Below are 56,082 nucleotides of genomic sequence, written 5' to 3'. Positions count from 1 at the left end.
CGGGAGCGGGCTCGGTCCCCGGTGTCTCCGGCGCGTCGTCGGGTGTCTTCTCCAGGACCGGTAGCCGCTGTGTGGTGCCCTCGGAGCCCCGGGGCTCGCTCATCGCGTCCTCCCGTGTGCCACGCCGTGTGCCGCCGTCGGATGCAGCCGTTCGACCCTGACGGCGACTTCCGGCACCTCCATTCCCACCAACGCGCCTACCCGCTCGGCGACATGACGACGCACCGCGTGACAGCGCGGGCCGATGTCGGCCGGATAGCCGAGTTCGAGGTGGACGCTGATGTGGGCGGCCTCGACGGGCGTCCCCCCGCTCGAACGGTGGGAGGAGTGGGGGCGTACGACGACGGTGGCGTGCGGGCGCGCGGCCTCCGGCGGCAGCGGGCCCACCGCCTCACGGGCGGCCTGGGCCGCCACCTTGGCGACGACCCGGTCGGCGATCCGCGTCGCGCCGCGCTCTCGCGGCGGCACGACGTCCGGACCCCGGCCGGGCGCGTCGTTCTTCCCCACGCTCACGGACGTCACCGGCGGCGGCCGTCACGCGTGCGGAAGAGCTCGCCGAGCTCCAGGTCCCCTTCCAGGAACCGGCCGACGACGAAGCCGACGGCGCCCAGCGCCGCCACCAGCAGAAAGGCCCCGAACCCGCCGAAGTACCCGGCGAAGCCCAACGCCATGCCGGCGATCAAGCCGACCACGGCCATGCTCAAGGTGGTCTCCCCTCACCGGTCGCCCGGATGGCTGTCACTGGATCCGGGTCTCCGGTTCCTCTTCTTCTTCCTCCGGCAGCTTGACGTCGCTCACCGCGATGTTGACCTCGACGACCTCGAGGCCGGTCATCCGCTCCACGGCCGCGACCACGTTCTCCCGTACGTCCCTGGCGACGTCCGCGATGGCGACGCCGTAGTCGACGACGATCTCCAGGTCGAGCGCGGTCTGCACCTCGCCGACCTCGGCCTTGACGCCCCGGGTCACGGACTTCGACCCGCCGGGCACCCGCTCCCGCACCGCGCCGAAGGTGCGGCTCAGACCGCTGCCCATGGCATGGACGCCGACGACGTCCCGTGCCGCCAGTCCGGCGATCTTCTCCACGACTCCGTCGGCGATGGTGGTACGGCCCCGGCTGCCCGGGGCGCCCCCGCCACGCCTGGTGGGCTTGCGGGTCTGCGCCGGATCGGTTCCCACGTCCGGGGTCTGCGTCCGGTTCTGCTCCGATGTCTCGCTCATCACCGTACGTCCTTTTCGGTCGTATTCCTTCGACCACGGTAAGCGCGGTTGCCCGGACGCGCGCCGGGATGGGGCAGGCTGGAGGAATGACGGCGGACAGATGGACGCGTGCGGTACGGGATCAGCTCGGCCTGGGCAGGCTGCTCCCTCTCGGTGGGCCGCGGGACGGTGCGTGGATCGCGGAGAGCGCGGCGGAGGCGGTGCTGCGCCGGGCGGTGGGGGGACTGCGGGGCGTACGCCTGGGGGTGCTGCGGATCGCGCCGGCCGATCCGGAGGGCGGGTACGAGCCTGCCGTCCCGGCGCCGCCGAGCGCGCTGCCGCCGGGTCCACTCCGGGTGACGGCGGACTTCGTCGCGGAGGCCGCCGACCCCCTGCCGGCCACCGCGGACCGGCTGCGGACGGCGCTGGCGACGGTCGCGGCGGAGCGGCTCGGCCTGGAGGTGGCGGAGGTGGACCTGCGGGTGACGGCTCTCCTCGACCGGGGCGAGGAGGACGCGGAGGGCCGGGAACCGGAGGGGGTGCCGGGCGGCCGGGTCGCCCTGCGGCTGTCGGGGGCGGCCGGGGAGGGGGACGAGGCGCGCGTCGCCGCGGCGGTCCTCGCCGTGCCGGGGGTGACGGGGCTGACGGCCGCGCTCGGACGGGCGGTGCGGATCGAGGCGCGGCGGGCCGGGACGGCCGCGGCGCTGCCGCGCTCCCACGCGCGCGTGGAGTTCGGGGTGGGGGCGGACCACCGGGCCCTGGACGTGGCCCGGGAGGTCCGCGGCGCGGTCACGGAGGTGCTGCGGGATCAGCAGCCGACGGTGGCGGTGCTGGTCACCGCGGTGAGCTGAGCCCACTCGAACACCGGCACACGCTCAACCACCAGTGCGCACTTGACCACCGGCGCACGCTCGATCACCGCCCGCTCGACCACCGGCGCGCCCCCCTTCACCGGCGCGCGCCCACGCACCGAACGCGCGCCCGTGCGCTGCCGCCCGTTCATTCGCCGGCGCCCGCCAGGTCCCGCAGCCGTCGGGCCTGGGCGGCGCGTTCGGCGGCCCGCTGTTCGTCGTAGGTGCGGTCGTCGGCGCCGCGCAGCAGTGCCTTGGTCTCGACGACCGCGTCCCTGGGGGCGGCCAGGATCGCCGCGGCCAGGTCGCGCACCGTCGTGTCCAGCTCGGCCACGGGCACCGCGACGGTGGCGAGGCCGCAGCCGACCGCCTCCTCCGCGTGCACGAAACGGCCGGTCAGGCACATCTCGACGGCCCGGCCGTAGCCGACCAGGCTGACGAGGGGGTGCGTGCCGGTGAGGTCGGGCACCAGCCCGAGGCTGGTCTCGCGCATCGCGAACTGCACGTCGTCGGCGACGACGCGCAGGTCACAGGCGAGCGCCAGCTGGAAGCCGGCGCCGATGGCGTGGCCCTGGACGGCGGCGATCGACACCAGGTCGTTCCGTCGCCACCAGGTGAAGCCCTCCTGGAACCCGGCGATGGCGGCGTCGAGTTCGGCGTCGCCACTGCGCGCGAGGTCGATGAAGGAGGGTTCGCCCTCGATCCCCTCGGGCGTGAACATCTGCCGGTCGAGCCCGGCGGAGAAGGACTTGCCCTCGCCGCGCAGCACGACCACCCGGACGGAGCCCGGCAGCCGGCGCCCGGCTTCGGCGAGCGCCCGCCACATGGCGGGGCTCTGCGCGTTGCGCTTGGCCGGGTTGGCCAGCGTCACCGTGGCGAGCGCGTCGTCGACGGTGAGCCGTACGCCGTCCTGGTCGAGCAGGGGAGCGAGTTCCTGGTCGGGCGAAGCCATGGGGCGCCTCCGATGGGTGCGGTCCGCGGAGCGATGCGGGCAGCATCGCTAAGTGACTGCACAGTAACCACCCGGCCGGTCCGCGGATCCCCCGGGCCCCTCACGGGCCCGGGGGGAGATCGACCGGGTGGCCACCATCGAAGCCGGTGGGCCGCCCGGGATCAGGACGAGGCGGCCTTCTTGCCCCGCGTCGCACCGCCACGCCCACGAAGCGTGACGCCCGACTCGCTGAGCATCCGGTGGACGAAGCCATACGAGCGGCCGGTCTCCTCGGCCAGCGCCCGGATGCTCGCACCGGAGTCGTACTTTTTCTTCAGGTCTGCCGCGAGCTTGTCGCGCGCGGCGCCGGTCACCCGGCTGCCCTTCTTCAGAGTCTCGGCCACCCGTGCCTCCTCATGGGAAGTGCGCTCTGGTCTCCTCATGATCACCCCTCCGGGGCGTGATGGCCACCCATTCGGCAAGGTCCGTGCGACAGGGTTGTGACGACAGGAGCACGTCCCCACGAACGGAATCCGCCATTCCGCACGACGGCGTTCGTGGGGCCGAACGGGTGCATCGGAGAAGTGCCAGGTCAGGGACGCACGACGGCCGATCCCTTGTCGACAAAGGGATCGGCCGCGAGATGGGTGTAGGACACACCTCGATACGAGGAGATCTCACACAGATGATGGATCACCGGTAGGCCGAATGATCCATACGCCGTGGATCACCCGTTCGATCACGCCAGGGCGACGAGATCCGCGTAGTCGGAGCCCCACAGGTCCTCGACGCCGTCGGGGAGCAGGATGATCCGCTCGGGCTGGAGGGCCTCGACGGCGCCCTCGTCGTGGGTGACGAGGACGACCGCGCCCTTGTAGGTGCGCAGCGCGCCGAGGATCTCCTCGCGGCTGGCCGGGTCGAGGTTGTTGGTGGGCTCGTCGAGCAGCAGCACGTTGGCGGAGGAGACCACGAGGGTGGCCAGGGCCAGACGGGTCTTCTCGCCGCCGGAGAGGACGCCGGCCGGCTTGTCGACGTCGTCGCCGGAGAACAGGAACGAGCCGAGCACCTTGCGGACCTCGACGAGGTCCATGTCGGGGGCGGCGGAGCGCATGTTCTCCAGGACCGTGCGCTCGGGGTCGAGGGTCTCGTGCTCCTGGGCGTAGTAGCCGAGCTTGAGGCCGTGGCCGGGGACGACCTTGCCGGTGTCGGGCTGCTCCACCCCGCCGAGCAGGCGCAGCAGGGTGGTCTTGCCGGCGCCGTTGAGGCCGAGGATGACGACCCGGGAGCCCTTGTCGATGGCGAGGTCGACGTCGGTGAAGATCTCCAGCGAGCCGTACGACTTCGACAGGCCCTCCGCCATCAGCGGCGTCCTGCCGCAGGGCGCGGGCTCGGGGAAGCGGAGCTTGGCGACCTTGTCGGACTGGCGGACGGCCTCCAGGCCGGAGAGCAGCTTGTCGGCGCGGCGGGCCATGTTCTGCGCGGCGACCGTCTTGGTGGCCTTGGCGCGCATCTTGTCGGCCTGCGAGTGCAGGGCGGCGGCCTTCTTCTCGGCGTTGGCGCGCTCGCGCTTGCGGCGCTTCTCGTCGGCCTCGCGCTGCTGCTGGTAGAGCTTCCAGCCCATGTTGTAGACGTCGATCTGGGAGCGGTTGGCGTCCAGGTAGAACACCTTGTTGACGACCGTCTCGACCAGGTCGACGTCGTGGGAGATGACGATGAAGCCGCCGCGGTAGGTCTTGAGGTAGTCCCGCAGCCAGACGATCGAGTCGGCGTCGAGGTGGTTGGTCGGCTCGTCGAGGAGCAGGGTGTCCGCGTCGGAGAACAGGATGCGGGCCAGCTCGACCCGGCGGCGCTGACCGCCGGAGAGCGTGTGCAGGGGCTGGCCGAGCACGCGGTCGGGCAGGTTGAGCGCGGCGGCGATGGTGGCGGCCTCGGCCTCGGCGGCGTACCCGCCCTTGGTGAGGAACTCGGTCTCCTGGCGCTCGTACTGCTTGAGGGCCTTCTCGCGGGTGGAGCCCTGGCCGTTGGCGATGCGCTGCTCGTTGTCGCGCATCTTGCGGATCAGGACGTCGAGGCCGCGCGCGGAGAGGATGCGGTCGCGGGCGAGGACGTCCAGGTCGCCGGTGCGGGGGTCCTGCGGGAGGTAGCCGACCTCGCCGGAGCGGGTGACCTGGCCGCCGGCGGGGATGCCCTCGCCCGCCAGGACCTTGGTCAGGGTCGTCTTGCCGGCGCCGTTGCGGCCGACCAGGCCGATGCGGTCGCCCTTGGCGACGCGGAAGGAGGCGTTCTCGATGAGGATGCGGGCACCGGCGCGCAGCTCGATGCCGGAGGCGGAGATCACGGTCAGACTCCTGTGCGGGGTCGTTGGCGGGATGGGCGGCTGAGGACGTTCCCGCCGTCTAATGCGCGAGGAGAATGGCCATGGGGGCCAGTCTAACGGGGTTGTGCAACCAGTTTTTCTGGTTCGGGTGTTCGATCTTGGCGGGGCGCCGTTCCGGGGCGTTGTCGGTGCCGGCTGCCACACTGGGCGGCGGACGAGGGATTCCGGCGGGATCACGAGGGAGTGATCGGCATGGCAGGGACGAACGGCGGGCGTCCGAGCATCTTCCCGACAGTGCTGTACCGGGACGCGAAGGCGGCGATCCGGCAGCTCACCGAGGCGTTCGGCTTCACCGAGCTGTCGGTGTACGAGGGGGAGGACGGCTCCGTGCTCCACGCCGAGCTGGTGCAGGGCAACGGCGCGGTGATGCTCGGCTCGAAGGGGCGCGGCGGTGTCTTCGACACCGCGATGAAGGACGCCGGCCCGGCGGGGGTGTACGTCGTGGTCGACGACGTCGACGCCCACCACCGGCGGGCCGTGGAGCACGGCGCGGAGATCCTGATGCCCCCGACGGACCAGGACTACGGCTCCCGGGACTACATGGCCCGGGACGCCGAGGGCAACATCTGGAGCTTCGGCACGTACGCGCCCGAGGTGCAGGGCTGACGGCCGCCCCCGAGCCGCCGAGGGGGCCGCCGAGGGGGCCGTCGGGAAGTCAGCCCCCGGTGTGGACCTGGAAGGCGGCCCGCCGGACGGCCTTGGCCAGCGCCGGGTCGGGGTGCGCGGCGGCGAGCGCGACCAGGACCTGCACGGTGCGCGGGTGTCCGACGGCGCGCACCTCGTTCAGGAGCGCGGGGACGGTCGGCTGCACCGCGGACTCCAGGTGCCGCACCAGCATCGGCGCCTCGCCGTGGTCGGCGACGGCGGCCGCGGTGTCGACCCACAGCCAGGTCGCCTCCTCGCGGGTGAGCACCTCGTGCGCGTCCTCGGGGTCGGCGCCGTCGTGCTCGGCGAGCCAGAGCAGGGCGTACGGCCGCAGGGCCGGCTCCTCGACGACGGCGCGGACGTCGGGTTCGGCGGGGGCGCCGACGACGCGCAGCGCCTCGAAGGCGAGGCCGCGCAGCAGGGCGTCCTCGCCGCGGGCGGCCGACAGCAGCTCGGTGACGGCGCTGCCGACGGGCCGGGCGGCGAGCCAGGCGCGGTACTCGGCGCGGGCCGCGTTCGGGCGGAGCTGGGCGCAGCCGCGGAGCATCTCCTCGGCGGCGACCTCGATGTTGCCCGCGGGGCTCTGCGCGGCGACGCAGATCTGCTCCAGCTTGACCCAGACCGCCCAGCTGCCGAGCGGGGTGAGCGTGGCCTGTCCGTCGCCGCAGGTGAGGGCACCGACGGAGGCGAGGGCGTCCAGGGCCCAGTCGAGGAGCGGGGCGAGTTCCGGGGCCCTGGCCTCCTCCGCCGGGTCGGCGTCGGCGGAGGAGGCCGGGGCCTCGGGTTTCGCGGTGGCGGCCTCGGGGCCGTAGGAGACCTCGCAGCGTTCGGTGCGCAGTTCGGTGACGCGCTGGCCGAGGAGGTCGAGGAGCTGGTCCACCGGGACGGGTCCGGCGGAGAGCTGGAGGAAGGAGAGGACCTGCGGCATGGCGGAGACGACCTCGGCGACGGCGCCGGGCTCCTGCTCCGGGGGCTCGGGGGTGGCGAGCGACCAGGCGTCGAACAGGGCCACCCAGCCGCGCAGCACCGCGCTGTCGTCGCGGTCCCAGGCGCGCAGGCGCCAGCCGGGGCGGGCGCTGTCGCCGTGCACCTCGACGAGGCCGGCGAGACGGGCGGTGTCCCAGTCGGCGCGCACCTGCGCCGGGGTGAGGGCGAGCTCGGCCGCCGCCCGTGCGGCGGTCGTGTCGGAGAAGGTGGCCTTGCCGTCGTCGGTCGCCCCGTTGCGGCCGGGGCCCAGGGCGGCGTCGGCCCAGCGGGCGACGCGGGCGGCGGCGGCGAGCCTTGAGCGCGCCATTCCGGCCAGCTCGGCCCGGGCCGGCGTGCCCTCCGGCGGACGGGGTGCGGGGCGGCGCGGGCGCCGCTGGTTCACAGCTGTGGGGGCGGCGGCCAGGGGTCGCGGGCGGACGAGTCGAAGCCTGGAGTCGCGCGGGATACGGGACGTCACGGGTGCAGTCTTCCGGTTGACGGTCCGAAAACCCAAACGGAATGCCCTGGCGGGGCGGGGACCCGGTCCCGGGACGGGGGCCGGAGGCGGGTGAGGAGACGTGATCAAGCCACTGGTACGGGGTTAAACGGAACCTTCGGGACGGGGTGCGCGGCCCGGTGCGCGCGGGAGCGCGGGGACGCCTGGTGCCGGTGAGCGGACGCAGGGCGGCGGCCCCTCGGGCGGGAGGGTGGCGGCCCCTCGGCGCTGGGGCTCGGACATGGGCATGGCGGCCCGCGGGCGGGGGGGGGTGGCGGCCCCTTGGCGGAGCGCCGCCGCGCTGCCCTCCGGCGGCGGTCACATCAGCGGGGTCAGGAAGCGGCGCAGGACTTCCTCGTAGGCGGCGGGGTCGGCGTTCCACATGGCGGCGTGGGGGGCCTGCCGGACGGGGTGGAGGGTGACGAGGTCGGGGCGCCGGGCGGCGAGCCGGCGGGTGGCCTCCCAGGGGGCGACCGGGTCGTCGGGGCCGTGGAAGACCAGGGCCGGGACGTGCAGGCGGGAGGGGTCCGCCGCCTCGTCGGGCTGGTGGGCGTCCAGGCCGGCGCGGCCCTGCGCGGCGCGGACGGCGAGGGGCAGCAGCGCGCCGGGGGTGTGGCGGGCGGCGGCGAGGGCGCGCAGGGTGGCCTGCCAGTCGAGCACCGGGGAGTCCAGCACCAGCCCCGCGACGAGGTCGCGCAGCCCGGAGCGGGCGGCGGCCCGCAGGGCCATGGTGGCGCCGGTGGACCAGCCGAGCAGGACGACGCGTTCGGCGCCGTACCGAGCGGCGTACCGCAGGGCCGCGTCGACGTCCCGCCACTCGGTGGCGCCGAGGTGGTTGAGGCCGTCCGGGGGGCGGGGCGCGCCGAGGTCGCCGCGGTAGGCGAGGGCGAGCACCGGGAAGCGCCGGCGGTGCAGGAAGCCGGCGAGGTTGAGCACGTGCTCCCGGGTGGCGCCCAGGCCGTGCACGGCGATCACCCAGGTGCGGCGGGCGCCGGGGACGAACCAGGCGGGCAGCGGTCCGAGCTCGCCGGGGACGTCGACGTCGGCGTGGTCGAGGCCGAGCGCGCCGCTCGGGGTGCCGACGTGCAGGTTGGGGGTGAGCCACACCGCGTCGCCGGGGCTCAGCGTGCCGTGGGTGACGCGTTCGAGGCGGCGGACGACGGTGTCGGCGGAGGGGGACGCGGTGGCCAGGACCGGGCCGACGACCGCGTGGGAGCCGTTCCCGCCGAGGCCGTAGGTGCCGGGCCGCAGGGCGGCCAGGTCGCGGGTGAGCACGATCTGGCCGGCGGCGGTGCCGTGCACGGTGAGCCGGGGTTCGGTGGGCAGGGGGCGGCCGGGCGGCGCCTTGAGCGCGGCGTCGCTGGCGAACCGGCCGGCGGCGACACTGGCGGCGCCGGCGGCCAGGGCTGCGGTGACGGCGGCGGCCGTCGCGGTGACAGTGCGCACCCGTCCAGTGTCCCGGCCGATCGTCCGCCCGGCCAGTGGTGGCACGGGGCGGAACGGAGCACGGCTTACCAGGGGCTGGAGCACGGCCGCACCAGGGGCCGGAGCGCGGGGCGCCACGGGCCGGAACACGGCCCTACCGAGGCCCGAGCACGGCGCGCCACAGGCCGGAACACGGCCAGTCAGAGGCCGGAGCACGGCGCGCCACAGGCCGGAACGCGGTCCTACCGAATCCCGAGCACGGGCGCGCCACAGGCCGGAACACGGCCAGTCAGAGGCCGGAGCACGGCGCCGTCACGGGCGGAGTAAGGCCGTCCCAGAGGCTGGAGCACGGCGTGCCGCGGGCCGGAGCGAAGGAGCACGGCGTGCCGCGGGCCGCGCGGTCAGGCGCGCTGCCCGTAGCCCCCCAGCCGCTCCGCCACCGCCGTCAGCTGCTCCGGTGTCAGGAGGGTCGGGGTGCGGCCGGGCACGGACGACGCGGTGAGCCACAGCCGGCACATCCACTCCAGCTGGGCGGTGCGGTCGTAGGCCTGGTCGAGGGTGGCGCCGTGGGTGAGGGTGCCGTGGTTCTGGAGGAGGCAGCCGGTGCGGCCGTCGAGGGCCCGGAGCATGTTGTCCGCCAGTTCCTGGGTGCCGTAGGTGGCGTAGGGGGCGACCCGGACGGAGCCGCCGAGGGCGCAGACCATGTAGTGGACGGGCGGGAGTTCGGTCACGAGGGTGGAGACGGCCGTGGCGTGCACGGCGTGGGTGTGGACGACGGCGCGGGCGTCGGTGGTGCGGTAGACGGCGAGGTGCATCGGCAGCTCGCTGGTGGGGACCAGGGTGCCGAGCACCTGCCGGCCGTCGAGGCGGACGCCGGTGATGTCGTCGGGCGTGAGGCGGTCGTAGGGCACCCCGGAGGGGGTGACGAGCACGGTGTCGCCGACCCGGACCGAGACGTTGCCGGAGGTGCCGACGACGAGCCCGTCGGCGGCGGTGCGGCGGGCCGTCGCCAGCAGGTCCGACCAGGCCCGGGTCTCCTCCGTCCCCGGTGTGCCGGCGGTGTCGTGGCGGGGGTCACGTCGCGGTTCAGCCATGCCCATGATCCTGCCAGGGGCGGCGCCCGGCCGGCCGGAATCCGGGACTCCGCAGACAGTCATCCCGAAGCCCGACTCAGTTCACCTTCCGTTCACCCAGGTTACCTACCTTCATCCAGCCAATGACCTCGAACGATTGCCTGGGTAAATGGAAAACTTCTCGCTGATCCTCGCGATTGTGGTGGTAACCGCACTCGCGTTCGATTTCACGAACGGTTTCCACGACACCGCCAACGCGATGGCCACGACCATCTCGACCGGCGCGCTCAAGCCCAAGGTCGCGGTGGCCATGTCCGCCGTGCTCAACCTTGTAGGCGCATTCCTCTCGGTGGAGGTCGCCAACACGATCTCCAAGGGTCTCGTCGACGAGACCGGCATCCGTCCCGAGGTCATCTTCGCCGCCCTGGTCGGCGCGATCCTCTGGAACCTCCTGACCTGGCTGGTCGGACTCCCCTCCAGTTCCTCGCACGCCCTCATGGGCGGTCTGGTCGGCGCCACCATCGCCTCGGCGGGCGTCGGCGCGGTCCACGGCGACGTGCTCGTCACCAAGGTGCTGCTCCCGGCGGTCGCCGCCCCGATCGTGGCCGGCGTCGCCGCGATGTTCGCCACCCGCCTGTCGTACACGCTCGGCCGGAAGGCCGACGGCAAGGCGGCCGAGAAGGGCTACCGGGCCGGCCAGATCGCCTCGGCGGGCCTGGTCTCCCTCGCCCACGGCACCAACGACGCGCAGAAGACGATGGGCATCATCACCCTCGCCCTGGTCGCCGGCGGCGCCGTCGCCCCCGACTCCGACCCGCCGCTGTGGGTCATCCTCTCCGCGGGCCTCGCCATCGCGCTCGGCACCTACCTGGGCGGCTGGCGCATCATCCGCACCATGGGCAAGGGCCTGACCGACCTCCAGCCGCAGCAGGGCTTCGCCGCCCAGACCAGCGCGGCCACCGTCATCCTCGCCTCCTCCCACCTCGGCTTCTCCCTCTCCACCACGCACTCGGTCTCCGGCGCGGTGATGGGCGCGGGGCTGGGCCGCAAGGGCGGCGTCGTCCGCTGGTCGACGGCCACCCGGATGTTCGTCGCCTGGGGCCTGACCCTGCCGGCCGCGGCCGTCGTCGGCGCGCTCGCCGAGTACGTCACCGGCTTCGGCGCCTGGGGCACGGGCCTCGTCGCGGTCTTCCTGGTCGCCTCCAGCGCCGCGATCTGGAAGAAGTCCCGGCACGAGGTCGTGGACGCGTCGAACGTCAACGGGTCCGACGAGCCGGCCGGCGTGGTCACCACGGCGATCGCGGCCGTCACCCCGCCCCCGGCGGGCACGGTCCCGGACGGGCCGGCCGCCGCCGTCCCGTCGCCGGCCGCACCGGCCATCGCCACCGAGCCGACGGCTCCCGCCGCCTGAGCCCGCCCACCCGGCACGAAGGAAGAGAAGCATCATGAAGATCGACTGGGCGGCCCTGGGCTCCGTCTTCGGCGTCAGCCTCGTGGTCACGGTGGCCCTGGTGGCGCTGTTCACCCTCGGCATCATGGGCCTGTCGCGGCGCGAGCGGGCCGCGGCGCAGGGCGGGACGGCCGCGCTCGCGGTCACCGGGGCGTACGCCTGCTTCGCGGCGTGTGCGGCCGCGGTGGCGTACGGCATCTCGCTGATCGTGGCCTGAGCCACACACCGAGGGTCTCCGGCCCTTCACGCACCACGGGCCCCCGCCCCTCCCCCGCCCCCTCTCCTCCCCCTTCCGTCCCTCCCACCCCCCGCCCTGTCGGCGGCCGTCCCACCGGCGGTCCGACGGGGCGGACGCACGTCCGCGACGGGCCGTCCCGGACCGCCGGTGTGGGGTTCTGCACACTCTCCCCGTGCAGGTCAACACCAAGTTGACGGCCGTTCCGGGCCCGTGGTGGACTGCCGGAGCCATGTACGGCGACAGGAAGAGGAAGCCGGTGTGAATCCGGCGCGGTCCCGCCACTGTCACCGGGGTAGACACCCCCGGGAGCCAGGAACTCTCGTCGCCGGTCTCGTCGAACCAGGGCGTGGACACCCTGAGTGAGGACATACGCCATGCTCGGCTGCCGTTCGAGGTCACGTACCCGGTCGTTGCCCGACCCCACGGCCGGCTGAGCCGATGGGTGCCGATCGCGTTCACGCGTACGGCGCCGCCGCCGGCCTCCTGGGGGACCTGCTCTTCGGCGATCCGCGCCGGGGACATCCGGTCGCCGTGTTCGGGCGGGCCGCGGCCGGCGTGGAGCGGGTGCTGTGGCACGACCACCGCGGGTGGGGCGCGCTGCACACCGCCGTGTGCGTCGGCGGGGCCGTGGCCCTGGGCGCCGGCGCCGCCCGCGCCGTCCGGTCGTCGGCCGCCGCCTCCGTCGCCCTGACCGCCACCGCCACCTGGGCCGTCGTCGGCGGGACCTCCCTCGTGCGCGAGGCCCGGACCATCGGGCGGTGTCTGGAGGCGGGGGACGTCGAGGGCGCGCGGGCCCGGCTGCCGCACCTGTGCGGGCGGGATCCGCAGGCCCTGGACGCCGACGGGATCGCCCGCGCCGTCGTCGAGTCCGTCGCCGAAAACACCTCCGACGCGGTGGTGGGGGCACTGGTGTGGGGCGCCGTGGGCGGCGTGCCCGGACTGCTCGGCTTCCGGGCCGTCAACACCCTCGACGCCATGGTCGGCCACCGGTCGCCGCGTCACCGCCGCTACGGCTGGGCCTCGGCGCGCCTGGACGACCTCGCCGGCTGGCCGGGGGCACGGCTGACGGCCGCCCTCGCCGCCGTCGCCGGGGACGACCCCCGCGGGGCCGTACGGGCCTGGCGGGCCGACGCGCGCAAGCACCCCAGCCCGAACGCCGGTCCGGTGGAGGCCTCCTTCGCCGGCGCCCTCGGGGTGCGGCTGGGCGGGACCCTGTCCTACGGCGGCCGGGTCGAGCACCGGCCCGTGCTCAACGGGGCGGCCGGGCGGCCCGTGGCCGCGCCGGACATCGAACGCGCCGCGCGGCTCTCCCGCCGCGTCGGCCTCCTCGCGCTCGGCGTCACCGTCGCCGCGCGCCTCGTCGCGAAGGGGCGTACGTCATGAGCGGGGGTCTCCTCGTCGCCGGCACCACCTCCGACGCCGGCAAGAGCGTCGTCACCGCCGGGATCTGCCGGTGGCTGGTGCGGCAGGGAGTGAAGGTCGCGCCCTTCAAGGCGCAGAACATGTCGCTGAACTCGTTCGTGACGCGGGAGGGCGCCGAGATCGGACGCGCGCAGGCCATGCAGGCCCAGGCGTGCCGGGTGGAGCCGACCGCGCTGATGAACCCCGTGCTGCTCAAGCCCGGCGGTGAGCAGAGCAGCCAGGTCGTGCTGCTCGGGAAGCCGGTCGGCGAGATGAGCGCCCGCGGGTACCACGGGGGGCGGCAGCGGCAGCTCCTCGGGACCGTGCTGGAGTGCCTCGACACGTTGCGGGGCACATATGACGCGGTGATCTGTGAGGGGGCCGGTTCTCCCGCCGAGATCAACCTGCGGCGGACGGACATCGTGAACATGGGGATCGCGCGGGGCGCCGGGCTGCCCGTGCTCGTCGTCGGCGACATCGACCGGGGCGGCGTCTTCGCCTCGTTCTTCGGGACCGTCGCCCTGCTCTCCCCCGAGGACCAGGCGCTCGTCGCCGGGTTCCTCGTCAACAAGTTCCGCGGCGACGTCTCGCTGCTGGATCCGGGCCTGGACATGCTGCACGGGCTGACCGGGCGGCGCACGTACGGGGTGCTGCCGTTCCGCCACGGGCTCGGCATCGACGAGGAGGACGGGCTGCGGGTGTCGCTGCGCGGCACGGTCCGGGAGTCGGCCGTCGCCCCTCCCGTGGGGGAGGACGTGCTGCGGGTCGCCGTCTGCGCGGTCCCGCTGATGTCCAACTTCACCGACGTCGACGCGCTGGCCGCCGAACCGGGCGTCGTGGTGCGGTTCGTCGACCGGCCGGAGGAGCTGGCGGACGCCGACCTCGTGATCGTGCCCGGCACCCGGGGGACCGTGCGGGCGCTGGAGTGGCTGCGGGAGCGGGGACTGGCCGACGCCCTGATCCGCAGGGCGGCCGAACAGCGGCCCGTCCTCGGCATCTGCGGCGGCTTCCAGCTCCTCGGCGAGCGCATCGACGACGAGGTCGAGAGCCGCAGGGGGCGGGTGGCCGGGCTCGGCGTCCTCCCCGTGCGCGTGCGCTTCGCCCGGGAGAAGACCCTCACCCGGCCCGTCGGGGAAGCCCTCGGGGAGCCGGTCGAGGGCTACGAGATCCACCACGGGGTCGCCGAGGTCCTGGGCGGGGAGCCCTTCCTCGACGGCTGCCGGGTCGGGCAGACCTGGGGCACGCACTGGCACGGTTCGCTGGAGTCGGACGGATTCCGGCGGGCCTTCCTGCGCGAGGTGGCGGCCGCCGCGGGCCGTCGTTTCGTGCCCGCCGCCGGCACCTCGTTCGCCGCGCTGCGCGAGGAGCAGCTCGACCGGCTCGGCGACCTGATCGAACAGCACGCGGACACCGACGCGCTCCGGCGGCTCATCGAGTCGGGCGCGCCGCAAGGACTGCCTTTCATTCCACCGGGAGCGCCCGCATGAGCACAGTGTTGTTGTTGTCGACCGCCGACACCGATCTGCTGGCGGCCCGGTCCGCCTCCGGCGCCTCCTACCGGATCGGCAACCCGACCCGGGTGGACGTCGAGCGGGACCTGCCCGCGCTGGTCGAGGGCGCCGACATCGCCGTCGTACGGCTGCTGGGCGGCAAGCGGGCCTGGGAGGACGGGCTGGCCGCGCTGCGGGCGTCCGGGATCCCGACCGTGCTGCTCGGCGGGGAGAGCGTGCCCGACGCCGAGCTGATGGCCGAGTCGTCGGTGCCCGCCGGGGTCGTCGCGGAGGCCCTGAGGTACCTCGTCGAGGGCGGGCCGGACAACCTGACCGAGCTGGCGCGGTTCCTGTCGGACACCGTGCTGCTGACCGGCGAGGGGTTCGACGAGCCGCGGAGGATGCCCGAGTTCGGGGTGCGCGGGGAGCGGGACCTCGTCGCGGGCCGGCCGACCGTCGGCGTGCTCTTCTACCGGGCCCACGAGCTGAGCGGCAACACCGCCTTCGTGGACACGCTGTGCGAGGCGATCGAGGCGCGGGGCGCCAACGCGCTGCCCGTGTACTGCGGTTCGCTGCGGGGCGCGGACCCCGGACTGTACGAGATCCTCGGCCGGGCCGACGCGCTCGTCGCCACCGTCCTCGCCGCCGGCGGCACCCACGCCTCGCAGGCGTCGGCGGGCGGCGACGAGGAGGCCTGGGACATCGGCGCCCTGGCCGACCTCGACGTACCCGTCCTCCAGGGGCTCTGCCTCACCTCCTCCCGCGCCGCCTGGGACGCCTCCGACGCCGCCCTGTCCCCCATGGACGCGGCGATGCAGGTCGCCATCCCGGAGTTCGACGGGCGGCTGATCACCGTGCCGTTCTCCTTCAAGGAACAGGGGCCCGACGACGTGCCGGTGTACGTCGCCGACCCCGAGCGGGCGGCCCGGGTCGCCGGGATCGCCGTCCGCCACGCCCGGCTGCGGCACAAGCCGAACGCCGAGAAGCGCATCGCGCTCGTCTTCACCGCCTACCCGACCAAGCACTCCCGCGTCGGCAACGCGGTCGGCCTCGACACGCCCGCGTCGGCGGTGCGGGTCCTGGACGCGCTGCGGGACGCGGGGTACGCGCTGACCGAGTACCCCTCCGGCGGCGACGAGCTGATCCACCGGCTCATCGAGGCCGGCGGGCACGACGTGGAGTGGCTGACGGAGGAACAGCTCGCCGCCGCGCCGGCCCGGGTGCCGCTCGCCGACTACCGGGCCTGGTTCGACACGCTCGACCCGCGGCTGCGGGAGGCGATGCTGGAGGCCTGGGGGGAGCCGCCGGGTTCCCTCTACGTGGACGGCGACGACATCGTGCTCGCGTCGCTCCGGTTCGGGAACGTCGTGGTGATGATCCAGCCGCCGCGCGGCTTCGGCGAGAACCCGATCGCGATCTACCACGACCCCGACATGCCGCCGTCCCACCACTACCTGGCCGCCTACCGGTGGCTGGAGAACAGCTTCGGCGCCGACGCGATCGTCCACATGGGCAAGCACGGCACGCTGGAGTGGCTGCCGGGCAAGGGGCTCGGGCTCGGCGGCGGCTGTGCCCCGGACGCCGTCCTCGGTGAACTCCCGCTGGTCTACCCCTTCATCGTCAACGACCCCGGCGAGGGCACCCAGGCCAAGCGGCGCGGGCACGCCACCGTCGTCGACCACCTGGTGCCGCCCATGGCGCGCGCCGACACCTACGGCGACCTGGCGAAGCTGGAGCAGCTCCTCGACGAGTACGCGCTCGTCTCCGACCTGGACCCGGTCAAGGCGCCGGCCGTGCGCGCCCAGATCTGGACGCTGGTCAAGGCGGCCGAGCTCCACCACGACCTGCACGTGGCCGAGCAGCCGGGCGACGACGACTTCGACGAGTTCGTCATGCACATCGACGGCTACCTGTGCGAGATCAAGGACGTGCAGATCCGGGACGGGCTGCACGTCCTGGGCGGCGGCCCGGTCGGTGAGCCGCGCGTGAACCTCGTGCTCGCGGTGGTGCGGGCCGCACAGGTGTGGGGCGGGCGGGCGAACGCGCTGCCGGGCCTGCGGGCCGCGCTGGCCGCGCACTTCGGGCTGGTGGAGAAGGAGCTGCTCGCCGAGCCGGGGGCGCCGGTGAAGGTGCCCGTCGAGCTGACGGACCTGGTGGCGGGGCCGGCGCGCTCCGCCGCCGACGCGATCGACCTGCTGGAGCAGCTGTGCCGGCGGCTCGCGGAGGGCCTGGAGTCCCGCGGGTGGGACACCGCGGCCGTCCCGGACCTGGTCCGTGAGGTGATCGGCGTCCAGCTCCCGGACGCCGTCGCCGTGCTGGAGTTCGCCTGCGCCGAGGTCGTGCCGCGGCTGGCGCGCACCACCGACGAGATCGGGAACGTCCTGCGCGCCCTGGACGGCGGTTACGTCCCGGCGGGCCCGTCCGGCTCGCCGACGCGCGGACTGGTCAACGTCCTTCCGACCGGCCGGAACTTCTACTCCGTCGACCCCAAGGCCATTCCCTCGCGGCTCAGCTGGGAGGTGGGGCAGTCGCTCGCCGACTCCCTCGTCCAGCGGTACCTCCAGGACACCGGCGCGTACCCGAAGTCCGTCGGCCTGACGGTCTGGGGCACGTCGGCGATGCGCACGCAGGGCGACGACATCGCCGAGATCCTGGCGCTGCTGGGCTGCCGCCCGGTGTGGGACGACGCCTCGCGCCGGGTGACCGGGTTCGAGGTCGTCCCGCTCGCGGAGCTCGGCCGGCCCCGCATCGACGTCACGGTCCGCATCTCCGGTTTCTTCCGGGACGCCTTCCCGCACGTCGTCGGGCTGATCGACGACGCGGTCCGGGCGGTGGCCGGGCTGGAGGAGCCCGCCGAGTCCAACTACGTGCGGGCGCACGTCGAGGAGGACACGGCCGCGCACGGCGACCGGCGGCGGGCGACCGCCCGGATCTTCGGCTCCAAGCCGGGCGCGTACGGCGCCGGTCTGCTGCCGCTGATCGACGCCCGGAACTGGCGCTCCGACGCGGACCTCGCCGAGGTGTACGCGGTGTGGGGCGGCTACGCCTACGGGCGCGGACTCGACGGGCGGGCCGCGCGTGGGGACATGGAGACGGCGTTCCGGCGGATCGCGGTGGCGGCGAAGAACGTCGACACCCGCGAGCACGACCTGGTCGACGCCGACGACTACTTCCAGTACCACGGCGGCATGGTCGCCATGGTCCGGCACCTGACGGGCGCCTCCCCCGAGGCGTACGTCGGCGACTCCGCCGTCCCCGACCAGGTCAGGACCCGGACGCTGGGCGAGGAGACGCACCGGGTGTTCCGGGCGCGGGTGGTCAACCCGCGCTGGATGGCGGCGATGCGCCGGCACGGCTACAAGGGCGCCTTCGAGATGGCGGCGACCGTGGACTACCTGTTCGGGTACGACGCCACGGCCGGGGTCGTGGACGACTGGATGTACGAGAAGCTCAGCGCCGAGTACGTCTTCGACGCGGAGAACCGGGACTTCATGAAGAAGTCCAACCCGTGGGCGCTGCGCGGGATCACCGAGCGGCTGCTTGAGGCGGCGGACCGCGGGCTCTGGGCGGAGCCGGACGCCGACACGATCGAGCGGCTGCGCGCCACCTACCTGGAGCTGGAAGGCGACTTGGAGGGCGACGACCAGTGAGTACCCCGTTCCCGTTCACGGCCGTCGTCGGCCAGGACGACCTGCGGCTCGCGCTGCTGCTGAACGCCGTCTCGCCGGCGGTCGGCGGGGTGCTGGTGCGCGGGGAGAAGGGCACCGCCAAGTCCACCGCCGTGCGCGCCCTGTCGGCGCTCATGCCGCTGGTGGACGTCGTCTCCGGGTGCCGTTTCTCCTGCGACCCCGGCTCCCCCGACCCCGGCTGCCCGGACGGCCCGCACGCGCCGGGGGCCTTCGAGTCCCGGCCGACGCGGATGGTCGAACTGCCCGTCGGCGCCTCCGAGGACCGGCTCGTCGGCGCGCTGGACATCGAGCGGGCCCTCGCCGAGGGCGTGAAGGCGTTCGAGCCGGGCCTGCTCGCCGACGCGCACCGCGGGATCCTCTACGTCGACGAGGTCAACCTCCTCCACGACCACCTGGTCGACCTGCTGCTGGACGCGGCGGCGATGGGCGCCTCGTACGTGGAGCGCGAGGGCGTCTCCGTGCGGCACGCCGCCCGCTTCCTGCTCGTCGGCACGATGAACCCCGAGGAGGGCGAGCTGCGGCCGCAGCTGCTCGACCGGTTCGGGCTGACCGTGGAGGTGGCGGCCTCGCGGGAACCCGAGCAGCGGGTGGAGGTCGTCCGGCGGCGGCTGGCGTACGACGACGACCCGGACGGTTTCGCCGCGCGCTGGGCGGACGAGGAGGCCGCCGTACGGGCGCGGATCACGGCGGCGCGGGGCCTGCTGCCGTCGGTGCGGCTCGGTGACGGGGCGCTGCGGCAGATCGCGGCGACCTGTGCGGCCTTCGAGGTGGACGGCATGCGCGCCGACATCGTGATGGCGCGCACGGCGACGGCGCTGGCGGCCTGGGCCGGGCGGACGGAGGTTCTGGCGGAGGACGTGCGGCAGGCCGCGCTGCTGGCGCTGCCGCACCGGCGGCGGCGCAACCCGTTCGACGCGCCGGGGCTGGACGAGGACAAGCTGGACGAGACGCTGGAGCGGTTCGGCGGGCAGGACGACTGCGAGGGCGACGACGACCCCGATCCCGACGGGCCGGGCGGCGGTGGCGGGCGCCCGCCGTCGGAGGGGCCCTCGGAGGGGCCTTCGGAGGGGCCCTCCGAGAGTCCTTCGGAGGGTTCCGAAGGGGGCGACGCCGCCGCGCGGCCGGAGGCCGGGGAGGGCGGGGAGCCTCAGCCGGCCGGGGCCGGGTCGGGTGAGCAGCGGCCCGCGCGGGCCGCGGAGCCGTTCCGCACGAAGGTGCTGAGCGTGCCGGGTCTCGGCGAGGGGGCCGCCGGGCGGCGGTCCCGGGCGCGGACCGAGCACGGGCGGACCACCGGGGCCCGGCGGCCGCGGGGTGCGCTGACCAAGCTGCACCTGGCGGCGACCGTGCTGGCCGCCGCCCCGCACCAGCGGGCGCGCGGCCGGTCGGGGCCGGGGCTGGTGATCCGCCGGGACGATCTGCGGCAGGCGACGCGGGAGGGGCGCGAGGGCAACCTGGTGCTGTTCGTCGTGGACGCCTCCGGGTCGATGGCGGCGCGGCAGCGGATGGGCGCCGTGAAGGGCGCCGTGCTGTCGCTGCTGCTCGACGCCTACCAGCGGCGGGACAAGGTGGGGCTGGTGACCTTCCGCGGGTCGGCGGCCGATGTCGCGCTGCCGCCGACCTCGTCGGTGGACGCGGCGGCGGTCCGGCTGGAGTCGCTGCCGACGGGCGGGCGGACGCCGCTCGCGGCGGGGCTGCTCAAGGCGCACGAGGTGCTGCGGGTGGAGCGGCTGCGGGACCCGGCGCGCCGGGCGCTGGTCGTGGTGGTGACCGACGGGCGGGCCACCGGTGGCCCCGAGCCGGTGGCGCTGGCCTCGCGCGCGGCGCGGCTGTTCGCGGCGGAGTCGGTCGCCTCGGTGGTCGTGGACTGCGAGTCGGGGCCGGTGCGGCTGGGGCTCGCCGGGCGGCTCGCGGGCGAGCTGGGCGGTACGGCGGTGACGCTGGACGAGCTGCGGGCGGACTCCATCGCCGGGCTGGTCAGGGATGTGCAGGGAACGTCGAGGAGGGCCGCGTAGTGCCGCAGGGACAGCCGAGTGTGATTCCGGACGACGGTCTGACGACCCGTCAGCGGCGCAACCGGCCGCTGGTCGTCGTGCACACGGGCATCGGCAAGGGCAAGTCCACCGCCGCCTTCGGGCTGGCGCTGCGCGCCTGGAACCAGGGCTGGCCCATCGGGGTGTTCCAGTTCGTCAAGTCGGCGAAGTGGAAGGTCGGCGAGGAGAACGCCCTGCGGGTCCTCGGCGCCTCCGGCGAGGGCGGCAGCGTCGACTGGCACAAGATGGGCGAGGGCTGGTCCTGGGTCCAGCGGGACGCGCAGATGGACAACGAGGAGAAGGCCCGCGAGGGCTGGGAGCAGGTCAAGCGCGACCTGGCCGCCGAGACGTACCGGCTGTACGTGCTCGACGAGTTCGCGTACCCGATGCACTGGGGCTGGGTCGACACCGACGAGGTCGTGGAGGTGCTGCGGGCCCGGCCGGGCACCCAGCACGTCGTGATCACCGGGCGGAACGCGCCCGCGAAGCTGGTGGACCTCGCCGACCTCGTGACCGACATGTCCAAGGTCAAGCACCCGATGGACGCCGGGCAGAAGGGCCAGAGGGGCATCGAGTGGTGAGGTCGGTGCCCCGGCTGGTCGTCGCCGCGCCCTCCTCGGGCAGCGGCAAGACCACCGTGGCCACGGGGCTGATGGCCGCGCTCGCCGCGCGGGGGCTCGCCGTGTCCGGGCACAAGGTCGGGCCGGACTACATCGACCCCGGCTACCACGCGCTCGCGACCGGGCGCGCGGGGCGCAACCTGGACGCCTACCTGTGCGGGCCGGAGCTGGTCGCCCCGCTGTTCCTGCACGGGGCCAGCGGGTGCGACATCGCCGTCGTCGAAGGGGTCATGGGGCTCTACGACGGGGCCGCGGGCGAGGGCGAACTGGCATCCACCGCCCAGGTGGCGAAGCTGCTGCGGGCGCCGGTGGTGCTGGTCGTGGACGCGTCGTCGCAGTCCCGGTCCGTCGCCGCGCTCGTGCACGGGTTCGTGACGTGGGACCCCGAGGTGCGGATCGGCGGCGTGATCCTGAACAAGGTGGGGTCCGACCGGCACGAGGAGCTGCTGCGGGAGGCGCTGGACTCGACGGGGGTGCCGGTGCTCGGTGCCCTCCGGCGGGTGCCGCAGGTGGACACGCCGTCGCGGCATCTCGGGCTGGTGCCGGTCGCCGAACGGCGGGCCGCGGCGGTCGAGGCGGTGGCCGCGATGGCCGCGCAGGTGAGTGCGGGCTGCGATCTGGACGGGCTGGTGGCGCTGGCCCGGGGGGCCGGCGCGCTGGCGTGCGCGGCCTGGGACGCGGCCGGGGCCGTGGCCGGGGCCGGTCCGACCCCTCCCCCCCGCCCCGCCCCCGGAGGCGAGGTGAGGGTCGCCGTCGCCGGCGGCCCCGCGTTCACCTTCTCCTACGCCGAGCACACCGAGCTGCTCACCGCCGCCGGTGCCGACGTCGTCCCCTTCGACCCCCTCCACGACGAGCGGCTGCCCGAGGGAACGGACGGCCTGGTGGTCGGTGGCGGCTTCCCCGAGGTGTACGCCGGCGAGCTGTCCGCCAACGAGCCGCTGCGGAAGGCGGTCGCCGGCCTCGCGCTGAGCGGCGCCCCGGTGGCCGCGGAGTGCGCGGGGCTGCTCTACCTGTGCCGGGAGCTGGACGGCCGGCCGATGTGCGGGGTGCTGGACGCCACCGCCCGGATGTCGGAGCGGCTCACGCTGGGGTACCGGGACGCGGTGGCGGTGAGCGACAGTGTGCTGGCCGCGGCGGGGACGCGGATGCGGGGGCACGAGTTCCACCGGACGGTCGTCGAGCCGGGTGCGGGGGCGGATCCCGCCTGGGGGCTGCGCGTCCCGCGGCGGCGGGTCGAAGGTTTTGTACAGCAGGGTGTGCACGCGAGTTATCTGCACACGCACTGGGCGGCCGAGCCCGGTGCGGCCCGTCGGTTCGTGGAGAGGTGCCGGACGTCATGAGCAGCAGGCTGATCGGAGTGGGGGTCGGTCCGGGCGATCCGGAGCTGGTGACCGTCAAGGGCGTCAACGCGCTGCGCGCGGCCGAGGTCGTGGTCGTGCCGGTCATGGACACCGGGGAGCGCGGCCGGGCCGAGGCGACCGTACTGCACTACGTGCCCGGCGAGAAGGTCGTCCGGGTGGTGTTCGCGCTGAACGAGCGCAGCGACCGGGCGCGCCGGGAGGCCGCCTGGGACGCCGCCGGGGAGCGGGTGGCCGCGCTGCTGCGCCGGCACGGCAGTGTCGCGTTCGCGACCATCGGGGACCCCAACGTGTACTCGACGTTCACGTATCTCGCCCAGACCGTCGCCGGGGCGGTGCCGGGACTGGTGGTGGAGACCGTTCCCGGGATCACCGCCATGCAGGACCTGGCGGCGCGGTCGGGGGCCGTGCTCACGGAGGGCACCGAGCCGCTGACGCTGGTGCCGGTGACCGCGGGGTCGGGCGTGCTGAAGGACGCGCTGGCCGGGCCGGGCACCGTCGTCGCCTACAAGTTCGGGCGGCAGGCCGCCGAGGTCGCCGAGGCGCTGCGGGAGACCGGGCGGCTGGCGGACGCCGTGTGGGGGGCCTCGCTGGGGCTGCCCGAGGAGTCCGTCCGGCCCGCCGCCGACCTCGGTGCGGAGCCCCTCCCCTACCTGTCCACGCTCATCGCGCCCGCACGGCGCGACGGCGGGCGGGGCGGCAAGCTGTGAGTCCGTCCCCGTCAGCCCGCCAGGCCCACCACCAGCCAGACGAACGCCACGCCCGCGACCGTGCACAGCACGGTCGAGCGGGCCGGGTGCGTGTGGTGGGCCTCGGGGAGGATCTCGGCGGCCGCGAGGTACAGCAGCGCGCCGCCGAAGAACCCCAGGTAGGCGCCGAGCAGCGGCTCGGGGATGGTGACGAACACGGTCGAGGCGGCGCCCAGCACCGGGGCCACCGCGTCCGCGCACAGCATGGCCAGGGCCCTGCGGCGGTCGTTCCCGTACACGCTGGTGATGGTGTACGTGTTGAAGCCGTCCGCGAAGTCGTGGGCGACGACGGCGAGCGCGACGGCCACACCCATGCCGCCGCCCACCTGGAAGGCGGCGCCGATCGCCACACCGTCCATGGCGCTGTGGCCGACCATGGCCGCGGCCGCCGTCAGGCCCACCTCGGGGCTGCGGCCGTCGCGGAGCCTTTGGCTGTCGCGCCCCGGAGACGGAGCGGAGGGAGCGGGAAGAGCACGCCCCGCCGCGCCGTGCTCCTTCGCGCCGTGCGCCGCCGCGCCGTGCTCCTTCGCGCCGTGCGCCGCCTGCCGGTGGGCCAGCAGACGTTCCACCAGATGGGCCAACAGGAACCCCGCGACGAAGAGCAGGAGCGCGGCCGGGACGCCGAGGACCTCGGTGCCGGCCGCCTCCAGGGCCTCGGGCAGCAGGTCCAGGCCGACCACGCCCAGCATCAGGCCGCCGGCCAGGCCCAGCACCAGATGGCGGCGGTCGGTCACCCGCTGTGCCGTCCAGCCGCCGGCCAACGTCATCAGGAACGCGCCGAGCGCGACGAACACCGCCATGCGCCCTTCGTATCCGATCACGCCCCGGCGGCGCACATCCGGCCTCCGCTCGCGGGCGCCGTCGGGCGGCCCCCGCAGGCGGCGCCCGCCTCGGCCGCTGCCCCCGGCACGGCCGGCCGTGCCCGCGCGCACGCCCCCGCCGGCGCACCGGCGTCCTCCCGCACCCCACGGCCGCGCACGACCGTCCGGACGTACGGCAACCCGGCCCGGACGGCCGCCCCCCACGCCGCACGCCCCCACGCGAACACCCGCGCGCACGGCACCCCGGCCCGGACAGCCGTCCCCCGCACCCCACGGCCGCGCACGACCGTCCGGACATACGGCACTCCGGCCCGGACAGCCGTCCCCCACGCCGCACACCCCCGCACGAACACCCGCGCGCACGACGCCCCCGTTCCGCTCGCCCGGTGCCGCACCGTACGGCCGCGCGCGGACACCCGTGCGCACGGAACCCCGGCCCCGCCGGCGCCCGCACGCCCCCCGCTGCCGGGTGCGCCCGGCTCCGCCGCCCTGTGCTGACGCGGCACCCCCGCTCCGTTCCGGCCCGGTCCACCGGGCCGGTCCCCCTTCCGTCATGAGAGGACCCGAACCCATGGCCGACGCCCCCGCCGGCAAGGTGACCTTCGTCGGTGCCGGCCCCGGCGCCGCCGACCTGCTGACGTTCCGTGCCGCGCGAGCCATCGCCGAGGCCGACGTCGTGATCTGGGCCGCGAGCCTGGTGCAGGCGGAGGTCCTCGACCACGCCCGTGACGGCGCCGAGATCCTCGACTCGGCGACCATGTCCCTGGAGGACGTCGTCGCCGTGTACGAGCGGGCCCGTGACACGGGGCTGCGCGTCGCCCGGATCCACTCCGGTGACCCCGCGCTGTGGGGCGGCACGCAGGAGCAGCTCGACCGGTGCCGGGAGATCGGCATCGAGACCGAGGTCGTGCCCGGCGTCTCCTCGTTCTCCGCCGTCGCCGCGCTCGCCCAGCGGGAGCTGACGATCCCGGAGGTGGCGCAGTCGGTGATCCTCACCCGGCTCGGCGGCGGCAAGACGCCGATGCCGCCCGGGGAGGAGGTCCGGGAGTTCGCCCGGCACGGCACCACCATGGCGGTCTTCCTGTCGGCCGCCCGCAGCGGGCAGCTCGTGCGGGAGCTGCTGGAGGGCGGCTATCCGACCGCCACGCCGGTCGTCGTCGCCTACCAGGCGACGTGGCCGGAGGAGCTGGTCGTGCGGTGCACGATCGGCACGCTGGAGGAGACCGTCAAGGAGCACAAGCTCTGGAAGCACACGCTGTTCCTGGTCGGCCCGGCCCTCGACGCGCACGGCACCCGCTCGCACCTGTACCACCCGGGCCACTTCCACGGCTACCGCAGGGCCGACCCGGCCGCCCGCAAGGCGCTGCGCGAGCGGGGTGCCGGTACGTGAGCCGTCCGATCACCGTCGTCGGCACGGGCACCGGGTCACCCCCGGACGACGGCGTCCTCGCGGGCGCCGGCCTCGTCGTCGGCGGACGCCGGCACCTGGACGCCGTACGGCTGCCCGAGGGCGCCGGGCGGATCGTGCTCGGGCCGCTGGCGCCCGCTCTCGACGCGATGGAGGAGTACGTCGCGGCGCGGCGGCGGGTGGTCGTGCTGGCCTCGGGCGACCCGGGGTTCTTCGGGATCGTACGGGCGCTCGCCGAGCGGTTCGGGCCGCACCGGCTGGAGGTGCGGCCCGGTGTCTCCTCCGTCGCCGCCGCCTTCGCCCGGCTCGGCCTGACCTGGGACGACGCCGTGGTCGTCAGCGCGCACGGGCGGGATCCGCGGACGGCGGTGAACCTGTGCCGGGCGTTTCCGAAGGTCGCGGTGCTGACCGGGCCCGGCGCGGGCCCGGCCGAACTGGGCGCGGCGCTCGCCCGGACCGCCCCCGGGCGGGTCCTGGTCGTGGCGTCCGCGCTGGGCGACCCGGCGGGCGAGCGCGTGGAGCGCGTCACCCCGGCCGAGGCCGCGGCCCGCGACTGGGGTGCGGCGGTGAGCGTCGTGCTGTGCCTGGACGAGGGGCGGCTGCTCGGTCCGGTGCGGACCGTCGCGGGACCGGCCGGCCGCCCCGCCGGGTGGGCGCTGGACGAGGACGGCTTCGCCCACCGCGACTCGATGATCACCAAGTTCGAGGTGCGGGCGCTGGCGCTGGCCCGGCTCGGGCCGCGCCCCGGTGACCTGGTGTGGGACGTGGGGTCCGGTTCCGGGTCGGTGGCCGTGGAGTGCGCGCGGCTCGGCGCCGCCGTGAGCGCCGTGGAGAAGGCCGCGGACGGGGTCGCCCGGATCCGCGCCAACGCCGCCGCGCACGAGGCCGACGTGCACGTCGTGCACGGGACCGCGCCGGACGCGCTGGCCGGGCTGGACGATCCCGACAGCGTGTTCGTCGGGGGCGGGGGGCGCGAGCTGGCGGAGATCGTCGGCGTGTGCGCGCGGCGGGCCCGGCGGAGCGTGGTCGTCGCGATGGCCGCGCTGGACCGGGTGCCGGCGGCGCGGGCCGCGCTCACGGACGCCGGTCTCGTCTGCGACGGCGTCCTGCTCCAGTCCTCGCGGCTCGCGCCGCTGCCTGGCGACGTGACCCGGCTGGCGGCCACCAATCCCGTTTTCCTGCTGTGGGGGACCAGAGCCCCCGTCCCTGAAGGACCTGAAGAAGGAGTTCCCCAGTGATCGGCCTCATTTCCGCCACCGCGGCGGGGGCGGCGGCGCGCGACCGGCTGGCCGCGGCGTGGCCGGACCGCACCCGCGTGTACGACGGTCCCGTCGGGGACGCCGTCCGGCGGGCGTTCGCGGAGTGCGAGCAGCTCGTGTGTTTCCTGGCGACGGGCGCCGTCGTACGGCTGATCGCGCCGCTGCTCGGCGACAAGGCGTCCGACCCGGGTGTGGTCTGCGTCGACGAGGCCGGGCGGTTCGCGGTCCCGGTCGTCGGCGGGCACGCGGGCGGCGCCAACGCGCTGGCCCTGCGGGTGGGCGAGCTGCTCGGGGCCCGGCCCGTGGTGACGACGGCGACGGACGCGGTCGGGATCCCCGGCCTGGACACCCTCGGGCTGCCCGTGGAGGGCGATGTCGCCGGGGTGACGCGGGCGCTGCTGGACGGGGAGCCGGTCGTGCTGGACGCGGAGGTGGCGTGGCCGCTGCCGCCGGTGCCGTTCGCCGCGGAGGGCGCGTACACCGTGCGGGTCACGGACCGGGCGGTCACGGCCGGCTCCGGCGAGGTCCTGCTGCGTCCGCCGTCCCTGGTGGTGGGGGTGGGTGCGTCCAGGGGCGCCCCGGTGGAGGAAGTGCTCGACGTGATCGAAGGTGCTCTGCGGGACGCGGGACTGTCCGCGCGCAGCGTCGCCGAGCTGGCCACCGTGGACGCCAAGCGCGAGGAGCCGGGCATCCTGGGGGCGGCCGAGCGGCTCGGCGTGCCGGTGGTGACGTACTCCGCCGAGGAGCTGGCCGCCGTGCCGGTGCCGAACCCGTCCGACGCGCCCCTGGCCGCCGTCGGCACGCCGTCCGTCGCGGAGGCGGCGGCGCTGGCGCGCGGGGGCGCCCTCCTGGTGCCGAAGCGGAAGTCGCGGCGCGGCGACGGCCGTCCCGCGATGGCGACCTGTGCCGTCGTACGGCGTCCGGGGCGCGGGCGGCTCGCGGTGGTCGGGCTCGGGCCCGGCGCCCGGGACCTGCTCACCCCGCGCGCGCGGGCGGAGCTGCGGCGGGCCTCGGTGCTCGTCGGCCTCGACCAGTACGTCGACCAGATCCGCGACCTGCTGCGGCCCGGCACCCGTGTCCTGGAGTCCGGGCTCGGCGCGGAGGAGGAGCGGGCCCGCACGGCCGTCGCGGAGGCCCGTCGCGGGCACGCCGTCGCGCTGATCGGCAGCGGGGACGCGGGCGTGTACGCCATGGCCTCGCCGGCGCTCGCCGAGGCGTCCGACGACATCGAGGTGGTCGGGGTGCCGGGGGTGACCGCGGCGCTGGCCGCCGCGGCGCTGCTGGGCGCGCCGCTGGGCCACGACCACGTGTCGATCAGCCTGTCCGACCTGCACACGCCGTGGGAGGTCATCGAGCGGCGGGTGCGGGCGGCGGCCGAGGCGGACCTCGTGGTCACCTTCTACAACCCCCGCTCCCGGGGCCGCGACTGGCAGCTGCCCAAGGCTCTCGCCCTCCTCGCCGGGCACCGGGAAGCCACGACGCCGGTGGGCGTCGTGCGCAACGCCTCCCGGCCGGACGGGACGAGCCGGGTGACGACGCTCGCCGCCCTCGACCCGGCGACGGTCGACATGATGACGGTCGTGACGGTGGGCAACACCGCGACCCGGACCGTCGCGGGGCGCATGGTGACGCCGCGCGGCTACCGCTGGCAGGAGAGTTCGCAGGAGGAGGCACGGTGACCGAGGTGACCCGGGTGGTCCACCCGATCGAGCAGGAGTCGTTCCGGCGGCTGCGCGCCCGCCTGGACACCTCGCACTTCCCGCCGCTGACCCGGGCGGTGGTGGAGCGGGTGATCCACTCCGCCGCCGACCTGGAGTACGCGGCCGATCTCGTCATGGACGAGGCGGACCTGGCCGGGGCGCACGCCGCGCTGCACGCCGGGGCGCCGGTGGTCGTGGACGTGGAGATGGTCGCGGCCGGGATCACCCGGCGGGAGACCGTCTGCCGGCTGAGGGAGGCCGTGTCCGGCCCCGGGCTGACCCGTTCGGCGCACGCCGTGCGGCTGGCGTACGAACAGGTCGGGCCGGGCGCGCTCTGGGTGATCGGCTGTGCGCCGACCGCCCTGGAGGAGCTGCTGACGCTGGACGCCTCCCCCGCGCTCGTCATCGGGCTGCCCGTCGGGTTCGTCGGGGCGGCCGAGTCGAAGGCCGCGCTGCGCGAGAGCGGGCTGCCCGCCGTGAGCAACGTGTCCGAGAAGGGCGGGTCGGCGGTCGCCGCCGCCGCGCTCAACGCCCTGCTGTACCACCCCGCTTCCCCTCCCGCTTCCCAGTCGGCTTCCCGCCCCGCCTCCCCTCCGGCTTCCCGCCCGGCTTCCCCCTCCGCTTCCCACTCCGAGGAGAAACAGTGACCACCCCGCCGCCCGCCCTGCTCATCGCCGGCCATGGCACCCGGGACGACGCCGGAGCCGAGGCGTTCCGCGCCTTCGTGCGGGAGCTGGGGCGCCGCCACCCCGAGCTGCCCGTCGCGGGCGGCTTCATCGAGCTGTCCCCGCCGCCGCTGGGCGAGGCCGTCGCCGAACTCGTGGAGCGGGGGGTACGGCGTTTCGCCGCGGTCCCGCTGATGCTGGTGTCCGCCGGGCACGCCAAGGGCGACATCCCGGCGGCGCTCGCCCGTGAGAAGGAGCGTCACCCGGGGATCTCGTACGCCTACGGGCGTCCGCTGGGCCCGCACCCGGCGCTGCTGAACGTGCTGGAGCGGCGCCTGGACGAGGCGCTCGGCACCTCCGGGCGCACGCCCGGGGACCGGGCGGACGTGACCGTGCTGCTGGTGGGGCGCGGGTCGACCGACCCGGACGCCAACGCCGAGGTGCACAAGGCGGCGCGGCTGCTGTGGGAGGGGCGCGGCTACGCGGGCGTGGAGACGGCGTTCGTGTCGCTGGCGGCGCCGGACGTGCCGAACGGCCTGGACCGGTGCGTGATGCTGGGCGCGCGGCGGATCGTGGTGCTCCCCTACTTCCTGTTCACCGGGATCCTGCCGGACCGGGTGCGGCAGCAGACCGAGGGCTGGGCGGCGGCGCACCCGGAGGTCGAGGTGCGGTCGGCGGACGTCATCGGGCCCGAGCCGGAGCTGCTGGACCTGGTGATGGAGCGGTACGCGGAGGCCGTCGAGGGCGATCTGCGGATGAACTGCGACTCGTGCGTGTACCGCATCGCGCTGCCGGGCTTCGAGGACAAGGTGGGGTTGCCGCAGCAGCCGCACTTCCACCCGGACGACGACGGCCACCACCACGGGCACGGCCACGGGCACCACCCGCACGGAGGGCACGCGCACTCCCATGCACACTGACGGGCACGACCTGCGCCACCACGGTGACGCGGAGGTCCGCGACGACGGCTCCGCGCTGGTCGACCTCGCGGTCAACGTCCGCGCGGACACGCCCCCGGCCTGGCTGCGGGAGCACGTCGCCGCGTCCCTGGCCGGGCTCGCGGCCTATCCGGACGGGCGGGCGGCGCGGGCCGCGGTGGCGGCGCGGCACGGGCTGCCGGCCGGGCGGGTGCTGCTGACGGCGGGCGCCGCGGAGGCGTTCGTACTGGTGGCGCGCGCTCTGAAGATCCGTCGGGCGGTGGTGGTGCATCCGCAGTTCACGGAGCCCGAGGCGGCGCTGCGGGACGCCGGGCACGCGGTGGAGCGGGTACTGCTGCGGGAGGAGGACGGCTTCCGGCTGGACGCCGCGGCCGTCCCCGAGGACGCCGACCTGGTGGTCGTCGGCAACCCGACGAACCCGACGTCGGTGCTGCACCCCGCGTCCGCGCTCGCCGGGCTGGCCCGGCCGGGACGGACGCTGGTGGTCGACGAGGCGTTCATGGACGCGGTGCCGGGCGAGCGGGAGGCGCTGGCCGGGCGGACGGACGTGCCCGGCCTGGTGGTGCTGCGCAGTCTGACGAAGACGTGGGGGCTGGCCGGGCTGCGCATCGGCTACGTCCTCGCCGCGCCGGACACGATCGCCGAACTGGAGCGGGCGCAGCCGCTGTGGCCGGTGTCGACGCCGGCGCTGGCGGCGGCGGAGGCGTGCGTGTCGCCGCGGGCGCTGGCCGAGGCCGCCCACGCGGCCCGTCGCGTCGCCGCGGACCGGGCCCACCTCGTCGCCGGGCTGGAGGAGTTCGCCGGGCACGGGGTGCGGGTGGCGGGCCCGGCGGAGGGCCCGTTCGTGCTGGTGCGGCTGGAGCACGCGGCGGCGGTACGGCAGCGTCTGCGCGGCCTGGGCTACGCCGTGCGGCGCGGGGACACCTTCCCCGGGCTCGGGGAGGAGTGGCTGCGGCTCGCGGTGCGGGACCGGGCGACGGTGAACGGGTTCCTGCGGGCGCTGGAACGGGCGTTGGCCACGACGTCGCCGTAAGGCGGGGCAGGGCGGGAGGGGCGGGGAAGGGCTGAGCCCGCTCCCCGCCCGACACGGGGGAACGGGGGCTCCCTCACCCCCTCCGCCGGTTCGATTCGCTCCGGGCTCACTCCGGCGATCCGGGCTCACTCCGGCGATCCGGGCTCACTCCGGCGGCCCGGACGCCCGTTCAGCCCACGACCCGCCCGTTCAGCACCACCCGCAGCGGGGCTCCCAGCACGCGTACGTCCGTGCGGGGGTCCCGTTCGTACACCACCAGGTCCGCCGCCTCGCCCTCGTCCAGGCCGGGGCGGCCGAGCCACGCGCGGGCGGCCCAGGTGGCCGCCGCGAGGGCCTGGACCGGCGGGATGCCGGCCGCCACCAGCTCCGCGACCTCCTCCGCCACCAGGCCGTGGGGCAGGGTGCCGCCCGCGTCGGTGCCGACGAAGACCGGGATGCCGGCGTCGTGGGCGTTGCGGACGGTGTCGTAGCGGCGCTCGTGGAGCCGGCGCATGTGGGCCGACCAGCGGGGGTACTTCGTCTCGCCGCCGGCGGCGAGCTTGGGGAAGGTGGCGATGTTGACCAGGGTCGGGACGATCGCCACCCGGCGCGAGGCGAAGAGCGGGACGAGGTCGTCCGTCAGGCCCGTCGCGTGTTCGACGCAGTCGATGCCCGCCTCGACCAGGTCCCGCAGACTGTCCTCGGCGAAGCAGTGGGCCGTGACGCGCGCGCCCAGCCGGTGGGCCTCGGCGATCGCGGCCTCGACGGCGCCGCGCGGCCAGCAGGCGGCCAGGTCGCCCGCGTCGCGGTCGATCCAGTCGCCGACGAGTTTCACCCAGCCGTCGCCCCGCCGGGCTTCCCGGGCGACGTACGCCACCAGGTCCTCCGGCTCCACCTCCCAGGCGTAGCCGCGGAGGTAGCGGCGGGTGCGGGCGATGTGCCGGCCCGCCCGGATGATCTTCGGGAGGTCCTCGCGGTCGTCGGTCCAGCGGGTGTCGGAGGGGGATCCCGCGTCGCGGATGAGGAGCGTCCCGGCGTCCCGGTCGGTCAGCGCCTGCCGTTCCGCCACGTCCCGGTCGACGGGCCCGTGCGCGCCGAGGCCGACGTGGCAGTGGGCGTCGACCAGGCCGGGCAGGGCCCAGCCCGTCACCGTGCGCACGTCCCGGGCGCCGGCGGGGCGGTCGTAGGAGATCCGTCCGCCGACGATCCACAGTTCGTCGCGGACGTCGTCGGGTCCGGCCAGGACCCGGCCCTTCACGTGCAGCACCGGCTCATCGCTCATGTACGGCACCTTAGTCAGGCACCGGCCGGGCGCCGTCGTCCCCGCCGGGCCGGGGCTTCCCCCGGGCCGGCGGGGCGGGCCCCCTCGGGCGGGCCGGTCCGCTCCGGGACGTGCCGGTTACCCTCGTCACGTCCACCCCGTGAGTGAAGAGAGCACCGCCGTGACACACCCGTTCCTGGACCTGGCCCCGCTGGGCGCCGGCCGCTTCGCGTCGATCGAGGACCGCGTGGCGCGCCTGCTGAGCACCGAGCAGGACGTCGTGATCATGCAGGGCGAGGCGCTGCTGCCGCTGGAGGGTGCGATCAGGGCGACGGCCGGGCCCGGCACGACCGCCCTGAACGTCATCACCGGCCCGTACGGGCAGACCTTCGGCGACTGGCTGCGGGACTGCGGCGCCACCGTGATCGACCTGGCGGTGCCGTTCCACACGGCGGTCGGCGCCGAGCAGATCCGCCGGGCCTTCGCCGAGCACCCGGAGATCGACTTCGTGTCCCTGGTGCACGCGGAGGCGGCCACCGGCAACACCAACCCGGTCGCGGAGATCGGCGAGGTGGTGAAGGAGCACGGTGCGCTGTTCTACCTGGACGCGGTCGCCTCCGTGGGGGCGGAGCCGGTGCTGCCGGACGCGTGGGGCGTGGACCTGTGCGTGATCGGCGCGCAGAAGGCGATGGGCGGCCCGGCGGGCGTGTCGGCGGTGTCGGTGAGCGAGCGGGCGTGGGCACGGATGGCCGCGAACCCGCGGGCGCCGCGCCGCTCGTACCTCTCCCTCCTCGACTGGAAGGAGCGCTGGGTCGACGGCGGCCGCAAGGCGCTGCTGCACGCTCCGGCGCAGCTGGAGATGCTGGCGCTGGAGGCGTGCGTGGCACGGATCGAGGCGGAGGGGCCGGAGCGGGTGATGGCCCGGCACGCGTCCGCCGCCGCGGCGACCCGTGCGGGCGCGGCGGCCCTGGGCGGCGGCCTGGAGCCGTACGTGCACGAGGCGGCGCACGCGGCGCCGGTCGCCACGACCCTGCGTTCCCCGTCGGGTGTCTCCGCCGCGAAGCTGGTGGCCCGGGCCCTGGCGAGCGACCCGGCGCTCGCGCTGGCGGCGGGCGGGGGCGCGCTGGCCGAGGAGATGATCCGCGTCAACCACTACGGCGCCGACGCCACGCCGGGCGCGGTCCGCGGCTCCCTGACGGCCCTGGCCGGGGCCCTCGCCGACGAGGGACGGGACGTGGACCTCCAGGGCGCGCTGCGGGCGGCGGACGCGGCCTGGCGGTAGGACGTCCCGCGGGTTCCGCGTCGACGGCGCCGGGGCGACCCGGCGCCGTTCGCGTACCCGGAAAAGGCCGGACGAGCCCCCGCATTCGGGCGGCCCACCGGATTAATAATTCGCGGTAATTCTGCAATCCACCCCAACCCAATTACTTGTCGATGGCTTTCCCGGGTTCCTCTGCCCGGAATCCCTGTAGCTAAACGCGGGAAGTTTTCGATGGGATTGCGAGCGCGTGACGCATCGCACAGCGCTACCTTTATGTACGTTTTTGCGCGGTACAAATCCGTACATACTCTACGGCGATCACACGGGCATCACACAACCAGCGCCCCCTCTCCATGCATTTTCTAATTCGCGTCGGTAAGTTCAATCCGCATGACTGCCACACAAGCAGACCTGCTGATCGACCGCCCGTCGGTGGCCGACGGGGCCGCGCTCTGGCGCATTGCCAAGGAATCCGGAAAGCTCGACCTGAACTCCTCCTACAGCTATCTGCTGTGGTGCCGTGACTTCGCCGCCACCTCGGCGGTGGCGCGGGCGGAGGACGGGCGGCCCGTCGGGTTCGTCACCGGATACGTCCGGCCCGAGGCCCCGCAGACCCTGCTGGTCTGGCAGGTGGCGGTCGACGCCGCGTACCGCGGCCGCGGACTGGCGGCCGCCCTGCTCGACGGACTGACCGCACGGATCACCGCCGAGCACCCCGTCACCACCGTCGAGACCACCATCACCCCGGGCAACACCGCCTCCGAGCGGCTGTTCACCTCCTTCGCCGCCCGGCACGGGGCCGGCGTCACCCGCGAGGTGCTGTTCGGCGCCGGCCTGTTCCCGGACGGCCCCCACGACCCGGAAGTCCTCTACCGCATCGGCCCGTTGACCGCCGCCTGAGCTCACCCCCCACACACCGAGGAGCGTTCCGCCGTGACCATCACCCAGCCCGACCTCAGCGTCTTCGAAACCCTCGAGTCCGAGGTGCGCAGCTACTGCCGCGGCTGGCCGGTCGTCTTCGACCGCGCCCGGGGCAGCCGTATGCAGGACGAGGACGGCCACCAGTACCTCGACTTCTTCGCCGGTGCCGGATCCCTCAACTACGGCCACAACAACCCCGTCCTCAAACGGGCGTTGATCGACTATCTGCTGCGCGACGGCGTCACCCACGGGCTCGACATGTCCACCGTCGCCAAGCGGTCCTTCCTCCAGACCTTCCAGGACCTGGTGCTGCGGCCGCGCGACCTGCCGTACAAGGTCATGTTCCCGGGCCCGACCGGCACCAACGCCGTGGAGTCCGCGCTGAAGCTGGCGCGCAAGGTGAAGGGGCGCGAGGCGATCGTGTCGTTCACCAACGCCTTCCACGGCATGTCGCTGGGGTCGCTCGCCGTCACCGGCAACGCGTTCAAGCGGGCGGGCGCGGGCGTCCCGCTCGTGCACGGCACGCCGATGCCGTTCGACAACTACTTCGACGGCACCGTCCCCGACTTCCTCTGGTTCGAGCGGCTGCTGGAGGACCAGGGGTCCGGGCTGAACAAGCCCGCCGCCGTGATCGTCGAGACCGTGCAGGGCGAGGGCGGCATCAACGTCGCCCGTCCCGAGTGGCTACGGGCGCTGGCGGAGCTGTGCGAACGGCAGGACATGCTGCTGATCGTCGACGACATCCAGATGGGCTGCGGCCGCACCGGGGCCTTCTTCTCCTTCGAGGAGGCCGGGGTCGTCCCGGACGTCGTCACCGTGTCCAAGTCCATCAGCGGCTACGGGCTGCCCATGTCGCTGTGCCTGTTCAAGCCCGAGCTGGACGTGTGGGAGCCGGGCGAGCACAACGGCACCTTCCGCGGCAACAACCCCGCGTTCGTCACCGCCACCGCCGCCCTGGAGACCTACTGGTCCGACGGCTCCGCCATGGAGAAGCAGACCCGTACGCGCGGCGAGCAGGTCGAGCGGGCGCTGATCTCCCTCACCGAGGAGAACCTCGCCGACGTCAAGGAGTACCGGGGCCGCGGACTGGTCTGGGGCCTGGAGTTCCACGACAAGGCGCGCGCCGAACGGGTGGCGCGGCGCGCCTTCGAGCTCGGGCTGCTGATCGAGACGTCCGGACCCGAGAGCGAGGTCGTCAAGCTGCTGCCCGCCCTCACCATCACCCCGGAGGAGCTGGACGAGGGCATGGGCATCCTCGCCCGCGCCGTCCGGGAAACCGCCTGAGACCCCAGGTCAGGAAGGAAGTCACACCGTGATCGTCCGCTCGTTCAAGGACATCGAAGGCACCGACCGGCATGTGAAGTCGGCCTCCGGGACGTGGGAGAGCAAGCGCATCGTCCTGGCCAGGGAGAGGGTCGGCTTCTCCCTCCACGAGACGGTCCTCTACGCGGGCACCGAGACGTCGATGTGGTACGCGAACCACATCGAGGCCGTCGTCTGCGTCGAGGGCGAGGCCGAACTGACCGACCACGAGACCGGGCGCACCCACACCATCACGCCCGGCACCATGTACCTCCTCGACGGGCACGAACGGCACACGCTGCGCGTCAAGGAGGACTTCCGCTGCATCTGCGTGTTCAACCCGCCCGTGACCGGACGGGAGGACCACGACGAGAACGGCGTCTACCCGCTGCTCACCGAGCCCGAGGAGGTGTGAGACACCCATGACCACTCACCTGACCCCCGCGACCGCCGCCCCCGCCGCGACCGGCTTCCCCGACCTCTACCCCAGCCGCGGCGCCACCGAGGTGACCGTCCCCCGCCAGGACCCGGTCGTCTGGGGCGCGCCCGACGCGCCCGGCCCGTTCGAGCCGCTCGACCTCCACGCCTTCGAGCGGGACGGCTTCGCCACCGTCGACGATCTCCTCACGGACGACGAGGTCGCCGTCTACCGGCGGGAACTGGACCGCCTGGTGGCCGACCCGGCGATCCGGGCCGACGACCGGTCGATCGTCGAGCCGGCGTCCCAGGAGATCCGGTCCGTCTTCGAGGTGCACCGGATCAGCGAGGTCTTCGCCCGCCTCGTGCGCGACGAGCGGGTCGTCGGCCGGGCCCGGCAGATCCTCGGCTCCGACGTGTACGTCCACCAGTCGCGGATCAACGTCAAGCCGGGCTTCGGCGCCTCCGGCTTCTACTGGCACTCCGACTTCGAGACGTGGCACGCCGAGGACGGCCTGCCCCGGATGCGGACGGTGTCCGTCTCGATCGCGCTGACCGAGAACCACGACACCAACGGCGGACTCATGATCATGCCGGGCTCGCACAAGACGTTCCTCGGCTGCGCCGGCGCCACGCCGAAGGACAACTACAAGAAGTCGCTCCAGATGCAGGACGCGGGCACGCCCTCCGACGCGGCGCTCACCACGATGGCCTCCGAGTACGGCATCAGGCTGTTCACGGGCCGGGCCGGTTCGGCGACCTGGTTCGACTGCAACTGCATGCACGGGTCCGGCGACAACATCACGCCGTTCCCGCGCAGCAACGTGTTCATCGTGTACAACAGCGTCGAGAACGCGGCGATGGAGCCGTTCGCGGCGCCGGTGCGGCGGCCCGAGTTCATCGGGGCGCGGGACTTCACCCCCGTCCGGTGAAGTGAGCCGGGGGCCGCCCGCCCGGCGCGCCGCGGGCTCAGCCCGACAGCGCGTCGAGCAGGCGGTCCACGTCCCGGGCCGTGTTGTACAGGTGGAAGGACGCGCGCAGGTTGCCCGCGCGGTCGGAGACCTCGATGCCCGCGCCGCTCAGCTCCCGCTGCCGGACGCCGAGGCCGGGCACCGAGACGATCGCCGAGCCGGGGGCGGGCACGGGCTCGTGGCCGAGGTCCGCGAGCCCGGCCCGGAACCGGTCGGCGAGGGCCACGTCGTGGGCGTGGACGGCTGCCGTGCCGAGTTCCTCCACGAGGTCCAGGGAGCGGCGCAGACCCGCGAACGTGAACAGGGCGGGACTGAGGTCGAACCGCCGCGCGGAGCGGGCGAGTTCGGCCACGGGGCCGTAGCAGCTGTCCCACGGCGCCTCGCCCGCGACCCAGCCCGCGAGCAGCGGCGTCAGCCCGCCGAGGTCCTCCGGGACCACGAGGAAGGCCGCGCCGTGCGGGCCGAGCAGCCACTTGAAGGAGACGGCCGCGCTGAAGTCGTCGGCGTCGGCGTGCATCGGCAGCCAGCCCGCGGACTGGGAGTGGTCGACGTAGGTGCGTGCGCCGTGCGTCCGGGCCGCCTCCCGCAGGGCGGACAGGTCGGCGAGCCGGCCGTCCGCGGACTGGGCGGCGCTGACCGCGACGAGCGCGGTGCCGGGCCGGACGGACTCCGCGATCCGCTCCAGCGGCACGGTGCGGACCTTGAGGTCGCCGCGGACGTGGAACGGGTTCAGCACCGAGGTGAAGTCGTCCTCGGCGGTGAGCACCTCGGCGCCCGCGGGCAGCGAGGCGGCGATGACCCCGGTGTGCGCGGCGACCGAGGAGCCGACCGCCACCCGGGTGGCGGGGACGCCGGCGAGCCGGGCGAACGCGGCCCGGCAGGCCTCCACGTCCTCGTACAGCGGGGTCAGCGGCCTGCCCTCGGCCCGCAGCAGCGCCGCCTCGTGCAGGGCGGTGACCGTACGGGCCGGGAGCAGGGCGTTGCTCGCGGTGTTGAGGTAGGTGCTCTTGGGGGCGAACTCGGCGCGGACGAGGGTGTCGAAGGTCTGCGGGCCCAGGCTGCTCCGCCCGGCCTGCGGGCGCCGCGCGGTCTGCGCGCTCCCGCTGCCGGTGGTCCCGCCGGTGTCGCTCCCGGTGCTCTCCGTGGTCTCCATGGCTCCACTCTGCGGCCCGCGGAAGTCCCCGTCCATCGCGTCTTCCTACGCCGTACTCCCAAGGAACGCTTAGGAGACGGCCGCCACCTGCGCCGTCCCGCTCAGGGCCGCGGCACCGCACACCCGTCCGGACCACAGGCCCCGGCGTCGCCCGCGTCGACGTGCGCCAGCGGTGAGCGCGCGTCCCAGGCCCGGGTCAGCGCCTGCGCGAAGACCTCGGCGGGCTGGGCGCCGGACACGCCGTAGGCGCGGTCGAGGACGAAGAACGGCACGCCGTTCGCCCCGAGCCGGGCGGCCTCCCGCTCGTCGGCACGGACGTCGGCGGCGTACGCGGCCGGGTCGGCGAGCACCCCGCGGGCGGCGCCGGCGTCGAGACCGGCCTCGGCGGCGAGCTCGACCAGCCGCTCGTCGCCCTCGGTGAACAGCGACCGCTCCTCGGCGAAGTTCGCCCGGTACAGGAGCTGGAGCAGCTCGTCCTGGCGGCCCCGCTCCTTGGCGAAGTGCAGGAGGCGGTGCAGGTCGAAGGTGTTGCCGTGGTCGCGGCCCCGGGTGCGGTACGCCAGTCCCTCGGCGGCGGCCTGCGCCCCGAGGTTCTCCTCACCGGCCTGTGCCTGCGCCTCGCTCATGCCGTACTTCCGGGTGAGCATCGTGAGCACCGGCTCGACGTCGCCCTGGGCGCGGCCGGGGTCCAGTTCGAAGGAGCGGTGCACCACCTCGACCTCGTCCCGGTGCGGGAAGGCCGCGAGCGCCTTCTCGAAGCGGGCCTTGCCCACGTAGCACCAGGGGCAGGCGATGTCGCTCCAGATCTCGACGCGCATGGATCGGCTCTCTTCGGGGTCGCTCGGACGTTCGGGTGCGGAGACTCCTCTCCGACGCGTGCGTGAACGTTCAAGTGTCCCTGGGCATTCCCGGCCGAGCTCAGCTCCCGTCGCGCAGGTCGTCCGGCCACGTCGGCCGGAAATCCAGGCGGTCGTAGGTGACCACGCAGCCCTGTCCCATCGGGGACTGCGTCATGAAGCCGACCAGGGCCGCGCCCGTCTCCTTCTCGTCGCCCAGGGTGAACAGCCGGACGAAGGTCCAGCGTTCGCCGTTCCGGGAGGCGTGGAAGGCGAGGGCCCGTCCGGTCCGGCTGACCCGCAGCCAGACCGTGCTGCCGTCCACCGTGAAGGAGTTGGCGTCGTCGGAGTGCCCCCGGGTGACCACCGTGCAGACGGTGGGCACGTCCGGGGAGTACTCCAGGCAGAGCTTGGCCCAGGCCCGTTCGCCGACGTGGACGTAGAGCACGCCGGCGTCGAAGGCACCGTTGAACCCGACGGTGACCCGGGCGACGAGCTGGAAGTCCCCTTCGGGCGCCCCGAGCAGCCGGGGCGCGTCGGTGGCGGGGTCCAGCGCCTCCCCGGTGGGCGGCACGAACCGGTCCTGCCGGGGACCGGCCCACCCGGTGAGGACTCCGTCCTCGTAGGACCAGTGCCCGTCAGGACCGTAGGTGCGGAGGGGGAAGGGCAGTTCGGGGAGTTCGACGTCCATCCTCAGAGTGTCCCGGTTCCCTCTCTCCGCATGCCGACGGGGTCGTCTCAGCGCTCGAGGCGGTTGTTGAAGCGCCGGGGCAGACCGAGCGGGTTGTCGTCGCGCAGCTCGGGCGGCAGCAGCGCCTCGGGGGCGTTCTGGTAGACGACCGGCCGCAGCCACCGCTCGATGGCCGTGCCGCCCACGGAGGTCGACGTGGACGTCGTGGCCGGGTACGGCCCCCCGTGGTGCTGGGCCGGGGCGACGGCGACGCCCGTCGGCCAGCCGTTGACCAGGACGCGTCCGGCGAGCGGGGTGAGGTCGGCGAGGATCTCGGAGCCGCGGCCCTCGCCCGCCGCCTCGCCCTCGGAGAGCTGGACCGTCGCCGTGAGGTTGCCCGGCAGCCGCGACAGGACCGCCTTGACCTCGGCGTCGGAGTCGTAGCGGGCCACGACGGTGACCGGCCCGAAGCACTCCTCCAGGAGCAGGTCGTACTCGCCCTCCTCGGCCAGCCGGGCCGCGGGGACGGTCAGGAACCCGGCGCTGACGGTGTGCTCCCCGCCGGCGCCCGGCGTCACCGGGGACTCCACGTCGGGCAGTTCGGTGCGCTCGGCGACCCCCGCGATGAAGTTGTCCCGCATCCGGTGGTCGAGCAGCACGCCGGCGTCCGTGTCGCCGACCGCGTCCGTCAGCGACTTGACCAGCCCGTCGCCGGCGGCGCCGGACGGCACCAGCACGAGGCCCGGCTTCACGCAGAACTGTCCGACGCCCAGCGTCATCGACCCGGCGAGGCCGGTGCCGATCGCCTCGGCGCGCTCGGCGGCGGCCGCCTCGGTCACGACGACGGGGTTCAGGGAGCCCAGCTCGCCGTGGAACGGGATCGGCACCGGCCGGGCCGCCGCCGCGTCGAACAGCGCGCGTCCGCCCCGGATGGAACCGGTGAAGCCGGCGGCGGCGACCAGCGGGTGGCGGATGAGCTCGACGCCCGCCTCGAAGCCGTGCACGAGACCGACGACGGCCGGGTCGACGCCGTGTTCGGCGGCGGCGTCCCGCAGCACCTGGGCGACCAGCTCGGACAGGGCCGGGTGGTCGGGGTGGGACTTGACGACGACCGGGCAGCCCGCGGCCAGCGCGCTCGCGGTGTCGCCGCCGGCGACGGAGAAGGCGAAGGGGAAGTTGGAGGCCGAGTAGACGGCGACGACGCCCAGGGACACCTTGTAGCGGCGCAGGTCCGGGACGGGCGGGGTGGCCGTGTCGTCGGGGTGGTTGATGACGACGTCGAGGAAGGCGCCCTCGTCGACGATGCCGGCGAACGCGCGCAACTGGTAGCAGGTGCGGGCGAGCTCACCGCCGAGGCGGACCGGACCGAGCGCGGTCTCCGCGTCGGCCACCTCGACCAGGCGGTCCTTGGCCGCCTCCAGCCGGTCGGCGGCGGTGCGCAGGAAGGCGGCGCGGACGGTGCGGTCGGTGAGCGCCTCACGGGTGGCGTGGGCGGCGCGGACGACGGAGTCCACCTCCTGGGCCGTCGCCTCCACCGCGACCTGCTCCCGCTGCTTCCCGGTTCGGGGGTCGACACTCCAGACTGGTGCTGCTGCCACCGCGGGTCCTCCACGCGCTCTGTCCCAGAGGCGTTCGATATACTGAACGCCGTCTCTGATGATGAATATGCTGTTGGAGACTATTTCCGTCGATGGAAGGGGTCAAGGGCGATGTCGGCTGGCGAGACGGGGGGCGGGGCGCAGGTCAAGTCCGCGGTACGGACGGTTGAACTGCTGGAATACTTCGCCGGTCGCCCCGGTATGCACTCCCTCGCGGCGGTCCAGGAGGCCGTCGGCTACCCCAAGTCGAGTCTGTACATGTTGCTGCGCACGCTCGTGGAGCTGGGCTGGGTGGAGACCGACGCCACGGGCACGCGCTACGGCATCGGCGTGCGGGCCCTGCTGGTGGGCACCTCCTACATCGACGGCGACGAGGTGGTCGCGGCCGCCCGGCCGACGCTGGACCGGCTCTCGGACGACACCACCGAGACCATCCACCTGGCCCGCCTGGACGGCACCAACGTCGTCTACCTCGCCACCCGCCAGTCCCAGCACTACCTGCGGCCCTTCACCCGGGTCGGCCGCCGCCTCCCGGCCCACTCGACCTCCCTCGGCAAGGCGCTGCTGAGCACGCACACCGACGAAGCGGTCCGCAAGATCCTCCCCGAGACGCTCCCGGCGCTCACCGAGCACACCATCACGGACCGGGAGAAGCTCATCGAGGAGCTGCACCAGATCCGCGAGCAGGGCTTCGCCGTGGACCGCGAGGAGAACACGCTGGGCCTGCGCTGCTTCGGCGTGGCGATCCCCTACCGCACCCCGGCGCGGGACGCGATCAGCTGCTCGGTGCCGGTGGCCCGGCTGACCCCCGCGCACGAGCAGATGGTGAAGGACGCGCTGTTCGACGCGCGCGACCGGCTGACCCTGGCGACCCGGAGGCTCTGAACGGTGCGGGTGGTGCTCCGCGAGGTCCACGACAGCGACCTGCCGGTCTTCTTCCGGCAGCTCAACGATCCCGAGGCCCTGCGCATGGCCGCGTTCACCCCGGAGGACCCGGCCGACCGGGCCGCCTTCGACGCGCGCTGGGAACGCCTCCGCGCCACCGCCGTGGTCCGCACGGTCCTGGCCGACGGGGACGTGATCGGGAACGCGGCGGTGTACGGGGAGCCCGGCGAGCGGGAGGTCACGTACTGGGTGGACCGCGCCTACTGGGGGCGGGGGGTGGCGACGGCCGCGCTGCGCGGGCTGCTGGCCGAGGTGACGGAACGGCCGCTGTACGCGCGGGCGGCGGCGGACAACGCCGGCTCACTGCGCGTGCTGGAGAAGTGCGGGTTCCGGGCGACGACGCGGGCCAGGGGGTACGCGCCCGCGCGGGGTGCGGAGATCGACGAGGTCGTGCTGCTGCTGGAGTGAGGCCGGCCCGCCGCCGCGGCCTCGCCGGGCGCAGGATGAACGGACGATGAGAAAACCGGGCGGACGGGAACGTTTCCCCTCCGCCCGTTCGTCTTCCGGACGCCATGAACAGAACGATCAGGCGCGCCTCGGTCTTCGCGCTGCTGCTGGTGTTCGCCCTGCTGGTCCGGGCGACCTGGGTGCAGTTCTACGAGGGCCAGGCGCTCGCGGACGACAACGACAACCGGCGGGGCGCGATCAAGACGTACGCCGCGCCGCTAGGGAACATCATCGTGGCCGGCCGGGCGGTCACCGGCTCGGCGGCCACGGCCGGCAGCGACCTGGAGTACAGACGCACGTACACGGACGGCGAGCTGTACGCGGCGGTCACCGGCTACGCCTCGCAGAGCTACGCCCCGACGCAGCTGGAGGGCATCTACGCCGACCTGCTCAACGGCACGGACAGCCGGCTGACGACCGCGATGGACACGGTCACCGGCCGGCGGGCCGACCCGGGCAACGTGATCACCACGATCGACCCGGACGTGCAGAAGGCGGCCTACGACGCGCTCGGCGACACCAAGGGCGCGGCGGTCGCGATCGACCCGTCGACCGGCCGGATCCTCGCGGTCGTGTCGACGCCGTCGTACGACCCGTCGTCCCTCACCGACGCCGACTCCGCCGGCGCGGCCTGGAAGAAGCTCACCTCGGACGAGGACAAGCCGCTCACCAACCGCGCGCTGCGGCAGCCGCTGCCGCCGGGCTCGACGTTCAAGCTGGTGGTCGCGGCGGCCGCGCTGGAGGACGGGCTGTACGCGTCGGTGGACGAGAAGACGGACAGCCCGGACCCCTACACCCTGCCGGGCACGACGACGGTCCTGAAGAACGAGAACACGTCCGCGCCCTGCGAGGACGCCTCCATCCGGGTCGCCCTCCAGTACTCGTGCAACAACGTCTTCGCGCACATGGCGGTCCAGCTCGGACAGGACACGGTGAAGGCGATGGCCGAGAAGTTCGGCTTCAACGACGAGACGCAGGACGTGCCGGTGCGGGCGTACCCGAGCGTGTACCCGTCCGGCATGGACGCGTCGTCGACCGCCCTGACCGGTATCGGCCAGTACGACGTGACGGCGACCCCGCTCCAGATGGCCATGGTGTCCGCCGCCATCTCCAACGGCGGAGAGCTGGTCTCGCCGCATATGGTCGCGCAGATCACCGACGGCGGCGGCGATGTGCTGGAGGACTACGACGACGAGGCCTCGACCACGCGGATCGTCAGCTCCGGCACGGCCGAGCAGCTGCGGTCGGCGATGCGGACGGTCGTCGAGCAGGGCACGGGCACGAACGCGCTGATCGACGGGGTCACCGTCGGCGGCAAGACCGGCACCGCCCAGCACGGTGAGAACAACAGCAAGACCCCGTACGCCTGGTTCACGTCGTACGGCGAGGCCGGCGGCGAGCAGGTCGCCGTGGCGGTGGTCGTGGAGCAGTCGGACGCGGCGCGGTCGGAGGTCAGCGGCAACGGACTGGCCGCGCCGGTCGCCAAGGCCATGATGCAGGCGGCGCTGAAAGGCTGAGGTGGGCCGCGCGACCGGCGTGCGGGTCCGCCGTGGCCGGTCGCGCGGTTCCCCCCGCCCCTCAGGGCGCGCCCGTCGCCGGAGTCACCGCCCGACGCCGAGCAGCTGCTCGACGGGGTCGATCGCGAAGTACACGACGAACAGGGCCGAGGCCCCCCACAGCAGCCAGTGGACCTCCTTCGCCCGGCCCAGCACCGTCTTGATCACCACGTGGGCGAGGAAGCCCGCGCCGATGCCGTTGGTGATGGAGTAGGTGAACGGCATCACGGCGATCGTCAGGAACGCGGGGACGGCGATCTCGTACCGGTCCCAGTCGATGTTCTTGACCTGGGTCATCATCAGGAAGCCGACCACGACCAGCGCGGGCGCGGCCGCCTGGAGCGGGACGATGGTGAGCAGCGGGGTCAGGAACAGGGCGAGGGCGAAGAGGCCGCCGGTGACCAGGTTGGAGAAACCGGTGCGGGAGCCCTCGCCGACGCCGGCGGCGGACTCGATGTAGGAGGTCGCGGAGGAGGACGAGGCCGCGCCGCCCGCGACCGCCGCCGCGCCGTCGATGAGCAGCACCCGGCCGAGGTGGGGCACCTTGCCGTCCTCGTCGAGCAGGTTCGCCTCGGCGCTGATGCCGACGACCGTGCCCATGGTGTCGAAGAAGTCCGACAGGAGCAGGGTGAACACCAGCAGGACGACGGTGACGGCGGTGGTCTCGGCGAACGCGCCGAACAGGCTGAAGTGACCGATCAGCCCGAAGTCGGGGGTGGAGACGGCCTCGTCGGGCCAGGACGGGGTGGTCAGCCCCCAGGACTCGACGTCGGCGACCGAGTCGATGACGATCGCGAGCACCGTCATGGTCACGATGCCGATCAGGATGGCGCCCCTGACCTTGCGGGCGAGCAGCGCGACGGTCAGCAGCACGCCGAGGCAGAAGACCAGGACCGGCCAGCCGGAGAGGCTGCCGGCACCGCCGAGCTGGACCGGGACCGTGGTGTTCGCGGCGTCCGGGACGCGGCTGACGAAGCCGGCGTCGACGAAGCCGATGAAGGCGATGAACAGGCCGATGCCGACGCTGATCGCGTGCTTCAGCGGCTGCGGGACGGCGTGCATGACGGCCTCGCGCAGACCGGTCACCACCAGGACGCAGATCAGCAGGCCTTCCAGCACGATCAGGCCCATCGCGTCGTCCCAGCTCATCAGCGGGGCGATCTGGAAGGCGACCACCGCGTTCAGGCCGAGGCCGGCGGCGAGCGCGAGCGGCAGATTGCCGACGGCCCCCATGACGATCGTCATCACGGCGGCCACCAGGGCGGTGGCGGTGGTGAGTTGGACGACGTCGAGGGAGTGCCCGAACTTGTCCTTCGCGCTTCCCAGGATGATGGGATTCAGGACAAGGATGTAGGCCATCGTGAAGAACGTGGCGAAGCCGCCGCGTATCTCCCGGCCGAACGTCGATCCCCGTGCGGAGATTCTGAAGAACCGGTCGACGCTGTTCACCGCCGGGGGCGGGACGGTTGACCGGTCGGCCGCCTTCCGTACGTCGGACATGAAGGGCCCTCCTCGTGACCTGGTGGATCAGTGTGCGGACGCTGGCTGGATTGTTCCCGCGTCGAACCCGCTCCGGGTTTTCGCCGTGTTACGGAATCGGGGTGGGACGACGTTCGGACCGTCATACGGCGTTCGAACCCCCGATCAGGGACCGACAGAGACCGCTGCTACGCTTCCGGCTCTCGTCCCGGCACCCTCTCGGGACATCCCCATGTCATTCACATGACACGCACGGCAGGCGCCCCGCCGGGTGCCGGTAGTCACCGAGAAGAGGTCACCCGTGGGCACAGTCGTCGACGACGCAGCCTCCGTGGAGTTCCATGCCTTCTTCGAACGCCACTACGCCGAACTGTCCCGCCTGGCCTTCCTGTTGACCGGCGAGGCGGACACGGCCGACGATCTGGCGGCGGACGCGCTGCTGGCGCTGTGGCACCGCTGGGACCGGGTGCGCGCGGCCGACCATCCGGTGGCCTACGCGCGGGGCGTCGTCGCCAACCTGGCCCGCACCCGTATCCGCAGCGCCGTCCGCGAACGCCGCAGGATCTCCCTCTTCTGGTCGCACCGCGAGGAGAAGACGGAGAACCCCGACGTCGCGGGCGTGGTGGACGTGCAGTCGGCGCTGCGTAGACTCCCCTTCCGCAAACGGGCCTGCGTGGTGCTGCGGCACGCCTTCGACCTCTCGGAGAAGGACACCGCCCTCGCCCTGGGGGTCTCGGTGGGTACGGTGAAGAGCCAGACCTCGAAGGGAATGGCCGAGTTGCAAAGACTGCTCGGCGCTCAAGGAGCTCCGCGGAAGGTGCACGCCGTGATGGCGGCGCGCACCGGTGAGGCCGGAGGAAGGAACCGATGACGATGCGGCAGGACGTGCACGACGAGCTGCGCGCCCGGCTGCACGAGGCGGCCGAGGCGCACGAGCCCGACCGCGCGCGCATCCTGGCCCGGATCGAGCGCGGCATGGCGGGGCAGGACCGGGCCGCCGGCCACCGGGCGAGCCGGCCGCCCCTGTGGGGCTGGGCGCGGATCGTCGGCGCGACGGCCGCGGTCGCGGGCATGCTCGCGGTCGGCGGTTACGCGGTGGCGTCCGCGGTGAAGGACGTTCCCCCGCGGCCGCAGACGGTGGCCGTCTCGCCGCCGCCGGTGGAGTCCCCCAGCGCCACGAGCCGCCCGCCGGCCTCCCCGTCGGCGACGCCCGGCGGCTCCGGGGGCGCGGAGCAGGAACCGGCCGAACCGAGCAGCTCCCCGCCGAGCACCGCGGACCCGACGCCCTCGGCACCGCCCGCCGTCACGCTGCTGCCGCCCAACGATGACGACGACGACGGGCCGCTGTGGTCCGACGGTTCCATCGACCCCCACAGCAACGACTTCTGGGCGCAGAGCAACGTCACGGTGAAGGCGAAGAAGGAAGTCACCGCGCTCACCGTGCAGTTGAAGATCGCTCAGACCGGTGGTGTCTCCTCGACCGGCGCCTGGCGCTCGCTGCCGGAGGACGACTTCACCCTGACCGTCACCGAGCAGGACGGCTTCCTGGTCTACACCTGGGTGCTCAAGGAGGGCCGTACGCTCGCCGCGGGCGAGTGGGTGTTCGCCGGGCAGTACGACCACGACCGCGGCGGCCGCGACGCCAAGGACGACAGCTATGTGATCGCCGGCGAGGCCGACGGCGAGGACCGCTCCCTGGGCGGGGACTTCGCCGTCCACGACGACTAGGGCGACGCGTAGGAGGAGAACCCGGAGACCGCGGCAACCCTTTCCCGGCCGGTGGCGACCACACGGCACAAGAGTCACCACCACCTGAGGAATGGGCACATGACTGCACCAGCACGACCGCGCGCCCGGCACCGCCGCCAGGCCACCCGGCGGCGGACGCTGATCGCCGGCTCCGCCGCCCTCGCGCTCTCCGGCGCGGCGCTCGTCACCACCACGACGCTGACCTCCGCGGGCGCCGCGACCGCCTGGCCGACGGCCACCGGCAGCAAGGCCGTCACCTCGACGATCTCGGTCTCCGGTACCTACGACGGCGGGCTCAAGAAGTTCTACGGCTCCGGCAGCCTGGGCGGCGACAGCCAGGACGAGGACCAGGACCCGGTCTTCGAGCTCGCCGACGGAGCCGTGCTGAAGAACGTCATCATCGGGTCCCCGGCCGCGGACGGCGTCCACTGCAAGGGCTCCTGCACGCTCCAGAACGTGTGGTGGCTGGACGTCGGCGAGGACGCCGCCAGCTTCAAGGGCACCTCGTCGTCGGCCGTGTACACGGTCTACGGCGGCGGCGCGAAGAACGCCGACGACAAGGTCTTCCAGTTCAACGGCGCCGGCAAGCTGGTGGTCACCAAGTTCCAGGTCGAGAACTTCGGCAAGCTGGTGCGCTCCTGCGGCAACTGCTCGAAGCAGTACCGGCGGACGGTCATCATCAACGACGTGGACGTGACCGCGCCGGGCAACGCGATCGTCGGCGTCAACGCCAACTACGGCGACACGGCCGCACTGCGCAAGGTCCGCATCCACGGCGACAGCGGCAAGAAGATCAAGACCTGCGTCCGCTTCACGGGCAACACCACCGGTGCCGAGCCGACCGAGATCGGCACCGGCCCCTCCGGGACGACCTGCGACTTCACGTCGTCCGACCTCACCTACGACTGAGCCGGCCGGGCCTCAGTCCATGGCGGCGCCGATCGCCGTCGAGCCGGTGGTCAGGAACGTCGTCGAGGGCAGCGAGCCGTCGGACGCGCGCGGGCCGTACGCCGTCGTCGCGTCCGTCGACCTGAACGACGGGGTGCTCACGCCGCTGTCCCAGCTGTTGGCCGCGGACACCGTCGACGAGCCGCGTACCACCGGACCGCCCCGGTTGCCCACGGAGAGGTTCCGGGCCAGGCGGGCCGTACCGGTCGCGAAGGAGAAGCCGGCCCCCGCGTTGGCGTAGGCCGTGTTGCGGTCGAGGGCGACGGCCCCGGTGTTGGAGTTCTCGGTGAACCCGTCGAGCGCGTTGTCCCAGGCCGCGTTGGAGCGGACGACGTGTCCGACCGCGACGCCCCCGCCGCCCAGCTCGAAGCCGTTGCCGTTGCCGGAGGCCCAGGAGTGCTCGACGGTCACCGGTGTGGAGAACTGCCACAGGTCGAGCCCGTCGTCCGCGTTGTCGTGGAGACGGGCTCCGGTGATCCGGTTGCCGCTTCCCGAGCCGAACGTGACCGCGATGCCGTCCGCGTTCCGGCCGTGCCCGGCGACGTCGTGGTTGCCGTGGCTGTCCAGGTTCCGCACGAGGTTGCCGACGGTTCCGTCGCCGCGCAGGGTGAACCCGGAGCCGCCGTTGTCGGCGGTGACCAGGTTCTCGAAGACGCCGCCGGTCGACGAGGTCACCACGAGTCCCTGCGCGGGCGCCTTCCGGAAGGTCAGGTTCTCCACGGTCCAGTAGCTGCCGTGGATCGCGGCGAGCCAGGAGCCGTCGGGCAGCTCGGAGCCGTCGATCCGCACCTGCTCGCCGCCGCGGGCCCGCAGGGTGATCCGGTGCGCGGGGGTGCCGCCGGCCGTCGACCTCAGGGTGGCCGTCGGGTGGTAGGTGCCGCCGCGGACCTCGATGACCGTGCCGGCGACCGCGTTCCGCACGGCCGACTCCAGCTGCGCGGTGGTGGAGACGGTGACCGTCGTCGACGCGGCCCGCGCGCCGCCCTGGGTCAGACCGAGGTGGACACCGCCCGCCCCCGCCGCGAGCGCCACCGCGGCGGCGATCGAGAGGGTGCGCGTCCTGCGGTGGCGTCCGGTGCTCAAACGCACGGGGCGTTCCTTTCCTGGAAGGGACGGGGGTGGGGGGGGGGGGGGGGGGGGGGGGGGGGGGGGGGGGGGGCCCCCCCCCCCCCCCCCCCCCACCCCAGTCGCCGCCCCGGCCGGAGAGGTTGCCGGGTCCGCGCGAAAAAGATCGAAACTTTCGCTCCCCGCCCGCCGCCGCTCCCCCGATTGACGCCCCGGACCACGGCTGGTGAGACTCCCCAGGACACCGCACCCAACAGAATCCCCCACACTCACACAGGATGTGTCATGCGTCCTGGCCTCCCCTCCCCGCACCGCGACCACCGGAGCACCCCCCGTGACACACCCGCAGTACGCCGGCTACCTCTTCGTCTACTTCACCGGGGAGGACACCGCCGACGGTGAGCAGATCCGCTACGCCCTCAGCCGCGGCGACGACCCGCTGCACTGGCGGGAACTGAACGGCGGACGGCCCGTCCTGACCTCCACCATCGGAGAACGGGGTCTGCGCGACCCCTTCGTGGTCCGCTCCCCCGAGGGCGACGGGTTCCACCTGATCGCCACCGACCTGCGCATGTACCGGGGCAGCAGCGGCAGCTGGGACGAGGTCCAGCGCCACGGCAGCAAGTCGGTCATGGTGTGGGACTCCACCGACCTGGTCCACTGGACCGACCAGCGCCTGGTGAGGGTCGCCCCCGACACCGCCGGCAACACCTGGGCGCCGGAGGCCCACTGGGACGCGGCCCTGGGCGAGTACGTCGTCTTCTGGGCGTCGAAGCTGTACGCCGACGACGACCCGGCGCACACCGGCCGGACGTACAACCGGATGCTGTACGCGACGACGAAGGACTTCCGCTCCTTCGGCGAGCCGAAGGTCTGGCACGACCCCGGCCACTCGGTGATCGACTCGACGGTCGTCGAGCACGAGGGCGTCTACTACCGCTACACCAAGGACGAACGGGACCCCTCCTCCGGCTCCCCCGGCTCGAAGTTCATCACCGTGGAGAAGTCGACGAGCCTGACGGACGCTGCGTACGGCTTCGTCGCCGACCGCGTCGGCAGCGGCTCGGTCGACCGCGGCGAGGGGCCCACGGTGTTCAAGTCGAACACCGAGGACAGGTGGTACCTGTTCATCGACGAGTACGGCGGCCGCGGCTACGTCCCGTTCGAGACCACCGACCTCGACTCCGGCCGCTGGACGGCGTGCGCCGGCCACCGGCTCCCGGCGAGCCCCCGGCACGGCACGGTCCTGCCGGTGACGCGGGAGGAGTACGACCGGCTGCTGGCCGCCTACCCGGCCACGCCCGCCTCCCTGGTGGACGTGACCGCGAAGGACCAGAAGGGGTACGCGATCGTCACCGAGGCCTCCTCCAAGGTCGTCCTGCCGATGGAGCCCGACGCCGACCTGCGGCACCTCGCGCCGACGCTGTGGGCGGCCGAGGGCGCGTCCGTCTTCCCGGAGCCGGGCACGCCGCGTGACTTCCGCACGCCGCGGACGTACACCGTGACCGCCGCCGACGGGACGGCCCGCACCTGGACCGTGGAGGCCGTCCGCACCCGCAGCCCGCTCCTGCCGGGCCTCACCGCCGACCCGGACGTGCGGTACCTGGACGGCGCGTACTGGATCTACCCGACGACGGACGGCTTCCCGGGCTGGGGCGGGACGCGCTTCTCGGCGTACTCCTCCGAGGACCTGGCGCACTGGACGGACCACGGCGTCGTCCTGGACCTGGAGTCGGACGTGTCCTGGGCGGACGCCCACGCCTGGGCGCCGGCGATCGCCGAGCGCGACGGCCGGTACTACCTCTACTTCTGCGCCGAGCAGCAGATCGGCGTGGCCGTGGCGGACTCGCCCGCCGGTCCCTTCACGGACGCGCTGGGCAAGCCGCTGGTGGCGAAGGACGGTCCCTGGTCCGGCCAGATGATCGACCCGGCGGTCTTCACGGACGACGACGGCCGGTCGTACCTCTACTGGGGCAACAGCCACGCGTACGTGGTGCCGCTGGACGACGACATGGTGTCCTTCGACCCGGCCCAGGTGCGGGACATCACCCCGTCGAACTTCCGGGAGGGTTCCTTCGTGGTGAAGCGTCAGGGCACGTACTACTTCATGTGGTCCGAGGACGACACCCGCAGCGAGGACTACCACGTGGCCTACGCGACGGGACCGTCCCCGCTCGGCCCGTGGACCGAGCGGGGGACGATCCTGTCCAAGCGTCCGGAGTACGGCATCCTCGCCACCGGCCACCACTCCGTGGTGAACGTGCCCGGCACCGACGACTGGTACGCCGTCTACCACCGGTTCGCCCTCGACGGCCCCGGCCGGCCGGGCGGCGACGGCATGCACCGGGAGACCACCGCCGACCGGCTGGAGTTCGCCGCCGACGGCACGATCGAGCCGGTCGTGCCGACGCTGGAGTCGATCGGGCCGGTGCGCACCGGCTGACCCGGTCAGTCCATCGTCGCGCCGATCGTGGTGCTGCCCGTGGTCAGGAAGGTGGTCACGGGCAGACTTCCGTCCGACTGGCGGGCGTTGTACGTGGTGGACGCGTTCGTGGAGACGAAGGCGGGCGTGGCGATGCCGGAGTCCCAGTTGTTGCCGGCGGAGACGACGGAGGAGCCCTTGCTGACCAGGCCGCTGCCGTTGCCCACGGCGAGGTTCTTGCCGAGCCGGGCGGCGCCGGTGGCGAAGTAGTAGCCCCACTTGCCGTTGGCGTAGGCGGTGGTGCGGTTGATGACGATGGCGCCGGTGTTGGAGTTCTCGGTGAAGCCGTTGCCGGCGTTGTCCCAGGCGGCGGAGTTGTTGACGACGTGGGCGACGACCTCGCCGTCGCCGCCGAGCTTGTAGCCGTTGCCGTCGCCCGCGAAGGCGGAGTCGCTCCAGCGGTTCTGGCCGTTGCCGAAGGCCCAGGTGTGCTCGACGGTGACGGGCGAGGAGAACGACCAGAAGTCGATCCCGTCGTCCGAGTTGTTGTAGAGGCGGGCGCCGGTGATGAGATTGCCGGTGCCGGAGCCGTACTTGACGGCGATGCCGTCGGCGTTCTCGCCGTGGTTGGCGGCGTCGTAGTGGCCGTAGCTGTCGATGTTCCTCACCGTGTTGTTCACCGTGCCGTCGCCGGTGAGGGTGAAGCCGGAGTCACCGCCGTTGATGGTCTTGATGTTGCTCCAGGTGGTGCCGGTGCAGGACTGGCAGACGACCGCGCTGTCCGGGGAGTTCTGGAAGGTGATGTTCGAGACGTTCCAGTAGTCGGCGGTCAGCTTGAAGATCCAGTCGCCGTCGGGGAGCGACGAGCCGTCGATCTTCACCGTCTCCGAGCCGTACGCGGTGAGGGTGACCGGTGAGGAGGAGGTGCCGTTGGTGGTCGACTGGAGGGTGGCGGTCGGGTAGTAGGTGCCGCCGCGGACCTGGATGACCGTGCCCGCGGTGGCGCCGGAGATCGCGCTGGTCAGCTCGGCCGTGGTGTCGACGACGACGGTCGCGGCCTGCGCCGGGGCGGGCAGGACGGCGAGGCCGGCGCCCAGGGACAGGGCGGCGAGGGCGGTGAGGGCGGTACGACGAGACAGACGAAACATGGAGTGCGGGTCCTTTCCGTCGTGGTGCGGGGGGATGGGGTGGATTACAGGACGCGGTCCAGCCAGGCGAAGACCTCGTCCTGCATGCGGTCGACGAAGACATGGCCGAGGTCGGGCCAGGTCTTCAGGTGCAGCCGCTCCTCGGCGTGGCGGGAGCGCCAGACGGCGCGCAGCTTGGCGTGGGCCGCGCGGACGCCGTCGGCGGGGAACAGCGGATCGAGACCGCCGTGGAAGAACAGCATCGGCCGGGGGGCGGCGATGCTCGCCACGTCGGGGAAGTCGAGGTGGCGGGGCAGTCCGGGGTGGAGCATGTAGTAGGAGGACTGACCGCGCAGGGTGTTGTTGCCGGGGACCATCATCTCCTTCAGGCCGGTCATCCAGCAGACGGCGGCCGTCGCGGCGACGTCGTCGGTGAGGGCCGCCGTCTGCCAGGCGCGGAAGGCGCCCATGGAGAAGCCGACGGCCGCGATCCGCCGCCGGTCCACGCGGTCGAGGCGGGCGAGGAAGCCGGCGGCGCGGGCGTCCTCGCGGGCCATGAGACCGGCCAGGGAGGAGCCCAGGTTGAAGAAGTTGCTCGCCAGCGCCTGCTGCTGGTCGTAGGCGAGGGGGCCGCGGTCGCCCCAGCCGAGGGCGTCGGCGGCCAGCACCACGTACCCCCGCCGGGCCAGTTCGTCGCCGACGAACCGGCCGCTGAAGTACTTCTCCGTCCACGCCTCGGCGGAGGCGAGCCGGGTGGTGTCGTACCAGGGCCGGACCAGTTTCTCCTTGCCGATGTCGAACTTGGCCCCGTGGTCGTGCAGGAGCAGCACGGCGGGGAAGGGGCCGGGGCCGTCCGGGGTGAGCAGCGCGGCGCGGACGCGTTCGTGCCGGGTGAGGGAGAGGGTGACCAGTTCCCTCGTGTACCCGTCGCCCGGGACGGGCGGGCCGGACTGCGGGGCGTACGGGGTGCCGTCCTCCCGGTCGACGACCAGCGCCTCCTCGACCCGGGCGCGGGCCGCCCGGCGCCAGGCGCGGACGTCGCGGATCGGGGAGTTCCCCCAGGCGAGCGGGAAGGTGAGGGCGTCCTTGAGGGCGGGGTGGAAGTCGGGCAGCGGCCCGTCGACGACGGCGGCCTCGGCCCCGGTCGCGGCCGTACCGGCCAGCAGCGCGGCCCCCGTGCCGACCACGAACGCCCGCCGTCCCACCGCGTCACGGGCGCTCATACGGCCTCCAGTCCCCGAGGTAGGTCCGCCGGGTGTGCGCGGCCGCCTCGGCCGCCGTCAGCTGCGGCCGCGTCTCCGGTGCCGTGACGGCTGCGCCCGGACCGGAGTTGGCGTACTCGGCGAAGCGCATGGTCTGCCAGGGGTAGGCGTCCCGCATGTTGGTGTAGGGGGCGGCGGCGTCGATGCCGGGGCCGATCCAGGTGTCCCGCACGACCAGCGACGGCCAGGCGGTCGTCTCGTACGTCGGCACCCAGGGGCGGGCCAGCTTGTACGCGCCGTCCTCGGCGCCGGAGGTGATCTCGCACCGGACGGCGAGGAACCCGTAGGGGTTGGCGCGGGCGGTGGAGGGGGCGAAGACCATGCCCTTGGGGGTGAAGTCCACGTCCCGGGCGAGGGTGTGGAAGCGGCAGGTGTCGAAGACGGCCCGGGCCCGCCCGAAGACGAAGTCGACGTCTCCTTCGACGTGGCAGTGGCGGTAGTAGTGCCGGTCGAAGGCGTCCAGGGCGGTGGTGTCCGCGAAGAGGGTGTCCTGGTGGCCCAGGAAGCGGACGTTGTCGAAGCGGGAGCGGTCGCCGGTGACGTACGCGGCCACCGCCTGGGTGCCGGTGATGTCGGGGTGGTCGGCGCGCAGCCAGTCGTTGGCGAGGGTGAGGTCGCGGACGGTGAGGCCGGGGGCGGCGGAGGTGAAGGTGGCGGAGCCGGCCGTGCCGTAGGTGGTGCCGTCGGGTCTCGTCGTGCCGTTGGCGTGGTCGAAGACGACGACGGCGGCGCGGGCGTCGCGGGAGGCGCCCCGCAGGGTGAGGTCCGCCGCGTCCGCCGGGACGCTGACGACCTCGCGGTACGTGCCGGGGTGCACGACGATCGTCCGGCCGGGTCCGTCGACGGCGTCCACGGCGGCCTGGAGGGAGTCGCCGGGGCGGACGTGCAGGACGCGGCCCGAGTGCGCGTGGGCGGGGGCCGCCGCCGTCAGGGCGCCGGCGGTGAGACCGGCCAGGAGGGTGCGCCTGCGCATGTCAGCAGGTCTCCTTCCACGGCGTCCAGTCGCCCAGGTAGGTCTCGCGGGTCGCGGAGGCGGCCTGTTCGGCGGTGAGCTGGGGCCGGTTCTCCGGGACGGTGACGCGGGCGCCCGGCCCGGTGTTGCGGTACTCGGCGAACCGCTGGTCCTGCCACGGGTAGGAGGCCGACATGTTCGTGTAGGGGGCGACCGCGTCGAGGCCGGCGCCGAGGTGGGTGTCGCGGACGGTGAGCATGGGGCGGGCGGTGGTGTCGGAGCTGGGCACCCAGGGGCGGGCCAGCTTGTAGAAGGCGTCCGGGGCCTCGCTGGTGATCCGGCTCCGCGTCACCAGGTAGCCGCGCGGGTTGGCGCCGGCGGTGGAGGGCGCGAAGACGAAGCCGTAGGGGGCGGCGGCCAGGTCGGTGCGGTCCAGGGTGCGGAAGTGGCACTGCTCGAAGACGGCGGTCCCCCGGCCGAAGACGAAGTCGACGTCCCCCTCGGCGTAGCAGTGGGAGAAGTACTGGCGGGCGAAGGTGGAGAGGGCCAGGGAGTCGGCGTAGAGGGTGTCCTGGTGGCCCAGGAAGCGGCAGTGGTGGAAGGCGGACCGGTCGCCCTGGACCTTGATCGCGACGGCCTGGGTGCCGGTGATGTCGGGGTGGTCGGCGCGCAGCCAGTCGTTGGCGAAGGTGATCCAGCGGGCGGTGAAGCCGTCGGCCTGCACGGTGGTGGTGGCCGAGCCGGTGGTGCCGTAGGTGCCGGATCCGTCGGGCTTGGCGGTGCCGGCCGCGTTGTCGTACACGATCACCACGTCGCGCGGGTCCTCGGCGGCGCCGATCCAGGTGGCCTCGGTGCGGGTGGTGCCGACGGCGACCGTCTCGCGGTAGGTGCCGGGGGCGAGGACGAGGGTCCAGCCGCTGCCGGCGGCGGCGGTGACGGCGTCCCGGA

General features: G+C 73.9%; 51 protein-coding genes and 1 riboswitch (2 of these 52 running past the window's edge). Of the genes, 29 read left to right on the top strand and 22 right to left on the bottom strand.

Going from position 1 to position 56,082, the window contains the following annotated elements; genetic code table 11:
- The 4 genes in view from ACZ3KJ_RS30350 to ACZ3KJ_RS30335 are tightly spaced (at most 34 nt apart) and all read right to left on the bottom strand, a layout consistent with a single transcriptional unit that may run on beyond the window.
- Window positions 1-103, bottom strand: partial view of a DUF6286 domain-containing protein gene (locus ACZ3KJ_RS30350; protein WP_467531655.1) — the 5' end (the start) only. Its footprint begins 548 nt before the window's first position; the window shows 103 of its 651 coding nt (coding positions 1-103); the start codon lies at window positions 101-103; its stop codon lies off the left edge, out of view.
- Complete coding sequence (locus ACZ3KJ_RS30345) at window positions 100-522, bottom strand: Asp23/Gls24 family envelope stress response protein (protein ID WP_467531653.1); 423 nt, start codon at window positions 520-522, stop codon at window positions 100-102. Before ACZ3KJ_RS30345 ends, ACZ3KJ_RS30350 begins: the two co-directional genes overlap by 4 nt.
- On the bottom strand, window positions 519-704 hold the full coding sequence (locus ACZ3KJ_RS30340) for a hypothetical protein (RefSeq protein WP_467531652.1): 186 nt from the start codon (window positions 702-704) through the stop codon (window positions 519-521). Before ACZ3KJ_RS30340 ends, ACZ3KJ_RS30345 begins: the two co-directional genes overlap by 4 nt.
- Window positions 705-738: 34 nt before the next feature.
- Entirely contained in the window at window positions 739-1,221 is a 483-nt protein-coding gene (locus tag ACZ3KJ_RS30335) for an Asp23/Gls24 family envelope stress response protein (RefSeq protein WP_467531651.1), read from the bottom strand.
- 86 nt (window positions 1,222-1,307) lie between these two features.
- Between ACZ3KJ_RS30335 and ACZ3KJ_RS30330 the strand changes: the two genes are divergently transcribed.
- Window positions 1,308-2,051 (top strand): nucleopolyhedrovirus P10 family protein, encoded by a 744-nt coding sequence (locus ACZ3KJ_RS30330; protein WP_467531650.1) that lies wholly within the window; start codon window positions 1,308-1,310, stop codon window positions 2,049-2,051.
- A gap of 148 nt (window positions 2,052-2,199) precedes the next feature.
- On the opposite strand, the gene ACZ3KJ_RS30325 is transcribed toward ACZ3KJ_RS30330, so the two are convergent.
- The 3 genes from ACZ3KJ_RS30325 to ACZ3KJ_RS30315 all read right to left on the bottom strand — a co-directional run bounded on the left by ACZ3KJ_RS30325 (window position 2,200) and on the right by ACZ3KJ_RS30315 (window position 5,320).
- The gene (locus tag ACZ3KJ_RS30325; RefSeq protein WP_467531648.1) at window positions 2,200-3,003 is read right to left on the bottom strand and encodes an enoyl-CoA hydratase/isomerase family protein; all 804 of its coding nucleotides are present in this window, start codon (window positions 3,001-3,003) and stop codon (window positions 2,200-2,202) included.
- 161 nt (window positions 3,004-3,164) lie between these two features.
- Window positions 3,165-3,386 carry a helix-turn-helix domain-containing protein gene (locus ACZ3KJ_RS30320; protein ID WP_004002281.1) on the bottom strand — a complete coding sequence of 74 codons (222 nt, stop codon included), beginning with the start codon at window positions 3,384-3,386 and terminating at the stop codon, window positions 3,165-3,167.
- A gap of 335 nt (window positions 3,387-3,721) precedes the next feature.
- Window positions 3,722-5,320 (bottom strand): ABC-F family ATP-binding cassette domain-containing protein, encoded by a 1,599-nt coding sequence (locus ACZ3KJ_RS30315; protein WP_467531647.1) that lies wholly within the window; start codon window positions 5,318-5,320, stop codon window positions 3,722-3,724.
- A gap of 231 nt (window positions 5,321-5,551) precedes the next feature.
- Here ACZ3KJ_RS30315 and ACZ3KJ_RS30310 point away from each other — a divergent pair, with 231 nt between their 5' ends.
- Window positions 5,552-5,965 carry a VOC family protein gene (locus ACZ3KJ_RS30310; RefSeq protein WP_467531645.1) on the top strand — a complete coding sequence of 138 codons (414 nt, stop codon included), beginning with the start codon at window positions 5,552-5,554 and terminating at the stop codon, window positions 5,963-5,965.
- 49 nt (window positions 5,966-6,014) lie between these two features.
- Here ACZ3KJ_RS30310 and ACZ3KJ_RS30305 read toward each other — a convergent pair whose 3' ends face one another.
- The 3 genes from ACZ3KJ_RS30305 to ACZ3KJ_RS30295 all read right to left on the bottom strand — a co-directional run bounded on the left by ACZ3KJ_RS30305 (window position 6,015) and on the right by ACZ3KJ_RS30295 (window position 9,985).
- On the bottom strand, window positions 6,015-7,448 hold the full coding sequence (locus ACZ3KJ_RS30305; RefSeq protein WP_467531643.1) for a hypothetical protein: 1,434 nt from the start codon (window positions 7,446-7,448) through the stop codon (window positions 6,015-6,017).
- Between the two features lie 336 nt (window positions 7,449-7,784).
- The gene (locus tag ACZ3KJ_RS30300) at window positions 7,785-8,912 is read right to left on the bottom strand and encodes an alpha/beta hydrolase (protein ID WP_467531642.1); all 1,128 of its coding nucleotides are present in this window, start codon (window positions 8,910-8,912) and stop codon (window positions 7,785-7,787) included.
- Between the two features lie 380 nt (window positions 8,913-9,292).
- A complete protein-coding gene (locus tag ACZ3KJ_RS30295) occupies window positions 9,293-9,985 on the bottom strand; it encodes a class II aldolase/adducin family protein (protein ID WP_467531640.1) in 693 nt (230 codons plus the stop codon).
- 148 nt (window positions 9,986-10,133) lie between these two features.
- On the opposite strand from ACZ3KJ_RS30295, the gene ACZ3KJ_RS30290 reads away from it, so the two are divergent.
- The 9 genes from ACZ3KJ_RS30290 to cobI all read left to right on the top strand — a co-directional run bounded on the left by ACZ3KJ_RS30290 (window position 10,134) and on the right by cobI (window position 22,950).
- The gene (locus tag ACZ3KJ_RS30290; protein WP_467531638.1) at window positions 10,134-11,375 is read left to right on the top strand and encodes an inorganic phosphate transporter; all 1,242 of its coding nucleotides are present in this window, start codon (window positions 10,134-10,136) and stop codon (window positions 11,373-11,375) included.
- Window positions 11,376-11,409: 34 nt separating this feature from the next.
- Complete coding sequence (locus ACZ3KJ_RS30285) at window positions 11,410-11,631, top strand: hypothetical protein (RefSeq protein WP_389524637.1); 222 nt, start codon at window positions 11,410-11,412, stop codon at window positions 11,629-11,631.
- 218 nt (window positions 11,632-11,849) lie between these two features.
- A riboswitch (cobalamin riboswitch) is annotated at window positions 11,850-11,990 on the top strand.
- Between the two features lie 100 nt (window positions 11,991-12,090).
- On the top strand, window positions 12,091-13,035 hold the full coding sequence (locus tag ACZ3KJ_RS30280; protein ID WP_467531635.1) for a cobalamin biosynthesis protein: 945 nt from the start codon (window positions 12,091-12,093) through the stop codon (window positions 13,033-13,035).
- Complete coding sequence (locus ACZ3KJ_RS30275) at window positions 13,032-14,540, top strand: cobyric acid synthase (RefSeq protein ID WP_467531633.1); 1,509 nt, start codon at window positions 13,032-13,034, stop codon at window positions 14,538-14,540. Before ACZ3KJ_RS30280 ends, ACZ3KJ_RS30275 begins: the two co-directional genes overlap by 4 nt.
- Window positions 14,537-18,193, top strand: a complete 3,657-nt coding sequence (gene cobN, locus ACZ3KJ_RS30270; protein WP_467531631.1) for a cobaltochelatase subunit CobN — start codon at window positions 14,537-14,539, stop codon at window positions 18,191-18,193. The genes ACZ3KJ_RS30275 and cobN overlap by 4 nt, the downstream gene beginning before the upstream one ends.
- Window positions 18,190-20,244, top strand: a complete 2,055-nt coding sequence (locus ACZ3KJ_RS30265) for a putative cobaltochelatase (protein WP_467531629.1) — start codon at window positions 18,190-18,192, stop codon at window positions 20,242-20,244. Before cobN ends, ACZ3KJ_RS30265 begins: the two co-directional genes overlap by 4 nt.
- A complete protein-coding gene (cobO, locus tag ACZ3KJ_RS30260) occupies window positions 20,244-20,843 on the top strand; it encodes a cob(I)yrinic acid a,c-diamide adenosyltransferase (protein ID WP_467531628.1) in 600 nt (199 codons plus the stop codon). Before ACZ3KJ_RS30265 ends, cobO begins: the two co-directional genes overlap by 1 nt.
- The gene (locus tag ACZ3KJ_RS30255; RefSeq protein ID WP_467531627.1) at window positions 20,837-22,222 is read left to right on the top strand and encodes a cobyrinate a,c-diamide synthase; all 1,386 of its coding nucleotides are present in this window, start codon (window positions 20,837-20,839) and stop codon (window positions 22,220-22,222) included. The genes cobO and ACZ3KJ_RS30255 overlap by 7 nt, the downstream gene beginning before the upstream one ends.
- Window positions 22,219-22,950 carry a precorrin-2 C(20)-methyltransferase gene (cobI, locus tag ACZ3KJ_RS30250; protein WP_467531626.1) on the top strand — a complete coding sequence of 244 codons (732 nt, stop codon included), beginning with the start codon at window positions 22,219-22,221 and terminating at the stop codon, window positions 22,948-22,950. The genes ACZ3KJ_RS30255 and cobI overlap by 4 nt, the downstream gene beginning before the upstream one ends.
- An 11-nt stretch (window positions 22,951-22,961) precedes the next feature.
- Here cobI and ACZ3KJ_RS30245 read toward each other — a convergent pair whose 3' ends face one another.
- Entirely contained in the window at window positions 22,962-23,789 is an 828-nt protein-coding gene (locus tag ACZ3KJ_RS30245) for a ZIP family metal transporter (RefSeq protein WP_467531624.1), read from the bottom strand.
- A gap of 592 nt (window positions 23,790-24,381) precedes the next feature.
- Here ACZ3KJ_RS30245 and cobM point away from each other — a divergent pair.
- The 6 genes from cobM to cobC are packed head-to-tail and all read left to right on the top strand — an operon-like array spanning window position 24,382 to window position 30,813.
- Window positions 24,382-25,200 carry a precorrin-4 C(11)-methyltransferase gene (cobM, locus tag ACZ3KJ_RS30240; protein ID WP_467531622.1) on the top strand — a complete coding sequence of 273 codons (819 nt, stop codon included), beginning with the start codon at window positions 24,382-24,384 and terminating at the stop codon, window positions 25,198-25,200.
- The gene (cbiE, locus tag ACZ3KJ_RS30235) at window positions 25,197-26,456 is read left to right on the top strand and encodes a precorrin-6y C5,15-methyltransferase (decarboxylating) subunit CbiE (RefSeq protein ID WP_467531620.1); all 1,260 of its coding nucleotides are present in this window, start codon (window positions 25,197-25,199) and stop codon (window positions 26,454-26,456) included. The genes cobM and cbiE overlap by 4 nt, the downstream gene beginning before the upstream one ends.
- Window positions 26,453-28,156 (top strand): precorrin-3B C(17)-methyltransferase, encoded by a 1,704-nt coding sequence (cobJ, locus tag ACZ3KJ_RS30230; RefSeq protein ID WP_467531619.1) that lies wholly within the window; start codon window positions 26,453-26,455, stop codon window positions 28,154-28,156. The genes cbiE and cobJ overlap by 4 nt, the downstream gene beginning before the upstream one ends.
- A 5-nt stretch (window positions 28,157-28,161) precedes the next feature.
- Window positions 28,162-28,824 (top strand): precorrin-8X methylmutase, encoded by a 663-nt coding sequence (locus tag ACZ3KJ_RS30225; protein ID WP_467531720.1) that lies wholly within the window; start codon window positions 28,162-28,164, stop codon window positions 28,822-28,824.
- Window positions 28,821-29,762, top strand: a complete 942-nt coding sequence (locus ACZ3KJ_RS30220) for a sirohydrochlorin chelatase (protein ID WP_467531617.1) — start codon at window positions 28,821-28,823, stop codon at window positions 29,760-29,762. The genes ACZ3KJ_RS30225 and ACZ3KJ_RS30220 overlap by 4 nt, the downstream gene beginning before the upstream one ends.
- Entirely contained in the window at window positions 29,752-30,813 is a 1,062-nt protein-coding gene (gene cobC / locus ACZ3KJ_RS30215; RefSeq protein ID WP_467531616.1) for an Rv2231c family pyridoxal phosphate-dependent protein CobC, read from the top strand. The genes ACZ3KJ_RS30220 and cobC overlap by 11 nt, the downstream gene beginning before the upstream one ends.
- Before the next feature lie 169 nt (window positions 30,814-30,982).
- On the opposite strand, the gene ACZ3KJ_RS30210 is transcribed toward cobC, so the two are convergent.
- Entirely contained in the window at window positions 30,983-32,074 is a 1,092-nt protein-coding gene (locus ACZ3KJ_RS30210) for an amidohydrolase family protein (RefSeq protein WP_467531614.1), read from the bottom strand.
- A 160-nt stretch (window positions 32,075-32,234) separates the two neighbouring features.
- Here ACZ3KJ_RS30210 and ACZ3KJ_RS30205 point away from each other — a divergent pair, with 160 nt between their 5' ends.
- The 5 genes from ACZ3KJ_RS30205 (at window position 32,235) to thpD (ending at window position 36,886) form a co-directional block, all read left to right on the top strand.
- Window positions 32,235-33,335 carry a pyridoxal-phosphate-dependent aminotransferase family protein gene (locus ACZ3KJ_RS30205; RefSeq protein WP_467531718.1) on the top strand — a complete coding sequence of 367 codons (1,101 nt, stop codon included), beginning with the start codon at window positions 32,235-32,237 and terminating at the stop codon, window positions 33,333-33,335.
- A 369-nt stretch (window positions 33,336-33,704) separates the two neighbouring features.
- Window positions 33,705-34,214, top strand: a complete 510-nt coding sequence (ectA, locus tag ACZ3KJ_RS30200; RefSeq protein ID WP_467531613.1) for a diaminobutyrate acetyltransferase — start codon at window positions 33,705-33,707, stop codon at window positions 34,212-34,214.
- Window positions 34,215-34,247: 33 nt separating this feature from the next.
- Window positions 34,248-35,519, top strand: coding sequence for a diaminobutyrate--2-oxoglutarate transaminase (ectB, locus tag ACZ3KJ_RS30195; RefSeq protein ID WP_467531611.1), 1,272 nt, complete (start codon window positions 34,248-34,250; stop codon window positions 35,517-35,519).
- A 28-nt stretch (window positions 35,520-35,547) separates the two neighbouring features.
- The gene (locus ACZ3KJ_RS30190; protein WP_467531610.1) at window positions 35,548-35,952 is read left to right on the top strand and encodes an ectoine synthase; all 405 of its coding nucleotides are present in this window, start codon (window positions 35,548-35,550) and stop codon (window positions 35,950-35,952) included.
- A 7-nt stretch (window positions 35,953-35,959) separates the two neighbouring features.
- Window positions 35,960-36,886, top strand: coding sequence for an ectoine hydroxylase (gene thpD / locus ACZ3KJ_RS30185; protein WP_467531608.1), 927 nt, complete (start codon window positions 35,960-35,962; stop codon window positions 36,884-36,886).
- Between the two features lie 37 nt (window positions 36,887-36,923).
- Here thpD and ACZ3KJ_RS30180 read toward each other — a convergent pair whose 3' ends face one another.
- The 4 genes from ACZ3KJ_RS30180 to ACZ3KJ_RS30165 form a co-directional block, all read right to left on the bottom strand.
- Entirely contained in the window at window positions 36,924-38,078 is a 1,155-nt protein-coding gene (locus ACZ3KJ_RS30180; protein WP_467531606.1) for an aminotransferase class V-fold PLP-dependent enzyme, read from the bottom strand.
- Between the two features lie 101 nt (window positions 38,079-38,179).
- Window positions 38,180-38,896 carry a DsbA family oxidoreductase gene (locus ACZ3KJ_RS30175; RefSeq protein ID WP_467531605.1) on the bottom strand — a complete coding sequence of 239 codons (717 nt, stop codon included), beginning with the start codon at window positions 38,894-38,896 and terminating at the stop codon, window positions 38,180-38,182.
- A gap of 100 nt (window positions 38,897-38,996) precedes the next feature.
- Window positions 38,997-39,605: a DUF1349 domain-containing protein gene (locus ACZ3KJ_RS30170; RefSeq protein ID WP_467531603.1), complete on the bottom strand. Its 609-nt coding sequence runs from the start codon at window positions 39,603-39,605 to the stop codon at window positions 38,997-38,999.
- Between the two features lie 47 nt (window positions 39,606-39,652).
- A complete protein-coding gene (locus ACZ3KJ_RS30165) occupies window positions 39,653-41,182 on the bottom strand; it encodes an aldehyde dehydrogenase (NADP(+)) (protein WP_467531601.1) in 1,530 nt (509 codons plus the stop codon).
- Window positions 41,183-41,293: 111 nt separating this feature from the next.
- Here ACZ3KJ_RS30165 and ACZ3KJ_RS30160 point away from each other — a divergent pair, with 111 nt between their 5' ends.
- From ACZ3KJ_RS30160 to ACZ3KJ_RS30150, 3 genes are all read left to right on the top strand, one after another.
- Entirely contained in the window at window positions 41,294-42,067 is a 774-nt protein-coding gene (locus tag ACZ3KJ_RS30160; RefSeq protein ID WP_467531599.1) for an IclR family transcriptional regulator, read from the top strand.
- A gap of 3 nt (window positions 42,068-42,070) precedes the next feature.
- Complete coding sequence (locus ACZ3KJ_RS30155) at window positions 42,071-42,535, top strand: GNAT family N-acetyltransferase (protein WP_467531598.1); 465 nt, start codon at window positions 42,071-42,073, stop codon at window positions 42,533-42,535.
- A gap of 104 nt (window positions 42,536-42,639) precedes the next feature.
- Window positions 42,640-44,091 (top strand): peptidoglycan D,D-transpeptidase FtsI family protein, encoded by a 1,452-nt coding sequence (locus tag ACZ3KJ_RS30150; protein WP_467531596.1) that lies wholly within the window; start codon window positions 42,640-42,642, stop codon window positions 44,089-44,091.
- A gap of 84 nt (window positions 44,092-44,175) precedes the next feature.
- On the opposite strand, the gene ACZ3KJ_RS30145 is transcribed toward ACZ3KJ_RS30150, so the two are convergent.
- Window positions 44,176-45,630, bottom strand: a complete 1,455-nt coding sequence (locus tag ACZ3KJ_RS30145) for an NCS2 family permease (RefSeq protein ID WP_467531594.1) — start codon at window positions 45,628-45,630, stop codon at window positions 44,176-44,178.
- 280 nt (window positions 45,631-45,910) lie between these two features.
- On the opposite strand from ACZ3KJ_RS30145, the gene ACZ3KJ_RS30140 reads away from it, so the two are divergent.
- From ACZ3KJ_RS30140 to ACZ3KJ_RS30130, 3 genes are all read left to right on the top strand, one after another.
- On the top strand, window positions 45,911-46,480 hold the full coding sequence (locus ACZ3KJ_RS30140) for a SigE family RNA polymerase sigma factor (RefSeq protein WP_467531592.1): 570 nt from the start codon (window positions 45,911-45,913) through the stop codon (window positions 46,478-46,480).
- Entirely contained in the window at window positions 46,477-47,337 is an 861-nt protein-coding gene (locus ACZ3KJ_RS30135) for a hypothetical protein (protein WP_467531590.1), read from the top strand. The genes ACZ3KJ_RS30140 and ACZ3KJ_RS30135 overlap by 4 nt, the downstream gene beginning before the upstream one ends.
- Before the next feature lie 99 nt (window positions 47,338-47,436).
- A complete protein-coding gene (locus tag ACZ3KJ_RS30130) occupies window positions 47,437-48,267 on the top strand; it encodes a pectate lyase (RefSeq protein ID WP_467531589.1) in 831 nt (276 codons plus the stop codon).
- 12 nt (window positions 48,268-48,279) lie between these two features.
- Here the strand turns inward: ACZ3KJ_RS30130 and ACZ3KJ_RS30125 are convergent, their stop codons facing one another.
- Entirely contained in the window at window positions 48,280-49,395 is a 1,116-nt protein-coding gene (locus tag ACZ3KJ_RS30125) for a right-handed parallel beta-helix repeat-containing protein (RefSeq protein ID WP_467531587.1), read from the bottom strand.
- A gap of 256 nt (window positions 49,396-49,651) precedes the next feature.
- On the opposite strand from ACZ3KJ_RS30125, the gene ACZ3KJ_RS30120 reads away from it, so the two are divergent.
- Window positions 49,652-51,814: a glycoside hydrolase family 43 protein gene (locus ACZ3KJ_RS30120; RefSeq protein WP_467531585.1), complete on the top strand. Its 2,163-nt coding sequence runs from the start codon at window positions 49,652-49,654 to the stop codon at window positions 51,812-51,814.
- Between the two features lie 5 nt (window positions 51,815-51,819).
- Here ACZ3KJ_RS30120 and ACZ3KJ_RS30115 read toward each other — a convergent pair whose 3' ends face one another.
- The 4 genes in view from ACZ3KJ_RS30115 to ACZ3KJ_RS30100 are tightly spaced (at most 53 nt apart) and all read right to left on the bottom strand, a layout consistent with a single transcriptional unit that may run on beyond the window.
- Complete coding sequence (locus ACZ3KJ_RS30115) at window positions 51,820-52,932, bottom strand: right-handed parallel beta-helix repeat-containing protein (protein WP_467531716.1); 1,113 nt, start codon at window positions 52,930-52,932, stop codon at window positions 51,820-51,822.
- 53 nt (window positions 52,933-52,985) lie between these two features.
- Entirely contained in the window at window positions 52,986-54,143 is a 1,158-nt protein-coding gene (locus tag ACZ3KJ_RS30110) for a dienelactone hydrolase family protein (protein ID WP_467531583.1), read from the bottom strand.
- The gene (locus tag ACZ3KJ_RS30105; RefSeq protein ID WP_467531581.1) at window positions 54,130-55,155 is read right to left on the bottom strand and encodes a pectinesterase family protein; all 1,026 of its coding nucleotides are present in this window, start codon (window positions 55,153-55,155) and stop codon (window positions 54,130-54,132) included. The genes ACZ3KJ_RS30110 and ACZ3KJ_RS30105 overlap by 14 nt, the downstream gene beginning before the upstream one ends.
- Before the next feature lies 1 nt (window position 55,156).
- Window positions 55,157-56,082 carry the 3' portion of a pectinesterase family protein gene (locus ACZ3KJ_RS30100; RefSeq protein WP_467531579.1) on the bottom strand. Its footprint extends 205 nt past the window's final position, so 926 of the gene's 1,131 nt are visible here — the last part of the coding sequence; the start codon falls outside the window, past its right edge — the gene reads right to left on this strand; its stop codon occupies window positions 55,157-55,159.

It is taken from the genome of Streptomyces sp. NPDC003248 (assembly GCF_055563235.1).
This window is presented reverse-complemented; position numbering and strand designations above follow the sequence as displayed.

What these genes read in the sequence shown, in the direction of transcription:
- ACZ3KJ_RS30295 (WP_467531640.1), bottom strand. Translation starts at nt 9,985, where the DNA reads ATGGCTGAACCGCGACGTGACCCCCGCCACGACACCGCCGGCACACCG.
- ACZ3KJ_RS30310 (WP_467531645.1), top strand. Translation starts at nt 5,552, where the DNA reads ATGGCAGGGACGAACGGCGGGCGTCCGAGCATCTTCCCGACAGTGCTG.
- ACZ3KJ_RS30325 (WP_467531648.1), bottom strand. Translation starts at nt 3,003, where the DNA reads ATGGCTTCGCCCGACCAGGAACTCGCTCCCCTGCTCGACCAGGACGGC.
- ACZ3KJ_RS30170 (WP_467531603.1), bottom strand. Translation starts at nt 39,605, where the DNA reads ATGGACGTCGAACTCCCCGAACTGCCCTTCCCCCTCCGCACCTACGGT.
- thpD (WP_467531608.1), top strand. Translation starts at nt 35,960, where the DNA reads ATGACCACTCACCTGACCCCCGCGACCGCCGCCCCCGCCGCGACCGGC.
- ACZ3KJ_RS30210 (WP_467531614.1), bottom strand. Translation starts at nt 32,074, where the DNA reads ATGAGCGATGAGCCGGTGCTGCACGTGAAGGGCCGGGTCCTGGCCGGA.
- ACZ3KJ_RS30280 (WP_467531635.1), top strand. Translation starts at nt 12,091, where the DNA reads ATGGGTGCCGATCGCGTTCACGCGTACGGCGCCGCCGCCGGCCTCCTG.
- ACZ3KJ_RS30135 (WP_467531590.1), top strand. Translation starts at nt 46,477, where the DNA reads ATGACGATGCGGCAGGACGTGCACGACGAGCTGCGCGCCCGGCTGCAC.
- cobN (WP_467531631.1), top strand. Translation starts at nt 14,537, where the DNA reads ATGAGCACAGTGTTGTTGTTGTCGACCGCCGACACCGATCTGCTGGCG.
- ACZ3KJ_RS30150 (WP_467531596.1), top strand. Translation starts at nt 42,640, where the DNA reads ATGAACAGAACGATCAGGCGCGCCTCGGTCTTCGCGCTGCTGCTGGTG.
- ACZ3KJ_RS30105 (WP_467531581.1), bottom strand. Translation starts at nt 55,155, where the DNA reads ATGCGCAGGCGCACCCTCCTGGCCGGTCTCACCGCCGGCGCCCTGACG.
- ACZ3KJ_RS30290 (WP_467531638.1), top strand. Translation starts at nt 10,134, where the DNA reads ATGGAAAACTTCTCGCTGATCCTCGCGATTGTGGTGGTAACCGCACTC.
- ACZ3KJ_RS30175 (WP_467531605.1), bottom strand. Translation starts at nt 38,896, where the DNA reads ATGCGCGTCGAGATCTGGAGCGACATCGCCTGCCCCTGGTGCTACGTG.
- ACZ3KJ_RS30110 (WP_467531583.1), bottom strand. Translation starts at nt 54,143, where the DNA reads ATGAGCGCCCGTGACGCGGTGGGACGGCGGGCGTTCGTGGTCGGCACG.
- ACZ3KJ_RS30330 (WP_467531650.1), top strand. Translation starts at nt 1,308, where the DNA reads ATGACGGCGGACAGATGGACGCGTGCGGTACGGGATCAGCTCGGCCTG.
- ACZ3KJ_RS30335 (WP_467531651.1), bottom strand. Translation starts at nt 1,221, where the DNA reads ATGAGCGAGACATCGGAGCAGAACCGGACGCAGACCCCGGACGTGGGA.
- ACZ3KJ_RS30160 (WP_467531599.1), top strand. Translation starts at nt 41,294, where the DNA reads ATGTCGGCTGGCGAGACGGGGGGCGGGGCGCAGGTCAAGTCCGCGGTA.
- ACZ3KJ_RS30285 (WP_389524637.1), top strand. Translation starts at nt 11,410, where the DNA reads ATGAAGATCGACTGGGCGGCCCTGGGCTCCGTCTTCGGCGTCAGCCTC.
- ectA (WP_467531613.1), top strand. Translation starts at nt 33,705, where the DNA reads ATGACTGCCACACAAGCAGACCTGCTGATCGACCGCCCGTCGGTGGCC.
- cobI (WP_467531626.1), top strand. Translation starts at nt 22,219, where the DNA reads ATGAGCAGCAGGCTGATCGGAGTGGGGGTCGGTCCGGGCGATCCGGAG.
- ACZ3KJ_RS30180 (WP_467531606.1), bottom strand. Translation starts at nt 38,078, where the DNA reads ATGGAGACCACGGAGAGCACCGGGAGCGACACCGGCGGGACCACCGGC.
- ACZ3KJ_RS30130 (WP_467531589.1), top strand. Translation starts at nt 47,437, where the DNA reads ATGACTGCACCAGCACGACCGCGCGCCCGGCACCGCCGCCAGGCCACC.
- ACZ3KJ_RS30275 (WP_467531633.1), top strand. Translation starts at nt 13,032, where the DNA reads ATGAGCGGGGGTCTCCTCGTCGCCGGCACCACCTCCGACGCCGGCAAG.
- cobC (WP_467531616.1), top strand. Translation starts at nt 29,752, where the DNA reads ATGCACACTGACGGGCACGACCTGCGCCACCACGGTGACGCGGAGGTC.
- ACZ3KJ_RS30245 (WP_467531624.1), bottom strand. Translation starts at nt 23,789, where the DNA reads ATGGCGGTGTTCGTCGCGCTCGGCGCGTTCCTGATGACGTTGGCCGGC.
- ACZ3KJ_RS30145 (WP_467531594.1), bottom strand. Translation starts at nt 45,630, where the DNA reads ATGTCCGACGTACGGAAGGCGGCCGACCGGTCAACCGTCCCGCCCCCG.
- cobM (WP_467531622.1), top strand. Translation starts at nt 24,382, where the DNA reads ATGGCCGACGCCCCCGCCGGCAAGGTGACCTTCGTCGGTGCCGGCCCC.